Origin of the sequence: Commensalibacter papalotli (ex Botero et al. 2024) (assembly GCF_947179115.1) — a bacterium.
Lineage (GTDB): Bacteria > Pseudomonadota > Alphaproteobacteria > Acetobacterales > Acetobacteraceae > Commensalibacter > Commensalibacter papalotli.
Map to the genome: position 1 here is coordinate 1,038,089 of NZ_CAMXCI010000001.1, position 57,671 is coordinate 1,095,759.

General features: G+C 39.3%; 56 protein-coding genes (2 of these 56 running past the window's edge). 8 read left to right on the forward strand and 48 right to left on the reverse strand.

Annotated elements, in window-relative coordinates:
* The 3 genes in view from QMN76_RS04680 to QMN76_RS04690 are tightly spaced (at most 40 nt apart) and all read left to right on the forward strand, a layout consistent with a single transcriptional unit that may run on beyond the window.
* On the forward strand, window positions 1–390 hold the 3' end of the coding sequence (locus tag QMN76_RS04680; RefSeq protein WP_282023636.1) for an efflux RND transporter permease subunit. The gene continues 2,766 nt to the left of window position 1, outside the view; the window shows 390 of its 3,156 coding nt (coding positions 2,767–3,156); its start codon lies off the left edge, out of view; the stop codon is at window positions 388–390.
* Entirely contained in the window at window positions 387–3,671 is a 3,285-nt protein-coding gene (locus QMN76_RS04685) for an efflux RND transporter permease subunit (RefSeq protein WP_282023635.1), read from the forward strand. Before QMN76_RS04680 ends, QMN76_RS04685 begins: the two co-directional genes overlap by 4 nt.
* A 40-nt stretch (window positions 3,672–3,711) precedes the next feature.
* Complete coding sequence (locus tag QMN76_RS04690; RefSeq protein WP_282023890.1) at window positions 3,712–5,211, forward strand: efflux transporter outer membrane subunit; 1,500 nt, start codon at window positions 3,712–3,714, stop codon at window positions 5,209–5,211.
* A 46-nt stretch (window positions 5,212–5,257) separates the two neighbouring features.
* On the opposite strand, the gene QMN76_RS04695 is transcribed toward QMN76_RS04690, so the two are convergent.
* From QMN76_RS04695 to QMN76_RS04895, 41 genes are all read right to left on the reverse strand, one after another.
* Window positions 5,258–6,433, reverse strand: a complete 1,176-nt coding sequence (locus tag QMN76_RS04695; protein ID WP_282023634.1) for an MFS transporter — start codon at window positions 6,431–6,433, stop codon at window positions 5,258–5,260.
* 160 nt (window positions 6,434–6,593) lie between these two features.
* Window positions 6,594–7,019 (reverse strand): 50S ribosomal protein L17, encoded by a 426-nt coding sequence (gene rplQ, locus QMN76_RS04700; protein WP_034335835.1) that lies wholly within the window; start codon window positions 7,017–7,019, stop codon window positions 6,594–6,596.
* Window positions 7,020–7,049: 30 nt separating this feature from the next.
* Window positions 7,050–8,069, reverse strand: coding sequence for a DNA-directed RNA polymerase subunit alpha (locus QMN76_RS04705; protein WP_034335832.1), 1,020 nt, complete (start codon window positions 8,067–8,069; stop codon window positions 7,050–7,052).
* A 117-nt stretch (window positions 8,070–8,186) separates the two neighbouring features.
* On the reverse strand, window positions 8,187–8,579 hold the full coding sequence (gene rpsK, locus QMN76_RS04710) for a 30S ribosomal protein S11 (protein ID WP_034335829.1): 393 nt from the start codon (window positions 8,577–8,579) through the stop codon (window positions 8,187–8,189).
* Window positions 8,580–8,631: 52 nt separating this feature from the next.
* A complete protein-coding gene (gene rpsM, locus QMN76_RS04715; RefSeq protein ID WP_034335826.1) occupies window positions 8,632–9,009 on the reverse strand; it encodes a 30S ribosomal protein S13 in 378 nt (125 codons plus the stop codon).
* A 192-nt stretch (window positions 9,010–9,201) separates the two neighbouring features.
* The gene (locus tag QMN76_RS04720) at window positions 9,202–9,864 is read right to left on the reverse strand and encodes an adenylate kinase (protein WP_282023633.1); all 663 of its coding nucleotides are present in this window, start codon (window positions 9,862–9,864) and stop codon (window positions 9,202–9,204) included.
* Window positions 9,861–11,210, reverse strand: a complete 1,350-nt coding sequence (gene secY / locus QMN76_RS04725; protein WP_034335819.1) for a preprotein translocase subunit SecY — start codon at window positions 11,208–11,210, stop codon at window positions 9,861–9,863. Before secY ends, QMN76_RS04720 begins: the two co-directional genes overlap by 4 nt.
* Window positions 11,211–11,346: 136 nt before the next feature.
* Window positions 11,347–11,835, reverse strand: coding sequence for a 50S ribosomal protein L15 (gene rplO / locus QMN76_RS04730; protein ID WP_034335814.1), 489 nt, complete (start codon window positions 11,833–11,835; stop codon window positions 11,347–11,349).
* A gap of 4 nt (window positions 11,836–11,839) precedes the next feature.
* Window positions 11,840–12,031, reverse strand: a complete 192-nt coding sequence (gene rpmD, locus QMN76_RS04735; RefSeq protein WP_034335811.1) for a 50S ribosomal protein L30 — start codon at window positions 12,029–12,031, stop codon at window positions 11,840–11,842.
* A complete protein-coding gene (gene rpsE, locus QMN76_RS04740; RefSeq protein ID WP_034335808.1) occupies window positions 12,024–12,602 on the reverse strand; it encodes a 30S ribosomal protein S5 in 579 nt (192 codons plus the stop codon). Before rpsE ends, rpmD begins: the two co-directional genes overlap by 8 nt.
* Window positions 12,603–12,614: 12 nt before the next feature.
* Window positions 12,615–12,977, reverse strand: coding sequence for a 50S ribosomal protein L18 (gene rplR, locus QMN76_RS04745; protein WP_034335806.1), 363 nt, complete (start codon window positions 12,975–12,977; stop codon window positions 12,615–12,617).
* Window positions 12,977–13,510 carry a 50S ribosomal protein L6 gene (rplF, locus tag QMN76_RS04750; RefSeq protein WP_034335802.1) on the reverse strand — a complete coding sequence of 178 codons (534 nt, stop codon included), beginning with the start codon at window positions 13,508–13,510 and terminating at the stop codon, window positions 12,977–12,979. The genes rplR and rplF overlap by 1 nt, the downstream gene beginning before the upstream one ends.
* Window positions 13,511–13,520: 10 nt before the next feature.
* Complete coding sequence (gene rpsH / locus QMN76_RS04755) at window positions 13,521–13,919, reverse strand: 30S ribosomal protein S8 (RefSeq protein ID WP_034335799.1); 399 nt, start codon at window positions 13,917–13,919, stop codon at window positions 13,521–13,523.
* Window positions 13,920–13,929: 10 nt separating this feature from the next.
* Window positions 13,930–14,235, reverse strand: coding sequence for a 30S ribosomal protein S14 (rpsN, locus tag QMN76_RS04760; RefSeq protein ID WP_034335796.1), 306 nt, complete (start codon window positions 14,233–14,235; stop codon window positions 13,930–13,932).
* 106 nt (window positions 14,236–14,341) lie between these two features.
* A complete protein-coding gene (gene rplE, locus QMN76_RS04765; RefSeq protein WP_034335793.1) occupies window positions 14,342–14,911 on the reverse strand; it encodes a 50S ribosomal protein L5 in 570 nt (189 codons plus the stop codon).
* Between the two features lie 11 nt (window positions 14,912–14,922).
* Window positions 14,923–15,243, reverse strand: coding sequence for a 50S ribosomal protein L24 (gene rplX, locus QMN76_RS04770; RefSeq protein ID WP_034335789.1), 321 nt, complete (start codon window positions 15,241–15,243; stop codon window positions 14,923–14,925).
* The gene (rplN, locus tag QMN76_RS04775) at window positions 15,243–15,611 is read right to left on the reverse strand and encodes a 50S ribosomal protein L14 (protein WP_034335786.1); all 369 of its coding nucleotides are present in this window, start codon (window positions 15,609–15,611) and stop codon (window positions 15,243–15,245) included. Before rplN ends, rplX begins: the two co-directional genes overlap by 1 nt.
* Window positions 15,612–15,624: 13 nt before the next feature.
* The gene (gene rpsQ / locus QMN76_RS04780; protein WP_034335783.1) at window positions 15,625–15,903 is read right to left on the reverse strand and encodes a 30S ribosomal protein S17; all 279 of its coding nucleotides are present in this window, start codon (window positions 15,901–15,903) and stop codon (window positions 15,625–15,627) included.
* 14 nt (window positions 15,904–15,917) lie between these two features.
* Window positions 15,918–16,154, reverse strand: coding sequence for a 50S ribosomal protein L29 (gene rpmC / locus QMN76_RS04785; protein WP_034335780.1), 237 nt, complete (start codon window positions 16,152–16,154; stop codon window positions 15,918–15,920).
* A gap of 3 nt (window positions 16,155–16,157) precedes the next feature.
* Entirely contained in the window at window positions 16,158–16,574 is a 417-nt protein-coding gene (gene rplP / locus QMN76_RS04790) for a 50S ribosomal protein L16 (RefSeq protein WP_008853162.1), read from the reverse strand.
* Between the two features lie 62 nt (window positions 16,575–16,636).
* Window positions 16,637–17,314 (reverse strand): 30S ribosomal protein S3, encoded by a 678-nt coding sequence (gene rpsC, locus QMN76_RS04795; RefSeq protein WP_034335775.1) that lies wholly within the window; start codon window positions 17,312–17,314, stop codon window positions 16,637–16,639.
* Window positions 17,315–17,316: 2 nt separating this feature from the next.
* Window positions 17,317–17,712, reverse strand: coding sequence for a 50S ribosomal protein L22 (gene rplV / locus QMN76_RS04800; RefSeq protein ID WP_034335772.1), 396 nt, complete (start codon window positions 17,710–17,712; stop codon window positions 17,317–17,319).
* Between the two features lie 2 nt (window positions 17,713–17,714).
* Complete coding sequence (gene rpsS / locus QMN76_RS04805; protein WP_034335769.1) at window positions 17,715–17,993, reverse strand: 30S ribosomal protein S19; 279 nt, start codon at window positions 17,991–17,993, stop codon at window positions 17,715–17,717.
* 15 nt (window positions 17,994–18,008) lie between these two features.
* A complete protein-coding gene (gene rplB / locus QMN76_RS04810; RefSeq protein ID WP_034335766.1) occupies window positions 18,009–18,839 on the reverse strand; it encodes a 50S ribosomal protein L2 in 831 nt (276 codons plus the stop codon).
* Window positions 18,840–18,856: 17 nt separating this feature from the next.
* Window positions 18,857–19,153 (reverse strand): 50S ribosomal protein L23, encoded by a 297-nt coding sequence (locus QMN76_RS04815; RefSeq protein WP_200867613.1) that lies wholly within the window; start codon window positions 19,151–19,153, stop codon window positions 18,857–18,859.
* Window positions 19,154–19,188: 35 nt separating this feature from the next.
* Window positions 19,189–19,803, reverse strand: coding sequence for a 50S ribosomal protein L4 (rplD, locus tag QMN76_RS04820; protein WP_282023632.1), 615 nt, complete (start codon window positions 19,801–19,803; stop codon window positions 19,189–19,191).
* 5 nt (window positions 19,804–19,808) lie between these two features.
* A complete protein-coding gene (rplC, locus tag QMN76_RS04825; RefSeq protein ID WP_034335758.1) occupies window positions 19,809–20,498 on the reverse strand; it encodes a 50S ribosomal protein L3 in 690 nt (229 codons plus the stop codon).
* A gap of 10 nt (window positions 20,499–20,508) precedes the next feature.
* Window positions 20,509–20,817, reverse strand: a complete 309-nt coding sequence (rpsJ, locus tag QMN76_RS04830; RefSeq protein WP_034335755.1) for a 30S ribosomal protein S10 — start codon at window positions 20,815–20,817, stop codon at window positions 20,509–20,511.
* Between the two features lie 107 nt (window positions 20,818–20,924).
* Window positions 20,925–22,115 (reverse strand): elongation factor Tu, encoded by a 1,191-nt coding sequence (gene tuf, locus QMN76_RS04835; RefSeq protein ID WP_034335752.1) that lies wholly within the window; start codon window positions 22,113–22,115, stop codon window positions 20,925–20,927.
* 68 nt (window positions 22,116–22,183) lie between these two features.
* Window positions 22,184–22,660 carry a 30S ribosomal protein S7 gene (gene rpsG, locus QMN76_RS04840; RefSeq protein ID WP_034335749.1) on the reverse strand — a complete coding sequence of 159 codons (477 nt, stop codon included), beginning with the start codon at window positions 22,658–22,660 and terminating at the stop codon, window positions 22,184–22,186.
* 14 nt (window positions 22,661–22,674) lie between these two features.
* Entirely contained in the window at window positions 22,675–23,046 is a 372-nt protein-coding gene (gene rpsL / locus QMN76_RS04845; protein ID WP_003621118.1) for a 30S ribosomal protein S12, read from the reverse strand.
* Window positions 23,047–23,454: 408 nt separating this feature from the next.
* On the reverse strand, window positions 23,455–27,687 hold the full coding sequence (gene rpoC, locus QMN76_RS04850; protein ID WP_282023631.1) for a DNA-directed RNA polymerase subunit beta': 4,233 nt from the start codon (window positions 27,685–27,687) through the stop codon (window positions 23,455–23,457).
* A gap of 83 nt (window positions 27,688–27,770) precedes the next feature.
* On the reverse strand, window positions 27,771–31,943 hold the full coding sequence (gene rpoB / locus QMN76_RS04855; RefSeq protein ID WP_034335743.1) for a DNA-directed RNA polymerase subunit beta: 4,173 nt from the start codon (window positions 31,941–31,943) through the stop codon (window positions 27,771–27,773).
* 273 nt (window positions 31,944–32,216) lie between these two features.
* On the reverse strand, window positions 32,217–32,585 hold the full coding sequence (rplL, locus tag QMN76_RS04860; RefSeq protein WP_034335740.1) for a 50S ribosomal protein L7/L12: 369 nt from the start codon (window positions 32,583–32,585) through the stop codon (window positions 32,217–32,219).
* 92 nt (window positions 32,586–32,677) lie between these two features.
* Window positions 32,678–33,196: a 50S ribosomal protein L10 gene (rplJ, locus tag QMN76_RS04865; protein WP_034335737.1), complete on the reverse strand. Its 519-nt coding sequence runs from the start codon at window positions 33,194–33,196 to the stop codon at window positions 32,678–32,680.
* A 275-nt stretch (window positions 33,197–33,471) separates the two neighbouring features.
* Complete coding sequence (gene rplA, locus QMN76_RS04870; RefSeq protein WP_034335735.1) at window positions 33,472–34,167, reverse strand: 50S ribosomal protein L1; 696 nt, start codon at window positions 34,165–34,167, stop codon at window positions 33,472–33,474.
* 3 nt (window positions 34,168–34,170) lie between these two features.
* Window positions 34,171–34,605: a 50S ribosomal protein L11 gene (gene rplK / locus QMN76_RS04875; RefSeq protein ID WP_034335732.1), complete on the reverse strand. Its 435-nt coding sequence runs from the start codon at window positions 34,603–34,605 to the stop codon at window positions 34,171–34,173.
* 204 nt (window positions 34,606–34,809) lie between these two features.
* Window positions 34,810–36,321 (reverse strand): efflux transporter outer membrane subunit, encoded by a 1,512-nt coding sequence (locus QMN76_RS04880; RefSeq protein ID WP_282023630.1) that lies wholly within the window; start codon window positions 36,319–36,321, stop codon window positions 34,810–34,812.
* Complete coding sequence (locus QMN76_RS04885) at window positions 36,321–37,571, reverse strand: efflux RND transporter periplasmic adaptor subunit (protein WP_282023629.1); 1,251 nt, start codon at window positions 37,569–37,571, stop codon at window positions 36,321–36,323. Before QMN76_RS04885 ends, QMN76_RS04880 begins: the two co-directional genes overlap by 1 nt.
* Window positions 37,571–40,720 carry an efflux RND transporter permease subunit gene (locus QMN76_RS04890; RefSeq protein ID WP_282023628.1) on the reverse strand — a complete coding sequence of 1,050 codons (3,150 nt, stop codon included), beginning with the start codon at window positions 40,718–40,720 and terminating at the stop codon, window positions 37,571–37,573. The genes QMN76_RS04885 and QMN76_RS04890 overlap by 1 nt, the downstream gene beginning before the upstream one ends.
* Before the next feature lie 346 nt (window positions 40,721–41,066).
* Entirely contained in the window at window positions 41,067–44,399 is a 3,333-nt protein-coding gene (locus QMN76_RS04895; RefSeq protein WP_282023627.1) for an AsmA-like C-terminal region-containing protein, read from the reverse strand.
* Between the two features lie 50 nt (window positions 44,400–44,449).
* Here QMN76_RS04895 and QMN76_RS04900 point away from each other — a divergent pair, with 50 nt between their 5' ends.
* Entirely contained in the window at window positions 44,450–47,461 is a 3,012-nt protein-coding gene (locus QMN76_RS04900; protein WP_282023626.1) for a bifunctional [glutamine synthetase] adenylyltransferase/[glutamine synthetase]-adenylyl-L-tyrosine phosphorylase, read from the forward strand.
* Window positions 47,462–47,506: 45 nt separating this feature from the next.
* The gene (bcp, locus tag QMN76_RS04905) at window positions 47,507–47,983 is read left to right on the forward strand and encodes a thioredoxin-dependent thiol peroxidase (RefSeq protein WP_034335717.1); all 477 of its coding nucleotides are present in this window, start codon (window positions 47,507–47,509) and stop codon (window positions 47,981–47,983) included.
* A 13-nt stretch (window positions 47,984–47,996) separates the two neighbouring features.
* Here the strand turns inward: bcp and QMN76_RS04910 are convergent, their stop codons facing one another.
* The 3 genes from QMN76_RS04910 to QMN76_RS04920 are packed head-to-tail and all read right to left on the reverse strand — an operon-like array spanning window position 47,997 to window position 50,770.
* Complete coding sequence (locus tag QMN76_RS04910; RefSeq protein ID WP_282023625.1) at window positions 47,997–49,220, reverse strand: DUF4412 domain-containing protein; 1,224 nt, start codon at window positions 49,218–49,220, stop codon at window positions 47,997–47,999.
* Window positions 49,221–49,264: 44 nt separating this feature from the next.
* Complete coding sequence (gene aat / locus QMN76_RS04915; RefSeq protein WP_034335714.1) at window positions 49,265–49,927, reverse strand: leucyl/phenylalanyl-tRNA--protein transferase; 663 nt, start codon at window positions 49,925–49,927, stop codon at window positions 49,265–49,267.
* Between the two features lie 3 nt (window positions 49,928–49,930).
* A complete protein-coding gene (locus QMN76_RS04920) occupies window positions 49,931–50,770 on the reverse strand; it encodes an EcsC family protein (RefSeq protein ID WP_034335711.1) in 840 nt (279 codons plus the stop codon).
* A gap of 270 nt (window positions 50,771–51,040) precedes the next feature.
* Here QMN76_RS04920 and QMN76_RS04925 point away from each other — a divergent pair, with 270 nt between their 5' ends.
* Window positions 51,041–51,457, forward strand: a complete 417-nt coding sequence (locus tag QMN76_RS04925; protein WP_282023624.1) for a hypothetical protein — start codon at window positions 51,041–51,043, stop codon at window positions 51,455–51,457.
* Between the two features lie 231 nt (window positions 51,458–51,688).
* Here QMN76_RS04925 and rnhA read toward each other — a convergent pair whose 3' ends face one another.
* Genes rnhA through ispH form a run of 3 tightly spaced genes read right to left on the reverse strand, consistent with a single transcriptional unit; the run spans window position 51,689 to window position 54,105 of the window.
* Entirely contained in the window at window positions 51,689–52,150 is a 462-nt protein-coding gene (rnhA, locus tag QMN76_RS04930) for a ribonuclease HI (RefSeq protein ID WP_282023623.1), read from the reverse strand.
* Window positions 52,140–53,099, reverse strand: a complete 960-nt coding sequence (locus QMN76_RS04935; RefSeq protein WP_282023622.1) for a homoserine kinase — start codon at window positions 53,097–53,099, stop codon at window positions 52,140–52,142. The genes rnhA and QMN76_RS04935 overlap by 11 nt, the downstream gene beginning before the upstream one ends.
* Window positions 53,100–53,121: 22 nt before the next feature.
* Window positions 53,122–54,105, reverse strand: a complete 984-nt coding sequence (gene ispH / locus QMN76_RS04940) for a 4-hydroxy-3-methylbut-2-enyl diphosphate reductase (RefSeq protein WP_051461743.1) — start codon at window positions 54,103–54,105, stop codon at window positions 53,122–53,124.
* A 188-nt stretch (window positions 54,106–54,293) separates the two neighbouring features.
* Between ispH and QMN76_RS04945 the strand changes: the two genes are divergently transcribed.
* Window positions 54,294–54,911 carry a hypothetical protein gene (locus tag QMN76_RS04945; RefSeq protein ID WP_034335702.1) on the forward strand — a complete coding sequence of 206 codons (618 nt, stop codon included), beginning with the start codon at window positions 54,294–54,296 and terminating at the stop codon, window positions 54,909–54,911.
* 47 nt (window positions 54,912–54,958) lie between these two features.
* A complete protein-coding gene (locus QMN76_RS04950) occupies window positions 54,959–56,431 on the forward strand; it encodes a hypothetical protein (protein WP_282023621.1) in 1,473 nt (490 codons plus the stop codon).
* A gap of 46 nt (window positions 56,432–56,477) precedes the next feature.
* Here QMN76_RS04950 and QMN76_RS04955 read toward each other — a convergent pair whose 3' ends face one another.
* Window positions 56,478–57,671, reverse strand: partial view of an acetyl-CoA hydrolase/transferase family protein gene (locus tag QMN76_RS04955; RefSeq protein ID WP_282023620.1) — the 3' portion only. It continues 318 nt past the right edge of the window; only the last 1,194 of its 1,512 coding nucleotides appear in the window; the start codon falls outside the window, past its right edge; it ends in the stop codon at window positions 56,478–56,480.

The following is a 57,671-nucleotide window of genomic DNA, read 5'->3' on the forward strand; positions in this document are numbered from 1 at the left end:
GGAATTATTGGTATTGTGCTGCTTATTGGTATTGTTAAAAAGAATGCCATTATGATGATCGACTTTGCCCTAGAAGCAGAAAGAGTTGAAAAAAAATCTCCTTTAGAAGCCATTCATCAAGCAGCATTACTGCGTTTTCGCCCAATTTTAATGACAACTTTGGCCGCAATGTTTGCCGCAGTTCCGATGATGCTTGGTACAGGCACGGGATCAGAATTACGTCACCCTTTGGGGGTATGTATCTTTTGGGGATTGGTCGCCAGTCAACTCTTAACCTTATTTACCATTCCCGTAGTTTATTTATACATGGAACGGATCAGTCTATGGCTGCGTAAACGCAGCCTATCACGCTATCGGCAAAAACATTCTTCGCAGAAAGCTGGGCAATGAATATTTCCAAGCTTTTTATTAAACGTCCCATTGGTACTATTTTACTAACGATTGCGTTATTATTAAGCGGGATCTTGGGGTATCGGTTATTACCTATTGCAGACTTACCTAATGTTGATATGCCTGTGATTATGATCAGAGCTCAACAAGCAGGAGGAACACCAGAACAAATTGCATCCTCTATTGCAGCCCCTTTGGAGAAAAGACTAGGACAAATACCTGGCACGAATGAAATGACCTCGCAATCCACTCAGGGACAGGTCAGAATTATTATGCAATTTGATCTGTCCCGTGATGTTAATAGCGCGGCGCGCGATGTCCAAGCCGCTTTGCAAGCTGCCAGAGCCGATTTACCAACCTCGATGCGGTCTAATCCATCTTATTTCAAGATGAATCCTGCGGCTGCACCGATTATGATTATTGCGATTACTTCTAAAACTAAAACACTTGCACAGCTTTATGACTACACTACTAATGTTTTACAACAACAAATTTCAGCTGTTGAAGGTGTTGGACAAGTTGAAATTGGTGGCAGCTCTTTACCCGCTGTTCGAATTGATTTAAATCCTTTTCCTCTATTTAAATATGGTATTGGCTTTGAAGATGTCAGGGCTGCCCTTGCCTCTACAAATGCACATACCCCAAAAGGGTTTATTGATGAAGGCAATAAACGCTTTGAAATTGCCACAAATGATCAAGCTCCTAAGGCCGATGATTATAAAAGCATCGTTATTGCATATCGTAACAACGCCCCTGTGATGTTGAAAAATGTCGCTACTATCACGGATAGTGTTGAAGATATTCATAATGCTGGATTCTATAATAATGAACCCTCAATTATTGCCGTTATCTTTCCACAAGCTGGGGCAAATATAATTGACACAACTGATGCGATTAACGCCAGGCTTCCTCAAATTCAAGCGTCATCCTCACCAGATATTAATATTCATGTTGCCATTGATCGTTCTTTAACCATTCGTGCATCATTAGCAGATACACAGATGACATTGATTCTGTCTGTGGTGTTAGTTGTCATTGTTGTATTATTCTTTTTAAGAGATCTACGCTCTTTAATTATCCCCGCCATTGTCGTGCCAACATCTATCATTGCCACCTTTGGTATGATGAAATTATTAGGCTATTCTTTAAATAATTTTTCTTTGATGGCACTGACGATTTCCACGGGATTTGTTGTGGATGATGCGATTGTTGTTTTAGAGAATATCAACCGTCATATAGAAGCAGGCTTATCCCCAAAAAAAGCTGCCCTTTACGGTGCAAAAGAAATTTCTTTTACGGTTATCTCAATCACAGTTTCTTTGATTGCAGTCTTTTTACCTATTCTCTTTATGGGAGGTATGGTCGGAAGATTATTTCATGAATTCGCAATGACTTTATCAATCGCTTTATTGGCCTCTTTGCTTTTATCTTTGACATTAACCCCTATGATGTGTGCGTATATTTTATCACGCCCATCATCTAAAAAGAAAAACTCAACACCAACATTCACTGAAAAACTAAGCCATGGATGCGAAGCATTTTTAAATGGGCTTAGCTATTTTTACCAAGATACTTTAAAGACCGCCTTAAAACATCCTGTACTAGTCGTCCTGTCTATCCCTGCGACGATTATCCTTATGGTCTTTCTCTTTATCACTATGCCAAAAGGTTTTTTTCCAGAGCAAGATACAGGGCTGCTAATCTGTCACTTACAAGGAGATCAATCTATTTCCTTTCAAAATATGAGAAAGAAAATTATTGAAGTCCAAAATATTATTGTCTCTGACAAAGATGTACAATCTATTTCCGCTTTTACAGGGGGAAGAGCCGTCAACCAAGGCAGTATGTTTATTCAGTTAATTGATAAGGGCGATCGTAACAATTCAATTCAAGAAACTGTTGCTCGTATTTCTAAAAAACTTAATAATTTGGTCGGTGCAAAATTTTATATGACGATTCCTGGCATGGTTCGCTCTGGAGGGCGTTCCAGCAATGCAGAATATCAATATACATTGGAAAGTGACTCTTCTAAAAATTTATATGACTGGACCCCTAAACTCGTCAGTGCCTTACAAAAACATCCTGATATTCTCAGAGATGTTTCCTCTGATGTACAACAAGGCGGTGAAGCAATTGATGTTGATATTCTCAGAGATACTGCCCCTCGCCTTCAAATTACCCCTCAATTGATTTCTAATACGCTTTATGATGCTTTTGGCCAAAGAGCTGCATCGGTTATTTATAACCCGCTTAATCAATACCGCGTTATTATGGAGGTTGACCCTAAATATTCAGAAAATTCGAATATTTTAAAACAAACATGGGTCAGTATTTCTGGTGGAACGGCAGGAGGCGGCGCAACCTCTAATACTATACGTGTTTCAAACCCGAGCAGCCTTAGTCTAGAAGATCAAGTTAACCAACAAAACTTTAAAAACCAAATTGCCAATCAACTGGCTGGTGGAAATGGAGCATCGAATGGATCTGCGGTCTCTACCACCAGTCAAACGATGGTGCCTTTATCTATTGTCAGTCATAAAAAACCTGCTTTAACTTCATTAAGTGTTAATCATCAAGGTTTATTTGTATCTGCAACCATATCCTTTAACCTTGTCAAAGGTAAATCGCTCAGCGATGCCGTTCAGCTGATTAAATCTGAAACCGTTAAAATTCATCTACCTAAAAATATCTCAGGCAGCTTTGCTGGTAACGCTGCTCAGTTTCAACAAAGTAACAGTAACAGTCTGGTTTTAATCCTTGCTGCTATTCTTGCAGTTTATGTCACCCTCGGTATTTTGTATGAAAGTTATATTCATCCTATTACTATTCTTTCGACTTTACCCTCTGCTGGCGTTGGAGCTTTATTAGCACTAGATTTCTTCGGTCAAGAATTTACGGTTATAGCTTTGATCGGTATTATTCTTTTGATTGGTATTGTCAAAAAGAATGCGATTTTACTGGTTGATTTCGCTATTAATGCTGAAAAAATGGATAATATGCCTGCAAAAGACGCTATTATCTTAGCTTGTAAATTACGCTTTCGCCCGATTATGATGACTACTATCGCAGCAGCTTTTGGAAGTGTTCCTCTGATCATTGCAACGGGATATGCCAGCGAAATTCGTCAACCATTGGGAATAGCTATTGTTGGGGGGTTAATTATGAGCCAAGCACTTACCTTATACACCACACCCGTAATTTATCTTTATATGGATAGGCTGGGTAAATGGCGACCATTTAAACGTTTCTTCTCATCTCACAAAGGGCAACAACGTGTATAACGTATTTTTTTCGTTTCCTCCTTTTACTAAAAATCGTTTTTTGAAAACTATTTCTACAGTTTATTTATTGTCCCTAAGCAGTTGTATGGCTGGTCCAAACTATCACCGACCTTCTGCGATTACTTCTCCTCATTTTAAAGAGCTTCAACCAGTTACAGGATGGGTTAAGGCAGATCCAAACTTAGCCTCTGCTGAAAAAGGCGAATGGTGGAAACTTTATAATGATCCTTTGCTAAATCAACTAGAAGAACAGATTGATATTTCAAACCAAAATCTTAAGCAAGCTGAGGCTTCTTATCGCAATGCACGTGCAATGATTGATCAAGTAAGAGCCGGTTTTTTCCCAACCCTAAGCATCGGGCCAAGCTTTAACCGTCAAGGTAATGGTGGTGGGGCAACAGGTATCGGCAGCGGAGGGAATATCAGTTATGCCAAAGGACAAACAAAAAATACTTATGCCTTACAAACAGCAGCCAGCTGGGACTTGGATTTATGGGGGAAAATCAGGCGAAATACACAAAGCCAAGTTGCTGCTGCTCAAGCCAGTGCTGCTGATCTTGCTAATGCACGCCTCTCTTATCAAAGCCAATTGGCACAAACTTATTTCAACTTACGCTACCAAGATTCCCTAATGGATCTTTTGCAAAAAAACATTGATTTTTATGAAGCCTCTTTACGTGTTACACAGAACCAACATAATGCAGGAACAATCGAACCCACTGCTCTTTTGCAAGCTAAAACACAATTACAACAAACCAAAGCACAACTAACCCAAGCAGGTATAGCACGTGCACAATATGAACATGCTATTGCTATTTTAATTGGTAAACCACCTGCTGAGCTTTCTATTCCCCGTGGCAGTCTCAGCTTTACGGTACCAGCTATTCCTGTAGAAGTCCCAGCAACCCTTTTACAACGTAGACCAGATATAGCCTCGGCTGAAAGAGCAATGGAAGAGCAAAATGCTCAGATCGGTGCTGCTATTGCAGCTTTCTATCCTGATGTTACCCTAAGTGCCAGTTTAAGTTATAGTGGCACCCCTGTAGGTAGCTTAATCCAAGTTGCAAATCGAATTTGGTCTTTGGGGGCATCTGCCTCTGAAACCCTTTTTGATGGGGGCTCAAGAACATCATTGGTTAAACAAGCCGAAGCACAATATGATATGTCTGTTGCAACTTATCGCCAAACAGTCCTAGAGGCCATACAAGGCGTAGAAGATCAACTTTCTAACCTAAGAATCTTGGAACAGCAATATATTGAACAGCAACAAGCTGTAAGTCTTGCCAATCAAACAGCACAAATTGCCCTTAACCAATATAAAGTTGGGACCCAAGATTATACAACAGTCGTTACCCAACAAATTACGTCTCTTAGTAACCAACAAACAGCCTTAGGGATCCAACAGCAACGTATGGTTGATAGCGTGCTGTTAATACAAAATTTGGGTGGAGGATGGAATGATAAACGCTTACCAAGTAAATCTTCATTAACATCCAATCTTCCTTTTGTGCCTTCTTTTATGCAGAAAAATCCTAATTAGTCCTTCAATTTCAACCTTCTTACTCAGAAGGTTGAAAACTTATTTCTCAAGCAATAGCTAACTTAGTTTCTCTTTTGCCTCTTAGATAAGAAATTAATGCTAGCACAAAGGCAGCAATCGATAATAAACCTCCGGCAAAATTTGGAGATGCATATCCAAATTGATGTGCAATAACCACACCACCTATCCACGCTCCCAAAGCATTTCCTAGATTAAACATACCAATATTAAAGGATGAAATCAAATTAGCGGCACCTGCTTTACGTGCCTTAGTCATTACCAAATGTTGAATCGGTGATACTGTTGCAAAACCAAAAGCCGCAATTAAAAAGATACTTAATACTAGAATAACAGCATTAGCTGCCATAAAATATAAAACAAACAACATGATTGCTTGCAATATAAGACTAGATAACAACACAGGCATCAATGATCTACGTGCAAGTTTCCCACCCATAATATTTCCAATACAAAGCCCTAAACCAAATACAAATAAAATCCATGGCACTGCCGTATCATGAAATCCAGCAACTTTGGTTATAACAGGAGCTATATACGTAATTGATGTAAAAAAAGCACCTGGCCCCAGAACCGTAATAGCCATTGCAATCAACACATCAGGATCTTTAAAAACTGCAAGCTCTTTTAATAAATGGAATTCAGGCTCGTCTTCTCTTTTGATTTCAGCTGGAACTAATTTAGCAACTGCTATAAATGCTACAATTCCAATAAATGTAATCATATAAAAAACGAAATGCCATGATATCTTATACCCTAAATAGGTAACTAAAGGCGTTCCAATCAATGTAGAAAGTGTCAAACCACTAAACATAAAAGAGATTGCAGAAGTTTCCCTTCCCTTACACAGTTCCACAGCAATTAAAGACCCAATCCCAATAAAAGCACCATGCGCGAATGATGTAATAAAACGACCAATAAGTGTTACGAAAAAATAAGGAGACCAAGCAGTAATTAAGTTACCAACAATGAAAAATCCTACTAACAATAATAGCATTTTTTTTTGCGGCACTTTTGCACCTAAAATAATAATAACAGGAGTAAATAGAAATACACCCAATGCATAAATCGTTGCTGCATATCCTGCATTATCAATAGAAATTGAAAAATCATGCGCTATAAATGGCAATAACCCAGATATAGAGAATTCAGTAATTCCTATACCAAACGTCATCATTGCTAATGCCCATATTGCCAATGGCATAATGATATCCTTTTATTATAAAAAATTCTCTGTTGCACAAAAATATTAATATTTATTTACTTGATAATATTCAGTTATTTTCGATGAATACAAGTATATACAAAAAAAGAGATAGGAAAATTCCTATCTCTTTTTAAAAATCTATTAGAAAGCAGTTAAATTAAGCAGCGAAATCGTCTGCATCTTCAACTTCAGGTTTTGGACCACTGTCTAAACCTTTTGCATTAACATCGCGTTCTACGAATTCAATTACAGACATATTTGCTGCATCACCATAACGAACGCCCGCTTTAAGTACGCGAATATATCCGCCTTGACGAGCTTTGTAACGGTCAGCAATGGTAGAGAATAATTTAGAAACAATGGTTTCATCACGCAATAAAGCGAATGCCTGTCTACGTGCATGTAAATCACCACGTTTACCAAGAGTAACCAATTTTTCAACAACTGGGCGCAATTCTTTGGCTTTTGGCAAAGTTGTTGTAATTTGTTCGTGCTTGATCAAGGCAACAGCCATGTTACGAAACATCGCTTTACGATGAGACGTTGTAACACCAAGCTTACGGCCAGACATACCGTGACGCATAATTTATACTATCCTTTTTTATTCACAATGCTAAAACAGCTCATCAAGCCGTTTTGCTAACTCTTCAATATTTTCAGGTGGCCATGCAGGCACATTCATCCCTAAAGATAATCCCATTGAAGTAAGAACTTCTTTAATCTCATTCAATGATTTACGTCCAAAGTTAGGAGTACGCAACATTTCCTGTTCAGTTCTTTGAACTAAATCACCAATATAGACGATATTATCGTTTTTCAAGCAATTTGCACTACGAACTGAAAGTTCAAGTTCATCAACTTTACGCAATAAATTACGATTGAATGGAAGATCTTCTTGAGGTTCTTCAGCTTGAACAGGTTTTGGTTCATCGAAATTAATAAAGAGCTGTAACTGATCTTGTAAAATACGAGCTGCTAAAGCAACCGCATTTTCAGGAGTTACAGAACCATCTGTTTCCAATGTTAACAACAATTTGTCGAAGTCAGTAACCTGACCGACACGTGTTGGTTCCACTTTATAGGAAACACGACGAACTGGAGAATAAATTGCATCAATAGGAATCATGCCGATTGGAGCATCTTCCTGACGATTTGCTGCCGCTGGAACATAGCCTTTACCCATAGAAACGGTAAATTCCATACCCAACTTAACACCATCATCAAGAGTACAAATTACTAAATCTGGGTTCATGATTTCAATATCATGATCCGTTTGAATTTGCCCTGCTGTCACTTGTCCAGGTCCAACTGCAGATAGAATCATACGTTTTGGACCTTCACTGTGCATACGAATCGCAAGTTGTTTTACGTTCAACACAATGTCAGTAACATCTTCACGAACACCATTTACAGATGAGAATTCATGAAGAACACCATCAATACGAAGTGCTGTAACGGCTGCTCCTTGAAGGGAAGAAAGAAGTATCCGCCGAAGCGCATTGCCGAGCGTCATGCCGAAGCCACGTTCAAGTGGCTCCGCCACCACGGTCGCCACATTAGATGACGCCGAGCCCGGTTCGACTTCTAGCTTCTCTGGTTTTATAAGAGACTGCCAGTTTTTTTGGAGGACCAAGGTGGTGGCCTTTCAATCCAGAATTTTGCCATAGAGGCGACAAAATCCTAACCAAAAGATTAGGATTAATCTCTGATTACTTTTCTAAATACTAGATAAAGTAACAAAAGGAACGAACTAAACGCGACGTCGTTTACGAGGACGACATCCGTTATGTGGTACTGGGGTTGTATCCCGAATAGAAGTTACGGTAAAACCAACAGCCTGTAATGCACGAAGTGCACTTTCACGCCCTGATCCTGGACCTGAAACTTCAATTTCAAGCGTTTCCATACCATGTTCACGTGCTTTTTTTCCAGCATCTTCTGCAGCCATTTGTGCTGCATAAGGTGTAGATTTACGAGAACCTTTAAAGCCTTGTGCACCTGCTGATGACCAAGAAATAGCATTTCCTTGAACATCAGAGATGGTAATCATTGTATTATTAAACGTAGACAAAACATGTGCTACGCCGGAAATAATGTTTTTGCGTTCTTTTCTTTTAAGACGCGGAGCGGCGGGTTTCGCCATGACTTTTTTTATCCTGTTGTTTAGTTACAAAAAATAAAAACCAACCTAGGGACTAACGTGTTGCTTTTTTCTTACCAGCAATAGCAACAGCCTTACCCTTACGCGTACGCGCGTTGGTATGGGTTCTTTGCCCTCTTACAGGTAAACCACGACGGTGACGCAAGCCACGGTAGCATCCTAAATCCATTAGACGTTTAATATTCATCGCTACTTCACGACGAAGATCACCTTCAACTTGATATTCACTATCAATTAACTCACGAATTTTCAAAATTTCATCATCTGAAAGTTCGTTTACTCTGCGTTCGTCAGGAATTGAAAGTTTATTACAAATTTCCTGCGCTTTTGTAGGCCCAATGCCATAAATATAACGCAGACCAATTGCTACCCGTTTATTTGTCGGGATGTTTACGCCGGCAATACGCGCCACGCCTGTTACTCCTCAATTAACCTAAAAAAATCAGGCTTATTTCTTTAATAATTAGCTCCTAAATAAAACACATAGCGTGTTTATAAATATAGAGAAAGCTAACACCTAAAATACCTATAAAGGCAGCAATATAACCTTCCTGCCCTTAGAGTCAATACCGCAACACAAAAAATTTATTTTGTATAAAGAATTCTAGTTGCTTAATTTAATTTGTTTTAAGACTTGGTCAATGTCTTTTGTGACCTCATCCACGCTTTTCATACCATTAATCGCATATAAACAGTTTTTTTTCTGATAGTATGGTAATAATGGCGCAGTTTGTTTACGATATGTTTCCAATCTTGCTAAGACTGTTTCCTTATTATCGTCAGCTCTAGACACGAATTCAGTAGAACCACAACTATCACAAACTTTATCCACTTTTGGCTGCTTAAACAACTTGTGATAGCTAGCACCACATTTTGCACAACTAAAACGACCAGATATACGCTCTGCCAAGACTTCCTCATCAACTTCCAAAGAAAGCACGGCATCTAGCTGCATATTTTGCGAGGCAAACATTGTATCTAATGCTTCGGCCTGCCCCAAACTACGTGGAAAACCATCAAGAATAAATCCATTCTTACAATCATCGACTTGGATTCTTTTTTGAATCATAGATACGATCAAATCATCTGGGACTAGCTCACCATTATCCATAATTTTCTTCGCAAGCTTGCCAATATCAGATTCTGCTTTCACTTCAGCACGCAACATATCACCTGTTGAAATTTGAGCGATTTTGTATTCTTTAGCAAGATGTTGCGATTGTGTACCTTTACCAGCACCTGGTGGGCCTAAAAAAACTAATTTCATCGCTTTTTCCCTTTACCGCCACGTGACTTACGCAATAAGCCTTGATACTGATGTGCAACTAGATGAGATTGCACTTGTGTAACAGTATCAATTGTCACAGACACAATAATAATCAAACTCGTTCCACCAAAATAGAAAGGAACATTATAGTGATTGATTAAAAATTGTGGCAGCAAACAAACTGCGACCAAGTATAAAGCACCAATCGTCGTTAATCGGGTTAAAATCGTATCAAAATAAGTTGCTGTATTCGCACCGGGACGAATCCCAGGAATAAAACCACCTTGTTTTCGTAGGTTATCAGCAGTTTCTTTCGGATTGAAACTGACCGCCGCATAGAAAAAAGAAAAGAACACAATCATTGCTGCATAAAACAACATATACAGAAAACGCCCTTGACTAAATTCCTGTCCAACAATCGCCAACCAACCTGGTGTTGAATCGCTTGATAAAAATCCAGAAATCGTTACAGGTATTAACAAAACGGAAGATGCAAAAATTGGAGGGATTACTCCTGCTGTATTTACCTTAAGTGGCATATGTGTAGAATCCCCACCATATTGGCGTTGTCCTACTTGTCTTTTAGGGTACTGGATAACAACACGCCTTTGTGCTTGTTCCATAAATACAATGAAAGCAATAGTAATAGCCGCTAAAACTAGGAAAATAACTACAAATATAGGCGATAAGGCCCCAGTATAACCCAAATTAAATAAGCTTGCTAAAGCAGTTGGTAAATTAGCAACAATACCAGCAAAAATAATTAACGAAATACCATTTCCTACCCCACGGGCAGTAATTTGCTCACCCAGCCACATCAAAAACATCGTCCCACCAACAAGTGTAATTACACATGTCGCTGTAAAGAATAGACCTGGATGAATAACTGCGTTACCTGCAGGAGTACTCATACTCCCGAGTCCAACCGCAATCCCATATGCTTGGAATAGTGCAATAAAAACTGTTAAATAACGCGTATATTGGTTAAGCTTTTTACGCCCTTGTTCACCTTCTTTTTTTAAAGCTTCCAAAGAAGGCATCGCCGAAGACATTAATTGAATAATGATTGACGCACTAATATAAGGCATAATGTTCAGGGCAAAAATAGTCATACGGCCAAGCGCACCGCCACTAAACATATCAAACATACCCAAAATACCGCCTTGATGTTTGGCAAGTAATTGAGCCATAATAGCCGCATCAACACCTGGGACAGGAATATACGTACCTAAACGGTAAATAATCAAAGCCCCTAAGGTAAACCAAATGCGTTTTTTTAATTCAGTCGCCTTAGAAAAAGCACTGACATTAATACTAGATGCTAATTGCTCGGCCATAGAGGCCATAATCTTATCCTTTCAGAAAAAACAGCGTCACCGCAATAGTTACGGGACGCTGTATTTTTAACCTTAAGATCTATTGTGTTTTATAAACTTATAAGCATTTATCATTTGATAATGCAAGTTATATCTCACTTATAGTTTAGGCATCTGCAGATACATCCCCAGAAGGCACCAATAGCTTAACAGTGCCACCAGCTTTTTTTACTGCTTCAACAGCAGCAGCAGAAGCACCAGAGACTTCAATATTTACAGCTTTATTAAGCTCACCTTTAGCAAGCAAACGAACACCAACATATTTTTTACCTTTAAATAAGCCAGCATCACGCAAAGAAGCTTCATTAATTACTGAAGAAGCGTTTAGTTTACCACTATCAATTGCTATAGTCAGAGTATCAAGATTTACTTCTGCATAAATTTTGCGGAAGATATTCTTAAATCCTCTTTTAGGTAAACGACGATAAAGAGGAAGTTGTCCACCTTCAAAGCCGTTAATTGCAACACCAGATCTAGCATGTTGGCCTTTATGACCTTTACCTGATGTTTTACCTTTACCTGAACCAATACCACGACCTAAACGTTTTTTATGGTATCTAGAGCCCAGATTATCACGAAGTTCATTTAAGTTCATTAAATTATCCTTCCACCTTCACAAGGTGGCGAACCTTATTGATCATCCCTTGAACAGCTGGAGTATTTTCCAACTCACGAGTTGCGCCAATACGATTTAACCCTAAACCAACCAATGTTTGCTTTTGATCTTTTTGACGACCAATTGCAGAAGCTATTTGTGTAACTTTAACTTTTGCAGCTTTAGAATCAACCATTTACAACCTCCGCATTTTGCGCATTAGTTGCATTATCTCGGCGTCCAAGTATTTCAGAAACTTTTTTGCCACGTCTTGCAGCAACAACCCGAGGGCTTGCACAACGACGCAATGCATCAAAAGTAGCTTTCACCATGTTATGAGGATTACGTGAACCTGTTGACTTAGCAACAACGTCATTAATCCCAAGGCTTTCAAAAACAGCACGCATAGGACCACCGGCAATAATACCAGTTCCTGCTTCTGCTGATCTTAAAATCACTTTACCTGCTCCAAAACAGCCTTGAACATCATGATGTAATGTTCTGCCTTCTTTCATTGGAACACGAATCATTGATTTCTTAGCTTGCTCTGTTGCTTTACGGATTGCTTCAGGAACTTCTCTAGCTTTACCAGAACCGTATCCTACGCGACCACGTTGATCACCAACAACAACCAATGCAGCAAATGCAAAGCGACGACCGCCCTTTACAACTTTTGCAACACGGTTGATTGTTACGAGCTTATCAACCAAATCATCATTATCACGCTCACGTCCTGCGCGACCGCCTTCTTTTACTTCACGTGCCATTCGCAACCTCCCTTAGAACGCAAGTCCGCCCTCACGGGCAGCCTCAGCAAGCGCTTTTACACGCCCATGATAAATATAAGAGCCACGATCAAACACGACCTGTTCCAACCCAGCTGCTTTTGCACGTTCAGCAATTAATTTACCAATTGTGCGAGCAGCATCAATATCAGCTCCAGTTTTCAATTGTGCTTTAACCGCTGCATCTAAAGTAGACGCAGCAGCTAAAGTTTTACCAGCAACATCGTCAATGACCTGAGCATAAATATTTTTGCTAGAACGGAAAACTGATAGACGAGGACGCCCATTTCCTTTTTGACTAAGCTGATAACGCAACCGTCTACGCCGGCGCGCTTGTAATTCACGTTGCGTACCCATTATTTCTTCTTGCCTTCTTTGCGACGTATGACTTCATTATCATAACGAACACCCTTACCTTTATAAGGCTCAGGCTTCCTAAAATTACGAATGTCTAAAGCAACCTGACCAACACGTTGCTTATCATTCCCGTCAACCGTTACTGCGGTTGGACGAGGTGTTGTAATTTTAATATCAGCTGGAATTGGATAAACAATATCGTGAGAATACCCAAGATTCATAACCAAGTTTGAACCTTGAACAGATGCACGAAAACCTGTTCCTGTAATTTCTAAAGTTTTAGTATAACCTTCAGAAACTCCATGAACCATATTTGCTATTAAAGCTCTAGTTGTTCCCCACATCGCACGAGCGATGATAGCTTTACCTTTTGGCGCAACAACAACTTGGCTATTTTCGATTTTAGCATCAACATGTTCAGAAACAGGAATAGATAAAGCACCTCTTTTCCCTTTTACTGTCATCACACCATTTGCTAAAGAAACTTCTACCCCTTGTGGAATCTGTACAGGGTTTTTGCCTACACGTGACATTTAATCCCCCTTAGAATACACGACAAAGAACTTCGCCACCAACATTAGCAGCGCGAGCTTCAACATCAGATAAAACACCACAAGGTGTTGAAAGAATAGATACGCCAAGACCACCATAAACACGTGGCAATTCTTTGATTTTAGAATATACACGACGGCCTGGTTTTGAAACTCTTTGAATTTCTTTAATTACAGGTTCACCGTCAGAGTATTTCAATTCAATATGAAGTTGACTAATACCTTTACGCAATTCTTCTTTTTTGTAACCGCGAATATAACCTTCACGTTTCAACGCTTCTAAAACATTAAGTCTTAGATTAGAAGCTGGCGCCACACAAGAAGAGTGACGAGCAGATTGCGCATTACGAATACGGGTGAGCATATCACCTAATGGATCAGATAATGACATCTACAGCCCCTTACCAACTTGACTTAACCATACCGGGTATTTGCCCAGTAGATGCGAGTTCGCGCAATGCAATACGGCATAGCTCGAATTTACGATAGTTACCACGAGAACGGCCTGTTAATTTACAGCGCAAACGCACTCTTGTACGAGAACCGTTACGTGGAAGTTTTGCCAATTTCAAAGAAGCATCGAAACGATCTTCAACGGGCAGACTTCTATCCATGACTATATTTTTTAATGCAATGCGTTTTGTTTTATCACGCGCAGACATATTTGCACGCTTCGCATTACGATGGATGGCGGAAGTTTTTGCCATGCTTTATTTTACCCTCCGGAACCTGTCGAAACTTTCGACCGTTTTCCAAAATAAACAAATTTGCAAGGTGATATTTAATTCACCTTGCAGCGAAAAGAACCAGTTCTTAGCCAACGAAAGGAAGAGAGAAAGCTTTTAATAAAGCTTTAGCTTCTTCATTTGTTTTAGCAGAGGTCACGAAAATAACATCCATACCACGAACTTCGTCTACTTTGTCATAAACGATTTCAGGAAATACGATTTGTTCTTTCAAACCCATTGCAAAGTTACCATGACCATCAAAACCTTTGTTCGCAGGTAAACCCCTAAAGTCACGAACACGAGGCAATGCAATTGTCACCAAACGATCTAAGAATTCATACATACGACGACTACGTAATGTAACTTTACAACCAATTGGCAAACCAGCACGTATCTTGAAGCCAGCAATAGCTTTCTTACTAAGTGTTTTAACTGCTTTTTGACCAGCAATCAAGGTCATTTCTTCAGTTGCAGCATCTAATTTTTTTTGATCAGCAGCAGCTTCACCAACACCCATATTCAAAACGATTTTTTCTAGGCGCGGTATTTGCATCTCATTTTTATATGAGAACTGTTCACGTAGGCTTTTGCGAAACTCGTTTTTATAGAGAGTATAAAGGCGTGCTTCAGAAGCTGTTTGAGTATTTTCTGACATTCCTCTCTCTCCTAACTTTCAATCACTTCGCCAGTAGCTTTGGCGATACGGACTTTACGACCATCTTCTAGAACTCTAAAACCAACCCGTGTTGGTTTTCCAGATTTTGGATCAACGAGCTTCAGGTTAGACAAATGAACAGGTTTTTCACGTTCAATAATCCCACCAGGTTCACCCATACGGGAAGGCTTCTTGTGGTGTTTTGCAATTGCAACACCGCGCACAACAGCCTTATCTTCTTCAGGAAGAACAGAAAGAACTTCCCCTTTAACCCCTTTATAAGGGCCAGTGATCACGATAACTTGATCACCTTTCTTTATGCGTGCAGCCATTATAGAACCTCCGGAGCTAAGGAGATAATTTTCATAAACTTACGAGCACGCAATTCTCTGACCACTGGGCCAAAGATACGTGTTCCGATAGGTTCGCTTTGTTTATTAATCAGCACAGCTGCATTTTTATCAAAACGAATAGATGTGCCATCAGCACGACGTACAGGATAACTTGTACGCACGATTACAGCTTGATGAACCTCACCTTTTTTTACTTTTCCACGAGGAATAGCCTCTTTGACGGAAACGACAATCACGTCGCCGACCGAAGCAGTTTTCCGCTTTGAACCGCCCAGTACCTTAATGCACTGCACCTCTCTTGCGCCTGAATTATCAGCCACTGTAAGGTTGGTCTCGGGATGGATCATGTCTTAGCCTCCCTTAAACTTCAACGCTGGATACTTGCTCAGTTGCCCCGAGAGGAGCACCATTGCGTGTAGTCACAGCCCATGATTTTCTTTTTGATATTGGAGGCGATTCGATAATACGAACCGTATCCCCAATTTTACATTCATTTAATTCATCATGCGCCGCATATTTTTTTGAACGACGAATGAATTTTTTATAAAGCGGATGCATAACACGACGAACAACCAGCACTGTCACTGTTTTGTCCATTTTATCGCTTGTCACCCGACCAGTAAGAACGCGCCTTGGCATTGCCCACGAACTCCTTAGGACTTGCTGGTGGATGCAGTTGCACCCACGGCGTTTTTGTTTAATTCAACCATAACCGTTTTAATACGTGCGATATCGCGACGAATTACACCAACACGGCTGACACCTTCATTTTGACCTGTCGCACGTTGAAAACGCAAGTTGAACTGTTCACGTCTTAAATCAACAAGAAGCGTTTTCAGTTCATCAATGGTTTTGACGCGAAGATCAGCTGGCTTTAATGCCTTTGCCATTCTTTAGGCCTCCCCAATACGGGTTATAAATTTTGTTTTAATTGGAAGCTTAGCAGCACCAAGTGTTAGTGCTTCTTTAGCTATTTCAGGTGAAACACCTTCAATTTCGAACAAAATACGACCTGGTTTGACTCGAGCAACCCAAAATTCAGGAGATCCTTTACCAGATCCCATACGAACTTCTGCAGGTTTACTAGAAACAGGAAGATCTGGAAATACACGAATCCATACACGCCCCATACGCTTCATAGCACGAGTAATCGCACGACGAGAAGCTTCAATTTGACGTGCAGTAATACGTTCAGGTTGCAAAGCTTTCAGACCATAGGTTCCAAAATTTAACTCTGTTCCACCCTTCGCATTGCCGTGAATACGACCTTTATGAGCTTTGCGGAACTTAGTCCGCCGCGGAGATAGCATTATTTAATATCCTCATGCGTTGTAATAGTTGTATGTATAACTACTAAACTCAAATAAATCAATTACCGTTGTGGAACTTGATCAGCAGCACGGCGATCTTGGGCTGAAGGATCATGAGCCATAATTTCGCCCTTAAAGATCCAAACCTTCACTCCACATTTACCATATGTAGTTTGTGCTGCAGCTACACCGTAATCAATATCTGCTCTCAGAGTATGCAAAGGAACACGTCCTTCACGATACCATTCTACGCGAGCAATTTCAGCGCCACCTAAACGACCACTACAATTAATACGAATACCTTGTGCACCTAAACGCATTGCTGATTGCACAGCACGTTTCATAGCACGACGGAAAGCAACACGTCTTTCCAGTTGTTGTGCAATATTTTCAGCAACTAAAGTAGCATCAATCTCAGGCTTGCGAATTTCAACAATGTTTAAAGCAACATCTGCTTTTGCCATTGCTGCCAATTCTTTACGCAAACTGTCGATATCTTGACCTTTTTTACCGATAACAATACCAGGGCGAGCTGCATAAATCGTAACACGAGGTTTTTTAGCAGGGCGTTCGATAACTACGCGAGAAACGCCTGCACCTGCTAATTTTTTACGCAAAAATTCACGAAGCTTAAAATCTTCGAATAATAATCTGGTATAATCTTGATCAGCATACCAACGACTATCCCAAGTGCGATTAATGCCTAGACGCAAACCAATTGGATTTACTTTTTGACCCATTATTATGCAGCCTTTCCTTCATCGTTGTCTTCACGTTCGGCAACTACTATCTTTATATGACTAAAGAATTTCTCGATTTGTGCGGAACGTCCACGACCTCTTGCATGAAAACGACGCATAACCATTGCTTTACCAACTTCAGCACGTGACACGACCAAACGATCAACGTCAAGCTGGTGGTTATTCTCTGCGTTAGCAATCGCACTTTCAAGTATCGTTTTTACTTGCTGAGCAATTCTACGTTTTGAGAAACTTAGTTTTGCTAATGCTTGAGATACAGGTTCATTACGAATTAAACCTGCAACTAAGTTCAATTTACGTGGACTAGTTCTGATATTACGACCAACTGCTTGAGCTTCGTTCTCAGAAAGTGCACGTGGATGCTTTGGTTTACTCATAACTAGCCCCGCTTTGCTTTCTTATCTGCAGCATGCCCATTGTAAGTACGTGTAGGAGAAAATTCACCAAATTTGTGACCTACCATATTTTCACTTACTTGCACTGGCAAAAATTTGTGACCATTGTAAACACCGAAAACCAAACCAACAAATTGTGGTAAAATGGTTGAACGGCGTGACCAAATCTTAATCACATCATTACGACCAGAAGCACGAGCTGCTTCAGCTTTGTTTAATAAATACCCGTCTACAAACGGGCCTTTCCAGACGGATCTTGCCATCTTTTATTCGCCCCTTTATTTACCTGTCTTACGACGACGGATAATTAAGCTATCCGTACGCTTATTGACTCTAGTTTTATAACCTTTAGTTGGTTTACCCCATGGAGTAACAGGATGACGTCCACCTGAAGTACGACCTTCACCACCACCATGTGGATGGTCAACCGGGTTCATTACAACACCACGGTTATGAGGACGACGTCCTTTCCAACGAGTACGGCCAGCTTTACCAAAATGTTGGTTCATATTATCTGGATTTGATACTGCGCCAACAGTTGCCATACATTCACCACGAACCAAACGCAATTCATTCGATTGCAATTTAATTTGTGCGTAACCAGCGTCTTTACCAACCAATTGTGCATATGTTCCAGCAGAACGAACCAGTTTACCACCAGCACCCTCTTTAAGCTCAATATTATGCACAATAGTTCCAACAGGAATAGCAGCTAAAGGCATTGCATTACCTGGCTTAACGTCTACACGTTGACCAGCGATAACAACGTCACCAACTTTTAAGCGTTGTGGAGCTAAAATATAAGACAACTCACCATCTTCATACTTAATTAAAGCAATGAAGGCTGTGCGGTTTGGATCGTATTCTAAACGTTCAACAGTTGCAGGCATATCAAACTTACGACGTTTAAAATCAACGTAACGATAAGATTGTTTATGTCCACCACCAATAAAACGAGAGGTAATACGACCATTATTATTACGACCACCAGTTTTATTCTTACCTTCGGTAAGCGTTTTAACTGGCTTTCCTTTCCAAAGCTCCTTACGATCGATTAAAATCGTGCCGCGAAGACTTGGAGTAACTGGATTAAAATGCTTTAATGCCATTAATTCCTACCTTACGTTTAAGACAGCTTAGTGGTCAAATCAATTGATTGACCCTCAGCAAGCTGAACAAACGCTTTTTTAATATCAGAACGGCGCCCTAAACGACCTTTAAACTTCTTCGTTTTACCCTTTAAAACAAGAGTATTCACACCAAGAACTTTAACACCAAATAAAGTTTCAATTGCCACTTTAATTTGTGTTTTAGTTGCATTTGGAGCTACTTTAAAAGCAACCTGATTTTTTTCAGATAACATTGTTGCTTTTTCTGTAATTAAAGGCGCACGAATAATATTAAACATCGCTTCACGAGACATTGTCTCCGCTTTGCGACGAAGAGCTAGAATATTTGTCATACTAAGCGCTCCTTCAACCCATCAACTGCAGCACGAGTAATTGCCAATACATCATGATTTAAAATATCATAAACATTAGCACCAATCGTCGGAAGGATATCTACTGAATGAATATTTCTTATTGCATGACCGAAATTTTCATCAACGGTTGTATCCACAATTAAGGCAGAAGTCCAACCGAGAACTTTTAATTTGGCAGCCAATTCAGAAGTCTTAGCAACACCACTAGCTTGATCAAGAATGACCAACTTACCTTCTGATAATTTCTGAGATAAAGCAGAAATTAAACCTAACGTTCTTACTTTCTTAGGGAGATCATATCCGTGATCACGAACAACAGGACCATGAACTACACCACCAGTACGAAAATGCGGACCACGTAATGAACCTTGACGAGCATTACCTGTACCTTTTTGACGGAAAGGTTTCTTTTTAGTTCCTGAAACTTCGGCACGACCCTTAACTTTATGCGTACCAGCACGACGTTTTGCAAGCTGCCAATGAACAACTCTCGCCATGATATCAGCACGAGGTTGAATTTCGAACAACTCTGCAGGAAGAGTGATATTTCCAGCACTTCCATTATCGAGGGTTTTGATTTCTAGATCCATTTCCCTCAACCTTTCTCTGCAACCGTAGCTAATGCAGCAGGAAACGGTGCATCCGCATGACGGGCTTTCTTGATCGCATCACGTACGAGGACAAAGCCATTCTTTGCACCAGGCACTGAACCTTTTATCATGATCAAATTTTTCTCAACATCTACAGCAGCGACTTCTAAATTTTGAGTAGTGACTCTTTCATCACCCAAATGTCCTGCCATCTTCTTATTTTTAAAAGTTTTACCAGGATCTTGACGATTACCCGTAGAACCATGAGAACGGTGACTAACTGAAACACCATGGGTCGCTTCCAAACCACGGAAATTCCAACGTTTCATCGCACCAGCAAAACCTTTACCTTTACTGGTTCCCGTTACGTCAACTTTTTGACCAGCCACAAAATGAGCTGCAGTCAATGCTGACCCTGATTCAAGTAAAGCATCTTCTGAAACTCTAAATTCAACAAGCTTCTGTTTTGGCTCAACTTTTACTCGTGCAAAGTGACCACGGTTTGGCTGACTAACATTCTTAACTTTAGCTTTACCAATACCTAGCTGAACAGCTGTATAGCCGTCACGGTCTTGTGTACGAGTATCTACTACTTGCACTTCATCTAAGTGCAATACAGTGACTGGCACATGAGTGCCGTCCTCTTTAAATAGTCGGGTCATCCCCAACTTTTTTGCGATCAATCCTGTACGCATCGTCTGGACCTTATAGCTTTATCTCGACATCCACGCCAGCGGCGAGGTCAAGTTTCATGAGAGCATCCACGGTCTGCGGGTTAGGCTCAACAATATCTAACAAACGTCGGTGAGTTCTAATTTCGAACTGTTCACGACTCTTCTTATCGATATGAGGAGAACGGTTAACTGTAAACCGTTCAATACGCGTTGGTAAAGGAATTGGTCCTCTTACCTGCGCCCCCGTACGCTTCGCTGTATTTACAATTTCTTTAGTGCTATTGTCAAGCACTCTGTAATCGTAAGCTTTCAGGCGAATACGGATATTTTGGCTTTCCATTTTCTATTTGCCTAATCATAATAACGGATCTAAAAAGCCAGACCCTAATAGCAACAAGATTCCCAGCCAGAAAACTGACTGAGAATCCAAACTTAGTGAGCTACGAGTTACTCGGTGATTTTAGCAACCACACCAGCTCCAACTGTACGTCCACCTTCACGAATAGCGAAGCGTAGACCTTCGTCCATAGCAATAGGAGCAATCAATTCAACATCCATTGCAGCGTTATCACCAGGCATTACCATTTCAATGCCTTCTGGTAAATGAACAACACCTGTCACATCAGTTGTACGGAAGTAGAACTGAGGACGATAGTTGGTAAAGAATGGTGTATGACGTCCGCCTTCTTCTTTTGTAAGAATATAAGCTTCTGCTTTAAATTTATTGTGTGGTTTAATACTTCCTGGTTTAGCAAGAACTTGACCACGCTCCACATCTTCACGTTTTGTTCCACGAAGAAGTGCACCAATATTATCCCCAGCTTCTCCACGATCAAGAAGCTTACGGAACATTTCAACACCAGTAACAGTTGTTTTTGTTGTAGGATGAATACCTACGATTTCAACTTCTTCACCAACGTTAACTTCACCGCGCTCTACACGACCTGTAACAACTGTTCCACGACCAGAAATAGAGAACACATCTTCGATTGGCATCAAAAATGGACGATCGATAGGACGTTCTGGTTGAGGAATATATTCATCAACTGCATTCATCAAATCGATAACACGGTTTTTACCTAATTCAACATCACCATCTTCAAGTGCTACCAATGCAGAACCTTTAATAATGGGGATATCATCACCAGGGAAATCATATGAAGAAAGAAGTTCACGAATTTCCATTTCAACCAATTCAAGAAGCTCTGGATCGTCAACTTGGTCACATTTGTTCATGAAAACAACAAGTGCAGGAACGCCAACTTGACGTGCCAACAAGATATGTTCACGTGTTTGTGGCATTGGACCATCTGCTGCAGACACAACAAGAATAGCACCATCCATCTGAGCAGCACCAGTAATCATGTTCTTAACATAATCGGCGTGACCAGGACAGTCAACGTGAGCATAGTGACGTTTTTCAGTTTGATATTCAACATGAGCTGTTGAAATGGTAATACCACGAGCACGTTCTTCAGGTGCTTTATCAATCATATCGTATGCAGTAAATTCTGCACCACCAACTTCTGCCAATACTTTTGTAATAGCAGCAGTTAATGAAGTTTTACCATGATCGACGTGACCGATGGTACCAATATTACAGTGCGGTTTATTCCGCTCAAATTTAGCCTTTGCCATTCTCTCTCTCCGTTTGCTTGGACACTTCCAAGACCTTCGGTTAAAAGGTTAACCTAAACTCAGTTCACTTACCAGCGATAATGACTGAAAGCTTTATTTGCTTCAGCCATACGATGAGTATCTTCTCGTTTTTTTACAGCGGATCCACGATTATTCACAGCATCCAACAACTCGTTAGACAGTCTTTCTTCCATGGTGCTTTCACCACGTTTACGAGACGAATCAATTAACCAACGAATGGCCAATGCTTGGCGTCGATCTGCACGAACCTCAACAGGCACCTGATAAGTTGCACCACCTACACGGCGAGAACGAACTTCTACAGCTGGCTTTACGTTATCTAAAGCTTCATGAAATAAACGCACTGGATCTGCTTCTGCTCCGCCACGGGCACGCAATGTTTCCAATGCTCCGTAAACGATTTTTTCAGCAATCGATTTTTTTCCATCGTACATCAACGCATTCATAAAACGCGTGATGACTATATCACCAAATTTAGGATCGGGAAGTATCTCACGCTTAACTGCGCGGTGTCGGCGACTCATGCCTGTTATTCCTCTTATTTTGGACGTTTAGCACCATACAAAGAACGACGTTGACGTCTCTTTGCAATACCTTGTGTATCCAGAACACCACGTAATATATGATAACGTACGCCTGGCAAATCTTTAACACGCCCGCCGCGTATCAAGACCACACTATGTTCTTGCAAGTTATGACCTTCACCAGGAATATAACTCACCACCTCGTAACCATTTGTCAGACGTACCTTTGCAACTTTACGCAATGCTGAGTTAGGCTTCTTAGGTGTTGTTGTATAAACACGAGTACATACCCCTCGTTTTTGCGGACATCCCTGCAAAGCAGGAACCTTATTGCGCTTGGCAGCAGGTTCGCGGCCTTTAGCGATTAATTGGTTAATGGTCGGCATTCGCCTTTCCCGATCCTTACTATTTCTAGGTTAAGCAATTTTATATCTATTGTCTTAACGGTCATTTACAACACTCTTGCATCTAATATAAAACCAGATACTTCTTACTGAATACATCTAATATAAAAAATTGAAAAGTTTTTTCTCAAAACTTTATTTTTATAAAAAATACATTTAATTCAACGAACAATGATGCTTTATCTAACATAAACCTTTAAAATTTGCAAGATAAAAAAATTATCTTTAAAGACGGCAAATTATCAAAGGCTTTGTTAGAAACAAAGCATTTTATTTCCGCCAAAAGACGGAAATAACCCGTATTTTAATTTGTTGGATAAGAGAATCCCCTCATCCAACAAATATGAAATTAATAGAATCGTTCCTTAATAACCTATTTTATAGATTATGTCACTCTTCCATTTCATTTTCTTGTGCAGCAGATGAAATATCAACAGATTCTCTAGATTGTATTTGCTTACGAGCATCTGCCAATCTCTGCTTGTCACGTGAATACGCTAGTGCACGGAAGCGATTCATAACACTTCCTGTTCCTGCTGGAACCAAACGACCAACGATCACGTTCTCTTTTAGCCCCGCCAAGTTATCAATCTTACCCGCAGACGCAGCTTCAGTTAAGACACGTGTAGTTTCTTGGAACGATGCCGCAGAGATAAATGATTTCGTTTGTAACGCCGCTTTGGTAATCCCTTGCAAAACAGGAGAAGCAACGGCAGGACGCTCATTTGCGTTCATACGTTTAGTATTCTCTTGCTCAAACTCAAGACGATCAATAGTTTCACCAATAAGGTACGTTGTATCACCAGGATCGGTGATTTCTACCTTTTGCAGCATTTGACGAACGATAACTTCAATGTGCTTGTCGTTGATCTTCACACCTTGCAGACGGTAAACACTTTGAATCTCATCAATCAAGTAATCTGACAGCGCTTCTACACCCATAACTTTCAAGATATCATGAGGCACACGAGGACCATCGACTAATGGATCTCCTCTACGTACAAAGTCACCTTCTTGCACAGAAATATGCTTACCTTTTGGAATAAGATATTCTGTTTCTTCATCAGTGTCTTCATTACGAACGACAATACGGCGTTTGGCTTTATAATCTTTACCAAATTCAACAATACCATCATTTTCGGCGATAATAGCATGATCTTTCGGACGACGTGCTTCAAACAGTTCGGCAACACGTGGTAAGCCCCCTGTAATATCACGGGTCTTTGAACCTTCACGAGGGATACGCGCTAACACATCACCTGCGTTGACCTCAACGCCATTCTCAACAGACAGCAATGAATCTGGAGAAAGGAAGTAACGTGCTTCATTTCCATTCGCAAGCTTCATTACTTCGCCATTAGAATCATTTAGTTGTAATCTTGGGCGTAGGTCACGAGATTTGCTGGTTTGTTTGTAATCCACCACCACTTTAGAAGACAAGCCTGTGACTTCATCCATACGTTCAACCAACGTAATACCTTCAATCAGATCTTGATACTCAATTGTTCCTGATTTCTCGGTAATAATCGGAAGGGTATAAGGATCCCACTCTGCCATTTTTTGATTACGTGTAACCTTAGCTGCATTTTTAGCCAGTAATCTTGCACCATAAGGAATACGGTAACGAGCGCGTTCTACTTTATTTTCATCCAATAAAATAATTTCACAGTTTCTGGACATCACAATATCAAAACCTTGACTGTTTTGAACCACATTCAAGTTAAGAATTTTAATTGTCCCATCACGTGAAGCCTCGACCATTGACTGTTCTGCCCCTCTTTGAGCAGCCCCACCAATATGGAAAGTACGCATGGTTAGCTGAGTTCCAGGCTCGCCAATTGACTGCGCTGCAATAACACCAACAGCCTCACCAATATTTACGGGTGTTCCACGAGAAAGATCACGTCCATAACAATGCGCACATACCCCAATTTGGCTATCACATGTTAAGACAGAACGTATCATTACACTTTCAACGCTAGCTTTCTCAATGGCTTCAGCTTCTGATTCTTCAACTAATGTATTGCGAGGATATAAGACCTTGCCAGATGAAGGATCAAGAACATCAGCAGCCAAAGTACGTCCTAAAATACGCTCTGACAGAGATGAAATTACTTCACCACCATCCATCACGGCACGCACTGTCAATCCGCGTTCTGTTTTACAATCTTGATCAATAATAATACAATCTTGTGCCACATCAACCAGACGACGTGTTAAATATCCAGAGTTCGCGGTTTTCAACGCAGTATCAGCAAGACCTTTACGAGCACCATGGGTAGAAGTAAAGTAATCTAGAACCGACAAGCCCTCTTTAAAGTTTGCAATAATCGGTTGTTCGATAATCTCGCCAGACGGTTTAGCCATCAAACCACGCATACCCGCCAACTGTTTCATCTGAGCTGGTGACCCACGAGCCCCAGAGTGACTCATCATCCACACAGAATTAATACGTTGACCAGGTTCAACACGTGAAATCTCTTTCATCATCGCAGCCTGAACTTCGTCAGTGCAACGAGACCAAGCATCAACAACTTTATTGTAACGCTCACCCGCAGTAATCAAACCATCTTGATATTGTTGTTCAAATTCTTTGACCTCAGCTGTGGTTTTGGCAACCAATTCCTTTTTCTCGTCAGGAATGATCATATCATCCTTACCAAAGGAAATCCCCGCCTTAGCAGCATAAGCAAATCCAAGACCCATCATACGATCAGCAAAAATAACGCACTCTTTCTGACCACAATGACGATAAACCATATCGATAATATCAGAAATGGATTTCTTGGTTAATTGTTGATTAATTAAGTCAAAACTGATTGCTGGATGCTTAGGTAGTATCTGCGATATCAACATACGACCCGCAGTGGTAATCACACGTTGAGTAACAGAGTTACCTTCAGCATCTTTGGTCTCATATCTTGTACGAATTTTATCGTGCAATTTAATTGCTTTTGCTGATAAAGCATGCTCAATCTCACCGATATTAGCAAATACAGGAGCACCTTCTTTAACAAGATGACCCTCAGCATCATATTCAGATTGATCTAGTGTTAGTTTATATTCAGGAATATCTAAACTCAGATAATACAAACCTAAAACAATATCTTGTGAAGGCACAATAATTGGCTTACCACTTGCAGGACTGAGAATATTATTCGTAGACATCATCAAAACGCGTGCTTCTAATTGAGCTTCAAGGCTCAACGGCACGTGCACAGCCATTTGGTCACCGTCAAAGTCAGCGTTAAATGCGGTACAAACTAATGGATGTAATTGAATAGCTTTACCTTCAACCAATATAGGTTCGAAAGCTTGAATACCCAAACGGTGCAAAGTAGGCGCACGATTTAACATTACGGGATGTTCGCGAATAACTTCTTCAATAATATCCCAAACTTCTGGACGTTCTTTTTCAACCATACGCTTTGCAGCTTTAATGGTTGTTGCATGTCCATATTTTTCAAGTTTAGAATAAATGAAAGGCTTAAATAACTCAAGCGCCATCTTCTTTGGCAAACCACATTGATGCAGCTTTAACTCAGGTCCCACCACAATAACGGAACGACCAGAATAATCAACACGTTTACCAAGCAAGTTTTGACGGAAACGACCTTGTTTCCCTTTGAGCATATCTGCTAAAGATTTCAATGGACGTTTATTTGCACCAGTAATTGCCCGCCCTCTGCGTCCATTATCAAATAATGCATCCACAGATTCTTGTAACATACGTTTTTCGTTACGAACAATAATATCTGGCGCGCGAAGCTCCATCAATCGTTTTAAACGGTTATTACGGTTAATCACGCGACGATATAAATCGTTCAGATCAGACGTTGCAAAACGACCACCATCCAATGGAACCAAAGGACGTAGTTCAGGTGGAATAACAGGAACAACGTCCATAATCATCCACTCTGGACGACAGCCACTTCCTGCAAACGCTTCAACCAATTTCAAGCGTTTAACGAGCTTTTTACGTTTGACTTCTGAGGTTGTTTCTTTGAGTTCAGCACGCAAATCAACTTTATCAACATCGCAATCAATGTTGATCAAGATTTTCTTTACAGCTTCAGCACCAATGCTGATCTCAACACCTTCATGCCCGTATTCGTCCATAGCATCAAGATATTGCTCTTCTGACAACAAACTATATTGTTTTAGTGGAGATGTTCCAGATTCCAAAACAACATAATTTTCAAAATAGAGAACACGTTCCAAATCTTTCAAAGTCATGTCGACCATCAGGCCAATACGACTTGGTAAAGATTTCAAAAACCAAATATGTGCAACTGGACTGGCCAGTTCAATATGCCCCATACGTTCACGACGTACTTTGGCAAGCGTAACTTCAACACCGCATTTTTCACAAACAATACCACGGAATTTCATCCGTTTGTATTTGCCGCACAAACATTCATAATCTTTGATAGGCCCAAAAATACGGGCACAGAATAGTCCATCTCGTTCTGGTTTAAATGTACGATAATTAATGGTCTCTGGTTTTTTTACTTCACCATAAGACCATGACCGTATTTGCTCAGACGAGGCTAATTGAATTTTAATTTGATCAAACGTCATTGCTTGGCCTGATTGACCAAGAATTTTCATAAGTTCATTCATTCGCCATAAACCCTTTGGGGGATTGAGGTGCCATTAACACAGCACCTCTTTAATAAAAATACTTACAAACTAAATTAAATTGCTTATTCAGCGCTTTGTTCTAGTTCAACATTCAAACCGAGCGATTTCAGTTCTTTAATCAATACGTTAAAGCTTTCTGGAATACCTGCTTCAAAGTCATCTTGGTCTTTGACAATCGCTTCATAAACCTTTGTTCTACCTGAAACGTCATCGGATTTAACCGTTAACATTTCCTGTAAGGTATATGCAGCACCATAAGCCTCAAGAGCCCAAACTTCCATCTCTCCGAAACGCTGACCACCAAATTGAGCTTTACCACCCAATGGTTGCTGCGTAACCAAGGAATACGGACCAATAGAGCGCGCATGGATCTTATCATCAACCAAGTGATGCAATTTAAGCATATAGATATAACCAACCGTAACAGGACGTTCAAAAACTTCACCTGTACGACCATCAATTAATGTACTTTGCCCAGATGTATTTAATCCTGCTTGGGTCAACATTCCTTCAATATCAGGAATACTGGCGCCGTCAAACACAGGGGTCATAATTGATACACCTTTGCGAATATCATTGCAGAATTCAATCAACTCACTATCAGAAAGATCAACAATTTTTTCTTGATAGGTTGCTTCACCATAGATTGTTCTTAAGCGATCTAAAAGCTCCTGCTTTTTCTCACCTTGACGAACATAATCATCCACGACTTGGCTGACTTGTTTACCAATATTGGCACAAGCCCAACCTAAATGTGTTTCTAAAATCTGACCTACGTTCATACGTGAAGGCACACCCAGTGGGTTCAACACAAGATCAACAGAAGTTCCATCTTCAAGGAATGGCATATCTTCAACAGGAACAACACGGGATACAACCCCTTTGTTACCATGACGACCCGCCATCTTATCCCCTGGTTGTAATTTACGCTTTACCGCGATGAAAACTTTAACCATTTTCATCACGCCAGGAGGAAGCTCATCACCACGTTGTAATTTTTCAACTTTGTTATTGAAACGCGCTTGAACACCGGCAACTTCACGATCAAAGTCACGCTTAACAGCTTCGATATTAGCCATTACTGCATCATCAGCAACAACAATATTACGCCATGCACCACGTGGATGTTCAGACAATACATCGACTGTTAATACAGTTCCTGATTGAATGCCTTTGAACCCGATACCAGCTGTTTGATCAAGTAAGTTTTCTCTTAAACGATTATAGAATGAGCGTTCTTGAATAGCCAACTCATCATCACGATCTTTACTTAAACGTTCAATTTCTGCACGTTCAATCGCCATTGCACGTTCATCTTTGTCGATACCACGACGAGAGAATACACGAACATCAACAATTGTACCACTGGTTCCAGGAGGAAGTTTTAAAGAAGTATCACGAACATCTGAAGCTTTTTCACCAAAAATAGAACGAAGAAGTTTTTCTTCTGGTGTCATTGGACTTTCACCCTTAGGGGTGATTTTACCAACTAAAATATCTCCAGGATTAACTTCCGCACCGATGTAAACGATACCTGCTTCATCAAGATTACGAAGCGCTTCTTCACCAACATTTGGAATATCACGCGTAATTTCTTCTTGACCCAATTTGGTATCACGAGCCATAACTTCAAATTCTTCAATATGAATTGAAGTAAACACGTCATCACGAGCAATACGTTCAGAGATTAGAATTGAATCTTCAAAGTTATATCCATTCCAAGGCATAAATGCGACCAGAACGTTACGACCAAGTGCTAATTCACCAAGCTCAGTTGATGGACCATCAGCAATAATATCGCCTGCCTGAATCTGATCTCCAACATACACAAGTGGACGTTGGTTAATACATGTAGATTGGTTAGAACGTGTATATTTACGCAAACGATAAATATCGACCCCTTGTGTCGAACCATTTTCATCTGTTGCACGAACAACGATACGTGCACCATCGATTTGATCAACAACACCACCACGTTTAGCAACGATCGTCGCACCAGAATCACGTGCAACTGCGGCTTCCATGCCAGTACCAACCAATGGCGCATCAGATCTAATCAAAGGCACAGCCTGACGTTGCATGTTTGAACCCATCAATGCACGGTTCGCGTCATCGTTTTCCAAGAAAGGAATAAGTGCCGCAGCAACAGACACCAATTGTTTTGGTGAAACGTCACAAGCTGTTACATCTTCAGGTTTAACCAATTGGAAGTCACCACTCTTACGAACAGAAACAAGTTCATCGGTCAAATTACCTTCAGCATCTTGTTTTGCATCAGCTTGAGCAACGATTAACTTGTCTTCTTCCATTGCAGACAGATATTTCCATCCATCTTGCAATTTACCATCTTGTACCAAGCGATAAGGTGTTTCAATAAATCCGTATTTATTAACCTTAGCATAGGTAGATAAAGAGTTAATCAAACCAATATTTGGACCTTCAGGCGTTTCAATTGGGCAAATACGGCCATAATGCGTTGGATGAACGTCACGAACTTCAAACCCAGCACGTTCACGTGTTAAACCCCCTGGCCCCAAAGCTGACAAACGGCGTTTATGGGTGACTTCAGACAGTGGATTTGTTTGATCCATAAACTGTGACAACTGAGAAGAACCAAAAAATTCTCTAACCGCAGCAACAGCAGGTTTTGCATTTATCAAGTCATGAGGCATAACGGTATCAATATCAACTGACCCCATACGCTCACGAATAGCACGTTCCATTCTCAACAGACCGAGTCGATATTGATTTTCCATCAATTCACCAACGGAACGTACTCGACGATTACCAAGGTTATCAATATCATCGACACTACCTTGACCATCTTTTAATTCGCACATAATTTTAATCGTACGAAGAATATCAACTTTACGCAAGACGCGGATCGTATCATCACCTGGAACACCTAAACGGATGTTCATTTTAACACGACCAACAGCTGACAAATCATAACGGTCATAATCAAAAAATAGACCGCGTAATAAAGATTCTGCAGTTTCAGCAGTTGGCGGCTCACCAGGGCGCATAACACGATAAATATCAACCAAAGCATCGTCTCTGGAGGTATTTTTATCTGTAATTAATGTGTTTCTAATCCAAGGTCCTGTTGCATTGTCAACAGCCAATGTTGGAATTTCATCCAATCCCAATTCTTCGAATCTGTCTAATGTGGCTTCTGTAAGCTCTTCACCAGCCTCAGCGTAAATCTCACCGGTATTTTCATTAACCAAATCATGAGCAAAATAACGACCTAATAGCTCTTCTCTGCGAACTAAAACACTTTTAGTTTTTTCAGCAATCTTGCGAACTGTTCGTGCTGTCAACTTCACATTAACATCGGCTACAACTTCACCTGTATCAGCATCAACTAGAGGTGCTAACAATTTCATATTACGAAATGCATCAGGTTCAAATGCACGCGCCCAACCACCATCAATCTTTTTAAAAGAGATGGTATTATAAAAATAAGAAAGAATTTCATCATCGTCCATTCCACGCATTGGAATGGAATCTATATCCCCACCTTCTTTTGCTTTTGCATCACGCAGAGCAATAGAATTTTCACCTTCTAAAGCATACAACAACGTTGTAATTGGGAATTTTCTTTTACGATCAATACGAACGTAAATTAAATCTTTACTATCAAATTCAAAATCCAACCATGAACCACGATAAGGAATAATTCTTGCTGTAAATAAGAACTTACCAGAAGAATGCGTCTTACCACCATCATGATCAAAAAACACACCTGGACTGCGGTGCATTTGTGATACGATGACGCGCTCTGTACCATTTACGATAAAGGTACCATTTTCGGTCATTAAAGGCATGTCACCCATATAAACGGGTTGCTCTTTAATATCACGAATTGAACGTGACCCTGTATCTTCGTCAATGTCCCAAACAATCAAACGAAGGACAACTTTTAAGGGTGCCGCATAGGTCAATCCACGCTGAAGACATTCCTCAACATCATATTTCGGTTCTTCAAATTCGTAATTTACAAATTCGAGACGGCCATTACCTGCAAAATCATTGATTGGAAAAACCGAACGAAATACCTCTTCCAACCCAATTAATGTACGGTTCTCTGGCTTTACATCACGTTGTAAAAAAGCCTCATAACTCGCCCTTTGCACATCAATAAGATTTGGCATCGGTGCGATTTCTGGAATCCGTCCAAAAGTTTTGCGAATGCGCTTGCGTCCCGTGAACGATTTGCTTACCGCGTTCATCGTGTATTGTGCCCCATCGCTTGTTGCCAAATATACTTGCTGTTTCAAACTAAATCAAAACAAGTAATTGGCTAATGATAACTAAATATAACTCTTAACCAACAGAGTTACGCCTACCCCTAAACCATTAGGGAATCATACTTTATCCAAGCCGTTAAAGAATCTTTCTCTTTAACGACCAAGCAGGCGGATCCCCAAAGCCTGGGTTCCGCCCTACCATAATCTTAAATCCAACGATATAGAGAAGTCCCTATAAACGTCTGATTCATAGCATTATTTAAATTCGACAGTAGCACCTTGTTCTTCAAGGGTCTTCTTAATTTTTTCAGCTTCATCTTTATTTACACCCTCTTTAAGGGTTTTTGGTGCGCCTTCAACTAAATCTTTAGCTTCTTTCAAACCAAGACCTGTAATTGCGCGAACCTCTTTAATGACGTTAATTTTTTTGTCACCAGATTTAGCAAGAATTACATCAAATTCTGTTTTTTCTTCAGCAGCAGCAGCAGGAGCAGCAGCAGCAGCAACAGCAACTGGAGCAGCAGCAGAAACGCCCCATTTTTCTTCTAACATTTTAGAAAGCTCAGCAGCTTCCAAAACGGTTAATGCAGATAATTCGTCAACAATTTTAGCTAAATCAGCCATGATATCTATCCTATTTATATACTATTAAGTGTCTTAATACAAATTTACTAAACATTTAGCAAATCAATAAAAATAAAAAAGCTTAGTCAATCCTAAGCCGCTTCACCTTTGTCCGCATAAGCGCCAATAACCCGTGCCAATTGTCCAGCAGGAGCTTGAACAACACCAGCAATACGTGTAGCAGGTGTAGAGATAAGTCCAACCAGCTGTGCACGCAAGACATCCAATGAGGGTAGTTCAGCCAGAGCTTTAACTTGATTTACATCAAGCATTTGCCCATCTAAATTACCACCAAGAATTTCAAGTTTATCATTGGTTTTGGCGAACTCGACGGCTACTTTCGCAACTGCAACTGGATCTTGTGCCCAAGCAAGGGCAATAGGGCCAGTTAACAATGGGGTAATACCTTCGAATGGGGTACCTTTAGCGGCGAGGGTGACCAAGCGGTTTTTTCCAACTTTGTAAGTTGCATCAGCAGCGCGCATACGACGACGCAAATCTGTAACAGCAGCAACATTCAATCCTTTGTTACGAGTAATAACAAGCATTGACGTATTTGCGAAAACAGATGCCATGGAAGCAACAAACGCTCGTTTTTCCGTGCGGTCCAAATCCCGTCTCCATTTTGATCAGTCAATAGTGACTTTTCAGGTTGCCATTTAGATTGTATTTTAAATTACAATCCGGTTCGCCTGTCCTAAAACGGTAACACCAGCATATAAACAGATTAAAAAATCTAAAATATACTAGTCCCGCCTCCCGTTCGCAGTAATAAAACTTTTAAAACTTCAGTCACGTACGGTCTTGGACAGGTTCAGAGTAAATTTCTTTACTCTATATATTCATTACCTTGTATTTTACAAGGTAATGATAACTCTATATCATATTAACCAGCGTTAACGCTAGCAATATCAATTTCAATTCCAGGGCCCATTGTTGAAGAAAGATAAATCTTTTTCATATATGCGCCTTTTACACCTGTTGGGCGAGCTTTTTGCACAACATCAACAAATGCACGGATATTTTCAAGTAAATTTGTTGAGCTAAAAGATGCTTTACCAATACCAGCATGCACAACACCGCCTTTTTCAGCACGATATTCTACCTGACCTGACTTAGCTGCAGTGACTGCACCTTTAACATCCATGGTCACCGTTCCCAATTTAGGGTTTGGCATCAAACCACGCGGACCAAGCACCTTACCCAAACGACCTACGAGGGCCATCATATCTGGTGTTGCAATACAACGATCGAAATTAATTTCACCAGCCTGGATTTTTTCTGCTAGATCTTCATCACCAACAACATCAGCACCAGCTGCTTTTGCTTCTTCAGCTTTCGCACCACGAGCAAAAACACCAACGCGTAATGTTTTACCAGTACCATGAGGAAGAGACATTAAACCACGAACCATTTGATCTGCATAACGAGGATCTACACCCAAGTTAATTGCAATTTCAATCGTTTCATCAAATTTAGCTTTAGCATTACCAACAACAAGAGCAATCGCTTCTTGTAATGTGTATACTTTATTGCGTTCTAAAGTAGCATGAGCCGCAGCAAGACGTTTATTTTTAGCCATGTCTTAAGACTCCTCTACTTTAATGCCCATTGAACGCGCTGAACCAACCAACATACGAACTGCGCCATCGACATCATTCGCATTCATGTCTTTCATTTTTTCAGCAGCGATTTCACGCAATTGGCTTATTTTAACGGTACCAACAGTTGCACCTTTACCAATTACAGCTGCGCCTTTTGATACTTTAGCTGCTTTAAGCAAGAAATAAGTATTAGGTGGTGTTTTTGTGATAAAGCTGAATGTACGATCTGCATATGCTGTAATCACAACAGGAATTGGCATTCCTGGCTCTAGGTTTTGTGTCGCAGCATTGAATTCTTTACAGAATTGCATAATATTCAAACCACGTTGACCCAACGCTGGACCAACTGGTGGGGATGGATTCGCCTTCCCCGCAGGAATTTGTAACTTAATGTAGCCAACAATCTTTTTGGCCATATCCGGGTCTCCTTAATAAAATCTACCCAGACCGCGGTTCACACGAAAACCACAAGGAAAACAAATTTCTCCTTGCAATTCCTCTCCCGCGTTCCGATGAGAACTTGCATTCTTCTTATTTTTTTAGATTTTTGTCAAGATTTTATTTTTAAAATACTCAAATAATACCTTAACAATCTAAACAATAACACATCAACATCTTTACTACTTATCCAGATTATATCCTAAACCGCTATATTGAAACACACCAATCGATTCCAATTTTTTGTGTGGCAGCTCTTGAGCATCCCATCCACCACCTAAAGCGGTAATAAGACCAACAGATGCTTGCATTAATCTAGTTTTACTTTCCACTTCAGCAATTTGAGCACTTAATGCAGCAGTCTGTGCGGTAACAACATCTAGATAATTCGTAAGGCCACCTGTATATAAAGACATCGCCATCCCCTGCGTGCGCAACGCGGCTTCAGATGCTGCTTTATTTTCTTTTTGTTTTTGCAACATTTTTTGAGTAAGGGTTAAATTATCTGCAACTTCTTTAAACCCATTTAGTACAACAGAGCGATAATTGTCTCTAGTTTGACGGTATTGAGACCAATTTCTTTGCAATGTTGCTCTACGTAATCCTCCTTGGAATAATGGTAAAGTAGCTTTTACTGCAGCTGACCACATACTATTGGGTAAATTTGCAAGCCCGAAACCACTATCCTCAAAACCGCTTAAGGCATTAATGGTAATATCAGGGTAAAAAGCTGCTTTTGACACACCAATCGCGCGATTAGCTGCTGCCATTTGACGCTCGGCACTGGCAATATCAGGGCGACGTTGTAATAAAGCCGACGGAACCCCCAAAGGCACATTAGGAACTCGCATTACATCGTTTGATCTTACAGGAGCAATATGAAATCCCATAGGAAACTCATTAACTAATACTGCAATCGCATGCTCTGTAATATCACGTTGAGCTTGTACATCAGTTTGTTGCGCCTTGGTCATTTCCAACTGATTTTCAGCCCTTGACACATCTATGCCTGCGGCAATTGCTCCCATTTCTCGCATACGAGTTACATCGACAGCTGCTTCAAAATATTTAATGGAATCTTTTAAAACTTCATTTTGCGCATCATAGCCTCGTAAAATCATATAATTGCGCGCTAACTCTGCTTGTAAACTTAACTTTGCGGCTTCATAATCAGCAGCACTAACTTGAGCCAAGCTACGTTGCATTTTTATCTGGTTGCGAATTCTTCCCCACAAATCCACTTCCCACATTGCAGAAGCTTGATATTGAGCATTATTCTCTGTGATGGGACCATTACTGGTAGCGCTTCGAAATAAACGGTTGTGAGACTGTTTATACTTTCCTCCCCCTGCTTCAAGGCTAAGATTAGGGTATAACTGTGATTTAACCTCACTTAACAAAGCTCTACTTTGCATAAACGTTTCTGCTGCAGCTTTAAGATCTGGATTACTCTTATTAAGCTGATCTTCTAACTGATTTAAAATAGGGTCATTTAATACAGTCCACCATTCCCCTTTGGGTATTCGATCAGCAGGTTGTGCAACATGAAAAGGTGCTGTGCCCTGCCACGTATCAGGCAAAGCATATTTAGGTTGTTTATATTCTGGGGCTAAATCGCAAGCACTTAACAAGAATAAACCAGAAATTAAACCGACAATAGATCGAGTGAATTGCACCTTGGCATGAATTAACATTATTGTTGCACCTCAACTGGCTGCACGGCATTTTTCTTTAAAGAATCATTTTCATGTTTTAATGTCGGTTGCTCAGTATTCTGAAAATCATCATTATACCCAGGTGTGCTGTCAACCAACTTTACCAATTGCCCATCCATTAACCCTGCTGAGGGATTATTCACAATGCGATCTGTTTTGGTAATCCCCGATAGAATTTGCACCGATTTACCCAAATTATTTCCTAATTGCACATTATGCATTCTAACGCGATTATCAGGGCCAACCACCGCAACCTGCATTCCCTGAGCCCTAAAAATTAATGCTTGTTGCGGTAAAATAAGAATATTAGGATCAGCTGGGGCAACAAAATGAACATTCACAAATGTTCCTGGCCATAATAAATGGGAGGCATTATCAACGGTCAACTCTGTTGTAACTGTTCTTGTCGCCGTATTGAAAGCACGAGCAGATGTTAAATAATTAGCTTTAAATATTTTTCCTGGATATTGAATAGCACTGAGTTCAGCCTTTAACTCTGGTTTCAAAATTGATGCATAATCTTGAGGCACATCAACAAAAACGCGCAAACGTTGAATATCTGCAACTGTAAATAGTTCGGTGGCCTTGCCATGCCGACTTAAATCACCATTATCGTTTACAAAATCTCCAATATCCGTCAGACGTGAAGTTACCACACCATTAAAAGGGGCTCGGATACTTTTGAAGGCCTGTAAAGCTGCATAACGTGCAACTTCATGTTCTGCCGCATCAACCAAAGCATCTTGCACCTTGGCATTAGCTGCCTGCACATCAACCTCTTGTTGTGAAACAGCTTTTGTTCCAGAAAGCGCTTTCCACCGCTGTGCGGTAACTTTGGCCAGTTGGTATTTAGTCTGAGCAACTTTAAGGTTCGCTTTGGCTGCTGCATATTCGGCATCAAGGCCTGGAGTATCAATGGTTGCAAGTATGTCTCCAGCTTTTACATCTGCGCCAAAATCTTTATGCCATTGTTGCACATATCCTGATACCTGCGCATAAATAGGGGCTTGATACCAAGCCGTTACATTCCCAGGCAGGGTTAAATTACGCACCGTCGGACCTGTTTGTGGAGTAACATATTGCACACTAGGTATTGAAGCCTCTTTGGACTCTTTGGTCAATTCATGCACATGATGCTGGCGTTGAATAATCTCTAAGCCTGTATAAATCACAGCACCAATAGCAATTATCGCAAAAACTGTTTTTGTTTTCTTTGAAAAACCGGCCATTATACAGTTTCCTTTTTCTGGCGATAATAAACAAGAGCAAAGACACAAGGTACGAAAAGTAAAGTTGCTATAGTCGCAACGCTTAATCCCCCCATCACCGCTCTACCCAATGGTGCGTTTTGGGTATTGCTAAGTGACATAGGCAGCATTCCAATAATCATTGCCAAAGCTGTCATTAAAACGGGCCTGATTCGCCCATATCCAGCTTCGACGGCCGCCAGCACTGCGTCCCCATGCACCGCCAAACGCTCTCTTGCAAAAGAGACTACTAAAATCGAATTAGCCGTTGCAGTTCCCATACACATAATTGCCCCAGTTAATGCAGGAACTGATATGGAGCTGTGGGTTATAAATAAACTCCATGCGATGCCTGCCAATGCGCCAGGTAAGGCCATGATAATCACAAACGGATCAAGCCAAGATTGAAAATTCACAACAATAATTAAATAAACTAACAAAATTGACATCGCCAACCCACCAATTAACTGAGAATAAGCATTATACATTGTTGTTGCTTGTCCTCGAATAGCAATGGTAGAACCCCTGGGTAACTGAGAGTTTAACTCTTGAACCACTTGTTTAACATCAGCAGAAACTGCCCCAAGATCACGTCCATCATTACTGGCGTATATTTCAAAAACAGGCATAATATTATAATGAGAAACCTCGCCCCCTGTTCCTGTCTGAGAAATATGACTTAACGATCCCAACATTTGCATTTTAGTTTTTCCTGAGGCTCCTTCAGGTCCGTTCACAGGAATAGTTTCCAAATCATTCATTGTTTGCATTTCAGATTGAGGGGTTTGGATATTAACCAAATGCGATACCCCAGTCTTTGGGTCAAGCCAATAAGTCGGTGCTGTTTGACCACTTCCAGACAAGGTTGCTAAAGCATTATTAGCAATGTCGGCCTCAGTTAACCCCGTACTTAATGCGAAAGTCCTGCGTGTATTTATCATTAAAGTTGGTGTTGTCACTGTTTGTTGCACACGCACGTCAGCAATGCCAGGAATACGTTTTAATTTTGAAGCCACTAATTTCGCATATTCATAATTAGCAGCAAGCTTACGCCCAACTATTTGTACATTAATCGGTGCAGGCAAGCCAAAGTTCAAAATTTTAGCGGTCATATCCCCTGGCATAAAAGCAAAATCAGTTCCTGGAAATTTGTCACGTAACCCTTTACGTAGAATTTTACGATACTCCGCAATTGGGGAAGCAGAATTCTTTAATGAAATGGTTAAATCGCAATCTTGAGAGCCAATCGTTGGAGTAGGAATAAAGGCTTGATTTAAACTGCTAAATGGTAGACCACAATTATTAACAATTCCCTTGACTTGTCCTGGTAATAATCTTTCAATTTCTTCATTAACCAAATACGAGATCTTACCTGTTTCCTCAATACGCGTTCCTAATGGTGCGCGCATATGTAAGTCTAATTCAGCAGATTTAATCTCAGGAAAAAAGTTCTCTCCAACAAAATAAAGTAACCCCATTGAAGCTAGAGAAAACACAAGAAAGCCAGCAATAAATCTTTTGCGAATAGAAACCAAATGTTCTAGTAAAATTTTATAATTTTTTCTAAATTCTTCAAATTGAGTATCAAAACCATTTAAAAATTGTTGAAATTTGGAAATTTTACGATTGGGATTTTCATGCTCTGCAATTTGACCTGGCAAGAGATAGTAGGCCATCGTTGGAACCAAGGTTCTGGATAAAATAAACGAGGCTAACATTGCAAAAATAATTGCTTCTGCCATAGGCATAAACAACCATCCCCCAACCCCAGTTAATTCAAATAATGGAAACCACACAACACAAATACACAGTGTAGAGACGAAGGTTGGAATAACAATTTGATTAGCAGCGTCCACAATCGCATCATAAAGATTTTTTCCCATCTCTAAATGCGTATCAATATTTTCAATCATTACCGTGGCATCATCAACCAAGATCCCTACGGCTAATGCCAAGCCACCCAAAGTCATCACGTTAATTGTTTGTCCCGCAAGATCCAGCCCAATTAAGGATGTTAAAATAGCCAACGGAATTGAGGTCGCAATAATCAAGGTAGATCGCCACGAACCTAAGAATAAGATCACCACAATACTGGTTAATAAAGCAGCAATGACCATCTCATGAACAACATCTTCTACCGACTCTTTTACAAAAGTAGAAGCATCAGAAATAATATCTATTTTCACACCAGGAGGCAGTGTTTTTTCAACTTTGGGTAAAAGCCTTTTAATGTCAGAAACGACGTTTAACGTTGAAACATCCCCCGTCTTCATCACTACCATTAAAATGGCTTTGTGCCCTTTGACCAAGACCAAATTCGTTTGTGGAGCCCCCCCTCTATGGACCCAAGCAACATCTTTTAAATAAACTGTTGCATTACCAACTTGCTTAATCGGAATATTATTAAACTCTTCGATCTCTCTTGGGGTTGCATTGGTTTGCACCATAAAATCGACGGCACCAATTTTTTGATCCCCAGCAGGCAATACAATATTTTGTTGGTTTAAAGCATTTCCAATATCTGTCGCTGTTAATCCGTAAGCCAGCAAACGTTTTTGATTAAGAGAGACCTGCACATTATTTGCTGTCCCTCCGTAAGGGGAAGGCAACGCTGCCCCTGCCACCGACACCAAAGAAGGACGAATAAGATTTGATGCCATATCATAAAGCTGAGATCCTGTAATTGTCTCAGAAGAAATTTTCAACATTAAAACAGGAACAGAAGAAGCATTGTATTTCAAAATTAAAGGCGGCGTAATGCCCTTGGGCATTTGCTTTAAAACAGTCTGAGAAACAGAAGTAATTTGCGTTTGTGCTTCAGCAATATTCGTACCAGGCTGAAAGAATATTTTTACAATTCCACGACCATAAAAAGAGTTACTTTCAATATGTTCAATATTATCAACCGTCGATGTCAGGGCTCTTTCGTAATAATAGGCCACACGCCCAGACATATCTTCGGGCATCAATCCATTATAGTTCCAAACAACAGCCACAACGGGAATTTTAATATCTGGGAAAATATCCGTAGGGGTTCGAAATATAGTAAGAACACCAAATACCACTATTAAAATTGCCAAAACAACAAAAGTATACGGGCGTTTCAATGCCGTAATAACAATCGCATTCACGTAACTAAATGCTCCATATTTTTAATTTGATAATCAATAATCTTTACACAAACTGAAGTCGTTATTGTCTAATATTTTATAAGCTCTATATATCATATTATGCAAATAATCAGTTACCACGACAAAGATAGTTATGAATGAAAATAAATAATAATATTTATTTATTGAATTTTTATTATAATAAAGAAAATATACCTTGATTAAGGCCGGATTTCCTCACTATAGATCAAAAATTATTAAGTGTAGATTAAGGCAGCATTAAGGCAGATCCAATAACTTACTATAATTTTAGACTCTTTTAATCTGTTTACCTCTTTGCAATTCAACATTAAACTTAACCATTAATTCAAAATAATTCTCGCAAAGCCCCTGGAGTTAAAATTCTAGATGGATGAATATCAAATTGAGGGTCTTTGAAATTGCCGTCAATGTCAAAAGGAATAGCAATAAATCCACCACCCTTTTCAGGGCTAAACCATTTGCCAACACCAGGTATAATACCAAAAAGCTTATTCACGGCATAAGCAGGTACAATCGTTCCATTTAAATCTAGTTTGGCTTGATCAAGATTAATCTCACCTTGTAGTGTCGCCCCTAATTCTGAATTATGCACCAATCCATCTTTGACCGTTAGAACACCATCATTCAAAAATAAATCGGTTTTAATTGTATCAAGTATAATTTCTTTATTTTTTCTACTTTTAAATAACCCATAAATAGAAGCATCACTTAACCTTCGCATTGCCAGTGGTGCATTTTCCAAAACAACATTTTTTATATTTATCGTGCCATCAAAAGGTGCAGAAGGTTTTGCATCATCAAATCGTCCTTTAAAAACAACCTTCCCTCCCTTAAGCTCTGTTGAAACACCAATCGTTTGTAAAATACGTCCAAAGTCTTGTGACTCAAGGTGAAAATAGCGATTTTTACCTTTAGGAATTAATGAAGCTGTCAACAAAAAGGGTTTACGCATCCCATAAGATAAACGCATTAACCGCACTCCGTTATACTCCATATATGTCGTAACACTGCTCAAGAACTGATCTTTATGGTAATAAATCTTTTGGGCTTGTAAATTAACAATCCATTTACGCCCTCTAGGTCCTGAGTACCGACCCGTCGCCGCAATTGGTAATTGATATTGATCTTTGGCTTTTACTTCTGATTTGGCTTTCGAACTTATTTTTTTATCTTTTTCAACATATTTCCCAACAAAGGGAGCCGCATCTAACGCATCCGCTTTTACAGAAAGGCGAATATCCCCTTTTTGTGGATTATTAATTGACTCTTTGGTCACTGGCACATTCAAAACAGCCTGTCCCACGGAACGTCCAATATGAAAAGATGTAATATTTAATTGTTGAGGAATATGATTAACTACATCTATATTCGCAGTTAATGAAAGGTCTTTACCCTCGGCATGAACATTACGTATAGCCATCAGTTTACCCTGATCCAAAGCAATTTCGCCAACCATTTGCGCAGGTTGTTCGATCTCTTTTTTCCATATAGGAAGTAAAATAGCTGCACTATATAAATCAAATTTTAAATTAACCGTTGATTTACCATCATGACGTTTTTTATATCCTACAAAAAGCAATGCCTTCCCCATAAAATCACCAGAAGTATCAAATTTCATTTGTTTTAGATATTCTGGCGTAATATCCAACTTTGCTTGAGCGGTTTCTGTAATTGTTTGCTCATTTTTATGTGAAAATTTCTGCATATATTTCAATGATACTGGAAAAACTGAAAAAATACCTTTCCCCGTTAACTCTAAATGTTCTGTATCAACATCTATCGTTAAAAAAGCATCTTTAAGATCTTTATCTAAAGCTACATTATCTATATATGCATTGCGAATTTCATTATGTCCATGAATACCAATTTGCTCTATTTTAACCTTTTTCTTTAAGGGAAGTTCAACTTTTAACGTTGTTTTTACGTCTCCACTAGGATGTTTAAAAGGTAAAGGATGTCGGGATAATAAACGTAATCTGGGCTCATATAAGAGAGATATAACGTCTTGTAATTTACCTTGAATATCAGCAGTAATAATTCCTGTTTCTTGATGGTTATCAAGCCCTGTAATCCACATATCCCCTTTGGGAACATAAAGCTTGTGATAGGGTTCAGTTGGCTTGTTGTGTGGATACACGACCTGATATCCGTCTTTGAGTTGAATATAAATACGACTTGGATCAACAAATTTTAATGAAGCACTCATATCTTTCAAAGGCGGTGCTGGGCGTAACCAATGAATCTCAGCTTGATCGGCCTTCTCTATGCCTCCGCCAAGATGTACCAAATCTAAATGCTCCCACCCCTTTTGACTTGCTAATCCAACTTCAATATTAAAATTTTTAACTGTTCCTGTGGTAATATTCTCTGTCACCCAAGCATGCGCACCTTTGGCAATACTCGCTGGCCAATAATTTTTGATGGTCGCAAAATCCAGCTCTGGGCTGTCTGCAACAAAATTCACTTTTACGTCTTTTGTTTTATCTGTGCTAGACGCAAATAAAGAGCCTTTAAAGTGGAATAATGGACCACTTTTCGGTTGGGTTAAAGCCGTCGGAGAGCGCAACTGTAATGCTAGATCATCGATTGAAATATGAATAGGTTTTTGCACATCCATTGCAAAGTTTGCATGAATATTCGCTGTTACCGATGAAGGATATAATTCCTGTCCTTTGATGTTAATAGTACCTTCGCCCATATGAATTGCAAACTGAGCCTCATATGGCTCTATTGAATGCTGATTTTTACCAATTTTTAAATTAATATCTGCCATAACGGATATAGGCAAATCGATCTGTTTTAAGGCATGTAGAGACGGACTGATCCCCGAAAAATCTGCTGGATTAAAATCATTAATTTGTATGTGCCAATTTAATACACCCGTATTATCCAATAGCTGACGAGCAATTTCGATATTTTCATCAGCACCACTTTGTGCACTAACACTCATACTATGGCCATTAATATCTAGTTGTGCCATCGCATGCCCAACTATACCAAGCGTGTTATTTACAAAAAAAGGCAAGATATTCATATCTATTTTTTGTAACTGTATAATTCTATTATCAATTTCATCAGTTAATTGAACATGACTATTTTTAATATTTATTCGATCTAAATGATGAAAATCAAAATGTAATCGAGAGTTAGACGAACTTGTTTTTTGATCAGCAATATCCAGCTTGATTTGCAAGTCTTTTGTTCTTCTTAATTGCAGTCTAGCACCAATAACCTCTAGAGATAACGGCTTTATAACACGATGAAATAAAGGAGATACTGCCAGCTTTATTTTTGCATATTGCACATAACCTTGCATCTGCGCTTTGTTATCTAAAATTTTTCCTTGTTGTAACTCTAATTGCAAAGGTGCAGAAAAACCCTGTTGACCAACAGGCCACGTTAAGACGAGTTTATCAAAATCAAGAATACCAGCAGGATGGCTCTTATTGATCCCTTTAATAATCGGTAATGGCAACCAATGTTTTACAAGAGGTGTGATATTAACTGGATTATAGGCAATATAAATCCCACCAACAATCACCATAAAACTGAAAAAACCAACCACCCCAAGAATAAGGAATAGCAACTTTTTCAGCCATCGTATAAAATAACTTTGTTGTTTTATTATTTGTGGTTTTTGTTCGGTATCTGATTGCATACTTTATTTAACTACTCATCAATGGCTTAGAAATTACAGGGAACATTTATATGCCCATATCCCATTCCGCAGAGGCTCCATGGTTTTATCAAAACTGGCCTAAGCCAGCAGACCAACAATCTGCTAATATATTTGCAGAAGACCTCATGAAGCTATGGGTTCAATATGAAAAAGACCCTACTTTTATACAGCAAAAATATATTCTAAATCTTATTCATGCAATTGGAGGCAACAGTCCTTATTTATCCAGTTTAATTTTAAAAGATATTCATTTTTTCGAATTCCTTTTACAGAATGGCCCCGATGAAGCATGTAAAACAACATTTCATACCTTACATCAATTTTCAATACAAGAATCTCGTCAAGCTATTGCAAAAATCATACGCATTACCAAACAAAAAATTGCCCTCGGCTGCGCGTTGGCTGACATTGGCAATTTATGGTCTTTACAAGAAATTACCTTAACTCTCAGCAATCTAGCAGAAGTCACTTTAAATCTTGTTCTTAACCATCTTTTACTCCATGCACATAAAAATAAAAAAATAAATTTACCACATCCTTCAACACCCGAGAAAAATTGTGGTTTTATTATCTTAGGAATGGGAAAACTGGGTGCAAAAGAACTCAACTATTCCTCTGATATTGACCTGATTATTTTATACGATCCCGATATTTATCCCGATAATGATGACTTAAATACGGTTTTTGTAAGACTAACCCGCCAACTCGTCGCTTTGATGGAGGAACGAGATGAAAATGGCTATGTTTTTCGCACTGATTTACGTTTACGCCCAGACCCTTCATCTTCACCCCTAGCAGTTTCTCTACCCGCAGCAATCACCTATTATGAAAGTTTGGGACAAACTTGGGAACGCTCTGCGATGAGCAAAGCCAGACCCATCGCAGGAGATATAGAGGCTGGTTATACTTTTTTAGAAGCTATTCGCCCCTTTATTTGGCGAAGACATCTGGATTTTACCGTTATTGATGATATTCATGCGATGAAAAAACGTATTGATCAGCATAAAAAAACAGGAAAACTCAATTTATCTAAACTCCCCCCTAATCTTTCCGATGAAAATGCTCTTCAATGGCTAGTTGGACAAAATATTAAGCTGGGTCATGGAGGGATCAGAGAAATCGAGTTTTGTCCACAAACCATGCAACTTGTCTGGGCAGGACGTTTCCCAGAGCTTCAAGATTCAACGACAATTGGTGGGTTAACCAAACTAACAGAAAAAGACCTTTTAACTGCTCCTCAAACCGAAAAACTGATAGAAGCTTATAGCTTGCTACGCAAAACTGAACATCGTTTGCAAATGCAAAATGACTATCAAACACATTCTTTTCCCAATAGCCTAGAGGAGCTTTGTCAGTTTTCAATTTTTATGGGATATGAAACGCCCGAGAAATTCGCCCATGAATTATTCCCATTAATGCAATTTGTTAGGCAAAGTTTTGAAGGGTTATTTGCAGCCCCAGAAAATGATGAGCAATATGTCCTGGATATGCCAACAGAAGAGCTCAAGGAATATTTAAATCAAAAAGGCTTTCCAGACGAAGCTGCCTCTATTTTACAATCGTGGAATGACAGCGGCCCCAGAGCTTTACGCACAGCCAAAGCCAGAACAATTTTAACCAATGTTTTGCCTAAATTATTGGACGCGTTTGCTGGACAACGCAATCCGCTATTAGTTTTACAACGGTTTGATACTTTACTGGCAAGGCACAGAGCTGGCATTCAGCTTTTGTCGTTGTTTGAGCGTAATCCTGCATTGATTAAACGACTATCCGCAGCCATTGGCACGTCACATTTTATTGCCGAGCATTTGGCCAGCAACCCTGCTGCAATTGATGCTTTATTAGAGGTTAATTTAGCAAAAAGTCGCTTTAACCTACGTAAAACTGTAAAAGATTATCTTAAAAACACAGAATATTATATGGATGCCATCCCTGCTTTACATGGATTGGTACATAGCGAGGAATTTAGATTATCCATAGCGTATTTAGATAATCAACTTAGCCTTGATCGAACTCAAATTCTACGCACCTCTATGGCTAATATCATTATTAAATCCTTGTTAGATAAAGTCACCAAAGAGCATCAAAAAAAATATGGTTACATACCAGGTGGTGGTATTTGCGTTATCGTTCTAGGTAAAGCAGGATCTTGGGAAATGACTTCTGGATCTGATTTAGATTTGATGTTGATTTTTGATCATCCGCCTGAAATCTATGAAAGCCACTTTCCTTTATCTTCACATGCACATCTTCATTCAACGCAGCGCTCTCTTACCACAAATAATTATTACATTCGCCTCACCCAAAGCTTTATCTCTGCCATTACCAGCGCTGGATCAGCAGGGTCTTTATATGAGGTTGATATGCGTTTACGCCCTTCTGGAAGCAAAGGTCCCGTTGCTGTTTCGCTAACTTCTTTTAAACGTTATCACAAAGAAGAAGCTTGGACATGGGAACGTATGGCACTAACCAGAGCAAGGATTATTGGTGGACCATTAAAGTTACAAAAACATATCACTGAAACAATTCAACATGCACTCTTAAATGCCCCACATAATACCAGTGATGCACAAATACTCAAAGATACCGCCGATATGCGCGCTCGACTACTTAGAGACGCCCCTCCTTGCAGTCAATGGGATGTAAAGCATTTAACTGGTGGGTTAATGGAGGTTGAATTTATTGCTCAGGCTTTGCAATTAATCGCACATAATCCAGAAATTTATCATACCTGCACACGTATTGCACTTAGACGTTTGGAAAAGCATGGATATTTAGAGCATAAAGATGCTAAAATCCTTATTCAAGCTGATCGTTTTTGGAGAAATATGCAAAGCCTTCTAAGAATATTTTTTGGCAAGCTCCCACCCCAAGACCTAAGAACAGAACTGACCCCAACCATTATAGAAATCATGTCTAGAGATTTATTAAAAACACCAACCCAAGATATTGATGCTATTAAACAAATAGAAGATAAAGCAAAACTTATTGGAGCAAAAGTTCGAACTATATTCATTAAATATATTGGCGCTGTGTCATAAAATGTTATGCTATACTAATTTTGTTAATTTATAAAATAAGGATCGATGATGGCCAATTTAAACGAAGGCGATGCAGCACCCAGTTTCGAAATGCAAACTCAATTGGGCAAACCTATTTCTTCTGCTGAACTAAAAGGACGAAAATATATTCTTTATTTTTACCCAAAGGCAGATACTTCTGGTTGTACCAAAGAAGCATGTGCTTTTGAAGAAAATTTATCTACTTTAGCAAAGATCAATATACCAGTCATTGGTGTTTCAAGAGATCCTGTTACAAAGCTCAAAGCATTTGCTGATAAATATAATTTAACGTTTCCCCTAGCCTCTGATGAAGAGGGCAGTGTCACTTATGCTTATGGTGTATGGGTGGAAAAATCAATGTATGGCCGTAAATACATGGGTATAGAACGCGCAACATTTTTAATCGATGAACAAGGTACCATTTTAAAAATATGGCCCAAAGTTAAAATTACAGGCCATGTTGAAGATGTTTTAAAAACAATCAAACAACTTGGCCAATAATTAACAATTTAACCTATGGATGTGCAGGTGCCAATTCTGTTAAATTAGAGGGCACCTGAAATAATTTTGTATCTTGTGGGGCATAAACCACTTTTAATGCCATAACTAATGGAATGTTATTTCTGACCACACGCAACATAACACCATCATCTGTATAACAAATATCATTTGGATTGCCTTCGCTATCCACTATTTGCCACTCATTACAATGTTGCCCTGCAATGGTTGCCTCTCCTACTTTCATATAGTCCCCAGTTGGCCTTTGGCTTGGTGCCAAAATAGAATCTCCTGGTGAAGGCATTGTGGTTTTTTTCTTGAGTTCTGGATTAAGCACAACCAATTGTTGGTTTTTATAATCCGTAATCATGTAAGTATCCACTCCTTGAGAATCGATACGTTGTTTCCATTCACCAACAGACCAACGCATTCTTTGATGAAATGGTGGTAATCCAGGCATCGCACCAGCAATCGCATAGACAACATCCACATCACGTTGAGGGGTTATAAAAGGATTTTGATCAGCCTCAACCTTTTCCCCTTGTCCTTCACCAGGTTGAGCTTTCATCGGAATTAAAGGCTGAGCAGTGCTATTGGGATTAATTAAAACAGGGCTATCCCCTTTATGCTCAGGAAGCTTTACAGGTTGATATCCTGGCGGAATTTGAAACGTCGACGCTGGTAACTTGCTATAATCAACAGAAAGCGCAACCGTTTTACCTTCCACACCATCAGCATCCGTCCCTTCTTGTTTTAATAAAACACCATCTTCGGTAATACAAACTATGGCAGATCCTTTGGGTCCTTTGACTTTCCAGTCACGACATATGATCCCAGCAATACGCTCTGTGCCTTTCTTTTGAAAAGTCATGCTTGGATCTAAAAACAATCCTGCTTGTCCTGATTTGCTCGCAACAACGGTATAAATTCTAGATTTATTTGCAATAACTGTTGCAGTCTTTTTGGCCGCATCAACAATTACAGTCCCTAAATTATCAGGACCATCCACACGCATGGTATTACCATCACCAGAAAAAATAATCTTCCTGCTTTGCAACAAAGACGAATTTTCTGGTTTAATTGCATAAATAACCGTAGCGTCACGCTTAGGCATAAATAAAGGTTTTTCAGAATTGTTATCCTGAGCCAAAGCCATAGGAACCAGTAATAAAGAACCAATTCCACACATCGCCCCTTTATAAAAAGGCAACTGATAACTCTTTTTAAAAAGAGACGACATTTTTTTTCCTTTAACTCTATTAAAAAATTAACTGTATTTTACAATTATGTCGACGCACGCATCGCCTTAATTTCCTGAAAAATATCCACTTTCCACTGATTATCTAACCATTGTGCTGGTTTATCGATAACGTGATCTAATTGTTTCTTATATTCAACCTCATTTATCTCTATCCCTCCAAATTGTGCAAGATGAGCAGTCATAAATTGTGTATCCAGCAGTTCAAAATGACCTAATCTTAAACGTGCCACTAGATGCACCAAGGCAATCTTTGAAGTATCACGCCTTTTGGAAAACATACTTTCTCCAAAAAAAGCCTGACCAATAGCCACCCCATATAACCCGCCAACCAACTGATCTTGATCCCATACTTCAACACTATGAGAGTGACCTTGCTGAAAAAGCTCAAAATATAAAGAACGTATAGGTTGATTAATCCAAGTTTGATCTCTTTTGGGCGTTATTTGGGCACAAGCATCAATCACTGCTAGAAAATCAGTATCAACTTTGACTTCATATTGATCAGACAATACGGTTTTGGCCAATCGTCTGGGTAAATGAAAACCATCTAAAGGTAAAATTCCCCTTTCCTCAGGATGATACCAAAATAACCGCGGATCATCCTTATCATCAGCCATAGGAAAAACGCCTATTCTATAAGCGTCTAAGACAATATCAGCCGTAATTTCTTCAGTAGGTATCGACATCTCCTAGGAGGCTGCGTATTCGTTAAAACGTTGCTTACGAATATATTCAATCGTCTCTTTGGCCAACGGTCCATGTTCGCGCTCTAAACGTCGCGCAACAAAATGCACTCTAGCCAACGCACGATAATGAGCCAAGAATGCTGCATTTAAAGATGCACCACATAAAGCACTGACTACGGGCATCATTTGTAAACTTAATTTTTGCGAAAGGCTAAGGCCATATTGGTAAGAAATATCTGCCATCAACATTACCATTGGACGACCACGTAACATTAATCGAGCAGAAAAGAATCCCAACTCATTCTCTTCATTACCACGCCCAGCATTGCCAAAAGAACGTAATGCAAACACTTCTAAACAAGCTCTCTTTGCTTCTTCAGTGGACAGATCCTCACCCTCCTCCTGAGCAATAGCAGCAATTTCACGCATTAATGCCAATGTGGTAAAACTAATATCAGGTAGCATTCCCACAAGCCCAGTAAACCCACCTACCGCACCAGAAGTCACTACTACCGCTTGAACTGCTGTATTTCTTATCTTTTTATATTGTAAAGATTTAACAGGCCGATTATTTCCTTTATCCATACCAACAACGGCAACATCAAATGCACGTTGCACCGCACTATTAGCAAGATTTTGAATTTTTTGCTGAAAATTAGCAGAAATCCCTAGACTACGCCCACCCAGTTTTACAGCATGCCCAACGGCCCCACCCATAATGTCAGCCAGACGTAGTAATACCCCTCGGCCAGATTCAAGTTTATCAAGTGCATTTGTCAATTGAGCAATTTCTTGATCATTCAAAGAAAGTGGCGTTAAACTCGTATGATCTTGTATGGTCATTTACAGAACCTTTTCTTTATTAGTATCAATCTCTTTAAATCAATCTATGATTTCATAATCATCACACTATCATATTCTTAAGTCCATGATCTGAATGATTTAGGTTTTCATCCATCAATTAAAACTTATTCCTTTTCAGTCTGTTTTACCCTAAGACATATGGCATAAAAACCATTTTTTTTAAAAATCTCATCTATTCTACTTTTTATTATTGATTGCCAACTAAAAAGATTTATTTGTAATATAATTAAAAGAAAAGGATTTATTAAAATGATCAACTTTACAAAAAAAACAATTACTCAAGCACTTTTTTCTTTTTCTATTCTTATCGGAAGTGCTGGATTAACAAGCAATACCTATGCTCAATCCAGTGCTCGCCCAACTCCTGGTGCAGGCATGTCTGAATATCAACCCGTTCAAGACTATACCAGCTCTATGGCAGCAACACAATCAGACAGTGTCACCTCACAAAAAGGTCCTGGTATGCCTGGGTCAACCCCAAGCCAGTCCCCTAACCGCCCTTATAATGGTCCATCAATAAATATTCCAGGAACAGGTATTCGTGCCTATTTCAATGCACCTGTATCCCCTCCTTATAATGCAGCGGCATCTTACGATACTTATGCTGGACAACCTGGTGGAAACAGGGATGCTATTCTTCAACAAAGTGTTGGTAATGGGTATTAATATATAAACTAACGGCACGATTAAATAATATTACATAAACGATTTATTAAATCCTTTTTATGATAACATCATTATTGGTTGTGCATGATTATGATCACACACAACCAATAGCTGCATATTCACATACCTTATAACTTTAAAAAAGTGAGTATGTGTCCCATGATTTATCAAGTCAATTATATGAAATTATAATTGCAATTATTTTATACTTAAGCTTATCATAAAATAAAATCATTTATTCAAAGCTAATTGATGACGACCTTCAGTTGCCAATTGATCTACACGTTCATTTTCAACATGCCCAGAATGTCCTTTGACCCAATGCCACTCTATTTGATGTCTTTGTGCCGCTTTTTCCAAACGTTGCCATAAATCAGCATTTGCGACAGGTTTTTTCGCAGCAGTCTTCCAACCATTACGTTTCCAACCCGCCAGCCATTCAGTAATCCCCTTACGAACATATTCACTATCGGTATACAAATTTACCAAGCAAGAACGTGTTAATGTTTCCAATGCCACAGCCGCCGCGGTTAACTCCATGCGATTATTGGTCGTCTCTGGCTCTCCCCCCATTAATTCTCGTTCTTTACCACGACAACGCAAAAGCACACCCCAACCTCCTGCACCAGGATTGGGACTACATCCACCATCTGTCCAAATATCAACAAGAATTAAAGCTGGATCATGTTCCATCAGAAAGCGCTATTAATGTTTGATGATATCGAAGTCGATATAAATATGGCTTGGGATCTTTAGGGGTTACCAAGGCTTCAGCTGGTGTATGTATCCAATCATGTAACCGCGTTAGTAAAAAACGCATTGCTGCACCCATATTCAATATCGGAAAAAGCCGCTTTTCATCCGAAGTTAAAGGACGGATAGTCTCATAACCTTTTATAACTGCTGCCGATAAATCTGTTAAACACTCACCATTATCTTTAAAGCACCAAGCATTAATCGCAATAGCAAGGTCGTAAGCCAAGAAATCAGTGCAAGCAAAATAAAAATCAATAAAACCACTTAGCTGATCAGGGGCAGTAAAAAAAACATTATCTGGAAATATATCTGCGTGGATTTGCCCAATCGGTAAATTATCTTTATCCGTAGGCCATTGAGATAATATTTCCTGTAAAACAGGCTGTATCTCTTGCACCAATTCCTCTTGGTCATATCCAATTGATTTATTCAATAATTCCTGCCAAGAATCTGGGCCAACATTATTTTTCCGAAATTGGGTGAAACCTGCTCCTGCTTGATGTAGATGTGCAATCGCTTGCCCTAACAAAAAACAATGTTTTTCAGTAATTTGTGGTGCCTCTTTGCCTTCTAAAAAAGTTACGATTGCAGCTGGTCGTCTGGCCAGAATTGTCAGTGCGACACCACGCTTATCTACAACAGGCAAAGGGCATGAAACACCACATTGTACCAAGTGTTTCATATATTCTAAATACCAAGGAAGCTCATCTTCTTTGATACGTTTTTCATATAGAGTTAAAATATATTTACCCGTTGTTGTTTCCAACAAAAAATTACTGTTCTCAACACCTTGGGCTATGCCCTTGAGCGTTACAAGATCACCTATCTCGTAATTTTGTAAACATTGCGAGACTTCCTGTTCCGAGACTTGTGTATAAACGGCCATGAATAAGCCCTATAATTCCTAATTATCCTAGAGGTGCTGGCAAACTAAACGTAACATGTTCTTCTTTAACGATACGTTCTTCAATATCAAGGCTAAATCTTTCAGACAAGGCTTCAATAATTTCTTGAACCAATGTCTCTGGTGCAGAAGCACCAGCAGTAATCCCCAATACACTAACACCTTCCAAGGCATTCCACTCTAAATTTTCTAGTTTAGGAATTAAAAGAGCTCTAGGTGCACCAGAGCGTTCTGCAACTTCGCGTAAACGCTGAGAATTAGAAGAGTTAGGAGACCCAATCACCAATACTAGATCACATTCAGGCGCTATTCTTTTTACAGCTTCTTGACGATTCGTGGTTGCATAACAAATATCTTCGCGTTTAGGGCCCTCAATCTGAGGAAAACGCTGACGAAGAATGGCTACAATCTCCGCGGTATCATCAACAGAAAGTGTGGTCTGCGTAATAAAAGCCAAACGATCTGGATTTTCAGGCTGCACGGTTCTGGCTTCATCTGCATCTTTAATCAATGTTACCGCACCAGAGGGTAGCTGCCCCATGGTTCCAACCACTTCAGGGTGACCTGCATGCCCAATCATTAAAATATGACGAGAGTTTGCACCACCATCCGCAAAGTGACGTTCTGCTTCTCTATGAACTTTGGAAACCAAAGGACATGTAGCATCAAGATAAAGTAAGTTGCGACGTACTGCCTCAAGTGGTACCGTTTTTGGAACGCCATGTGCAGAAAATACAACATGTGCATCTTGAGGAACCTCATCCAATTCCTCTACAAAGATCGCACCTTTTTTTTCTAAATTCTCAACAACGGTTCGATTATGAACAATTTCATGACGAACATAAACAGGAGCGCCATACCTGCGCAGGGCTTCTTCAACCACACGAATAGCACGGTCTACACCAGCGCAAAAGCCACGTGGTCCAGCCAACAAGACTTTTAACGCACGAGACTCTTTCATAAAAGATTCTGAATTTTGACTAGGCATAACATTCCCAAATAAATGATAAAATCTATATACTGTATATTTATAATATATATTTATAGTTTGGTCGGTAAGCAAGAGACCATTTCGTAATAGAATTTTTAAATATAGAATATATTCCACATTTGTATAATTTGCTTTATGGTATGAACCCAAAGTGATGTTAAATAAATTATTATGGCAGAAAAAATATGATTCCTTCGAAGTTTCTTCATCAATCGACTTTAAAATCTATATTATTCCCCTTAGGAGCCAGCTTTTTCCTTTGGGGTTGTGCAGCTAAAGATAGCTATGACTTTCCTCCTGCATGCCCCAAAGTAACCGTTTTATCCTCTGCCTCGGATTATTATACTTTTTCTAACAATAAAGATGATTTAGCTCATTTAGTAACCAAAGCTAATATTTTAGGAATCGATGGAAATTGTATTGATGATCCTGACAATGGAAGCAACAAAGAAAAGAAAAGAAAACACAAAGCTTACACTGACAAAATTGATACAACGATGAGCATTGTTATTCAGGTTGCTCGGGGGCCAGCTGCACAAGAACGTCGTTATCAAATACCCTATTTTATCACAACAATTAAAAATGGTAACATTGTAGACAAAAAACACTTTGTTGCTGTTGCGCAATTCCCTGATAATATTGATCAAATTACGCTAAAATCAGATAAGATATTACTTAAGATACCCGCAACACCAGATAGACAACCTGATGGATATGAACTTTTTATAGGCTTTCAACTTTCCCCAGAGCAACTCGCTTATAACCGAGATCACTTTAGACCTGTGCAATATAAAACTTATTAAAGCTCAACAAAAACAAAAATAATCTCTTTAAAAATCAAAGCAAAATTATGATAAACAAAGCCAAAAATATATTGGGTAAAAGCTTAATATATAAAAACTATCAAATTTATTTAATATATACAGCATTTATATTTATCTTTTATGCCCCTATTTTATTACAAAAATATGTTTTTTTTGATGACTATGCTACTATGGGTAACTCTATTACCCAAACGAATGATTTTTTTGAATGGGATATTTACTCTGGCCGCTTTATCTATGCATTTTTAAGAGTTTTTGTACAGCCATACTTATCGTCCATAGCAAGCTTTACTTGGTTAAGATTTTTCTCCGTAATATGGACACTCTTCTTTTGTATTTTTTTGCATATATTTCTTATCAAAAGAACCCAAATAACTTCTAAGTTTTTTATTTTTTTTACACCTTTATTTCTTGCGATTTTGCCATCTTTTATAGTTTTGAATGCTTGGGCCACCTGTTTTCCATATACTTTTGCCTTGGTATTAACAGGGATTGCTTATACAACTACTTTCAATACTGACCAAACAACGTCATGGTATAAAATTTCGATAGGGCTAATTTTATTAATTGGCTCTTTTTTAATATATCAGCCTGTCGGAATGGCATTTATATTCTTTGTGTTTTTATCCAGCTGTCTTGATAACCGTAAAATAAACTATTCTAATATAATAATTAGTATAATTATGTTGGGAATGGCTATGGTGGCTAGCTTTGTCGCTGCAAAAATTATTCCTCAAATATTATATGGAAAAACATTATCTCGTACAGAAATTGCAAATAGTTTTATTAATAAATTATACTGGTTTTTTAATGAGGTCCTAAAAAACACAATAAGCAATTACCATTTAACTTCTAATATGCCTTACATTATATTGAGCAGTTTAATTTTCCTTATAGGATTATTTTTTATTACAAAACAGCAAAATGGAAAAATTAAACTCCTTATAAGCAGCGCTTCAATTTTTATAGTTGTATTTCCTAATTTAATAATTAAAGAAAATTGGGCTGCATCTCGCGTCTGCATTGGTATAGCCCTCATTATTACTACAATATTATTCTATGGACTAATTAATATAATCGAAAAAACACGCTTATATAAATTTGGAAATATTCTTATTATTAGCATATTAATAATTTTTTCTCTTCACACACAAAACTATATGTATAAAGGTTTTATTTTATCAGAACAATTACAGTATCAAGCGATAACCCAAGAAATATCAAGCCAAATTCCTAAAAATTATGCAGGATTAGTAAGGTTTGATACCTCTACACTTTATCAAAACAACTTTTCTACAATACGTAGGTATGATGAATTTGGGCATTATGAATTAATTGAAGAGTGGAGTTTAAGAGGTATGGCTGCATCAATTAAAAAAGAAAAAAAATTAAACTACCAAATAGAATGGAATATGGTTTTAAGTAAAAATAACCCATGTGTAGGTCAATGTATCATAATCAATACATCTAACATTACACAAAATGCGTCACCTTATTAAATTGAATATCGTCATTTAGGCTCATTAAAAAATGAGCCTAAATATTTTATGGCAACATACTTCCAGTATCAACAAATCTTTCGTGCCATGAAAGCGCTTCTTTTAAATGATGAGGCGTATACATTGAGCCATTATCTAGACCTTTATTATAATATTCTCTCAATAAAGGTCTAAAATTGGGATGAGCACATTTTTCAATTAATAACTCAGCACGTTGTTTAGGCGAAAGACCTCGTAGATCAGCCAACCCATGTTCAGTAACAACCGCATGAACATCCATCGAAGCATGGTCTACTCTGGATACCATTGGAACAATTGCAGAAATTGCACCGTTTTTAGCCAAAGAGGGTGTCATAAAGATTGTAAGTTTTGAGTTGCGCGCAAAATCACCAGATCCTCCAATTCCATTCATCATACGAGTACCCATAATATGCGTTGAATTAACATTACCAAAAATATCGATCTCAATCGCAGCATTCATCGCGATACACCCAAGGCGGCGAATAATTTCCGGATGATTACTAATTTCTTGAGGTCTTAGTATAATTTTATCACGAAATTTATGAATATTATTATTAAAATATTGAACTTTATCTGGGCTTAGTGAAAAAGAAGTTGCAGAAGCAACACTCATTTTTCCACTTTCCAACATCGTTAACATTCCATCTTGAATGACTTCAGTATAAGCCATAAGATTTTCAAAATCTTCTTTACTCAACGCCTCCATCACTGCATTTGCAACATTTCCAACACCCGATTGTAACGGCAAAAACTCTTGAGGGATTCTTCCTTCTTTCATCTCATCTTTTAAAAATTCCATTAAATGCCCAGCGATCATCCGTGCATTATCATCAGGAGGACTAAAGGGGGTATTCCGATCATGCGAATTCGTCTCTACGATCGCTACCACTTTATCCAAATCTACCGTCATATAATCCACACCAATACGATCTGATGGATTACGAAGAGGGATGATTTCTTGAGGGTAAGTTGTCGTAACTTCCCATATATCGTGCATACCTTCTAACTCAGCAGGCTGCCAAGAGTTAACCTCTAGAATAACTTTCTTTGCACTATTTAACCAAAGCTGATTATTTCCCACCGCAGAAGATGCTATTAAAGTGCCGTCTGCACGAATAGAAGAGAGCTCTATAATTGCAACATCCATATCTCCTATGGCGCCACTGCGATAAAAAGAGGCAACTTGACCTAAATGCATATCAAAATACGTCGTATCTCC

What these genes read in the sequence shown, in the direction of transcription:
- QMN76_RS04910 (WP_282023625.1), bottom strand. Translation starts at nt 49,220, where the DNA reads ATGTCGTCTCTTTTTAAAAAGAGTTATCAGTTGCCTTTTTATAAAGGG.
- rplB (WP_034335766.1), bottom strand. Translation starts at nt 18,839, where the DNA reads ATGGCATTAAAGCATTTTAATCCAGTTACTCCAAGTCTTCGCGGCACG.
- rpsH (WP_034335799.1), bottom strand. Translation starts at nt 13,919, where the DNA reads ATGTCATTATCTGATCCATTAGGTGATATGCTCACCCGTATTCGTAAT.
- QMN76_RS04895 (WP_282023627.1), bottom strand. Translation starts at nt 44,399, where the DNA reads ATGCAATCAGATACCGAACAAAAACCACAAATAATAAAACAACAAAGT.
- rplA (WP_034335735.1), bottom strand. Translation starts at nt 34,167, where the DNA reads ATGGCTAAAAATAAACGTCTTGCTGCGGCTCATGCTACTTTAGAACGC.
- rpoC (WP_282023631.1), bottom strand. Translation starts at nt 27,687, where the DNA reads ATGAATGAACTTATGAAAATTCTTGGTCAATCAGGCCAAGCAATGACG.
- ispH (WP_051461743.1), bottom strand. Translation starts at nt 54,105, where the DNA reads ATGCCTAGTCAAAATTCAGAATCTTTTATGAAAGAGTCTCGTGCGTTA.
- rpsJ (WP_034335755.1), bottom strand. Translation starts at nt 20,817, where the DNA reads ATGGAAAGCCAAAATATCCGTATTCGCCTGAAAGCTTACGATTACAGA.
- rplL (WP_034335740.1), bottom strand. Translation starts at nt 32,585, where the DNA reads ATGGCTGATTTAGCTAAAATTGTTGACGAATTATCTGCATTAACCGTT.
- rplR (WP_034335806.1), bottom strand. Translation starts at nt 12,977, where the DNA reads ATGGGTACGCAACGTGAATTACAAGCGCGCCGGCGTAGACGGTTGCGT.
- QMN76_RS04885 (WP_282023629.1), bottom strand. Translation starts at nt 37,571, where the DNA reads ATGGCCGGTTTTTCAAAGAAAACAAAAACAGTTTTTGCGATAATTGCT.
- rpmD (WP_034335811.1), bottom strand. Translation starts at nt 12,031, where the DNA reads ATGGTTGATTCTAAAGCTGCAAAAGTTAAAGTTACACAAATAGCTTCT.
- QMN76_RS04695 (WP_282023634.1), bottom strand. Translation starts at nt 6,433, where the DNA reads ATGCCATTGGCAATATGGGCATTAGCAATGATGACGTTTGGTATAGGA.
- rpsG (WP_034335749.1), bottom strand. Translation starts at nt 22,660, where the DNA reads ATGAGTCGCCGACACCGCGCAGTTAAGCGTGAGATACTTCCCGATCCT.
- rpsS (WP_034335769.1), bottom strand. Translation starts at nt 17,993, where the DNA reads ATGGCAAGATCCGTCTGGAAAGGCCCGTTTGTAGACGGGTATTTATTA.
- rplV (WP_034335772.1), bottom strand. Translation starts at nt 17,712, where the DNA reads ATGAGTAAACCAAAGCATCCACGTGCACTTTCTGAGAACGAAGCTCAA.
- rplE (WP_034335793.1), bottom strand. Translation starts at nt 14,911, where the DNA reads ATGTCAGAAAATACTCAAACAGCTTCTGAAGCACGCCTTTATACTCTC.
- rplO (WP_034335814.1), bottom strand. Translation starts at nt 11,835, where the DNA reads ATGAACTTAAATGAACTTCGTGATAATCTGGGCTCTAGATACCATAAA.
- rpsL (WP_003621118.1), bottom strand. Translation starts at nt 23,046, where the DNA reads ATGCCGACCATTAACCAATTAATCGCTAAAGGCCGCGAACCTGCTGCC.
- QMN76_RS04935 (WP_282023622.1), bottom strand. Translation starts at nt 53,099, where the DNA reads ATGGCCGTTTATACACAAGTCTCGGAACAGGAAGTCTCGCAATGTTTA.
- rplQ (WP_034335835.1), bottom strand. Translation starts at nt 7,019, where the DNA reads ATGCGTCACGGTATGTCTGGCCGTAAGCTTGGTGTTACAACGTCTCAT.
- tuf (WP_034335752.1), bottom strand. Translation starts at nt 22,115, where the DNA reads ATGGCAAAGGCTAAATTTGAGCGGAATAAACCGCACTGTAATATTGGT.
- rpsQ (WP_034335783.1), bottom strand. Translation starts at nt 15,903, where the DNA reads ATGCCAAGGCGCGTTCTTACTGGTCGGGTGACAAGCGATAAAATGGAC.
- rpoB (WP_034335743.1), bottom strand. Translation starts at nt 31,943, where the DNA reads ATGAACGCGGTAAGCAAATCGTTCACGGGACGCAAGCGCATTCGCAAA.
- rplD (WP_282023632.1), bottom strand. Translation starts at nt 19,803, where the DNA reads ATGGATCTAGAAATCAAAACCCTCGATAATGGAAGTGCTGGAAATATC.
- rplK (WP_034335732.1), bottom strand. Translation starts at nt 34,605, where the DNA reads ATGGCCAAAAAGATTGTTGGCTACATTAAGTTACAAATTCCTGCGGGG.
- secY (WP_034335819.1), bottom strand. Translation starts at nt 11,210, where the DNA reads ATGGCCTCTATGGCCGAGCAATTAGCATCTAGTATTAATGTCAGTGCT.
- bcp (WP_034335717.1), top strand. Translation starts at nt 47,507, where the DNA reads ATGATGGCCAATTTAAACGAAGGCGATGCAGCACCCAGTTTCGAAATG.
- QMN76_RS04925 (WP_282023624.1), top strand. Translation starts at nt 51,041, where the DNA reads ATGATCAACTTTACAAAAAAAACAATTACTCAAGCACTTTTTTCTTTT.
- rpsK (WP_034335829.1), bottom strand. Translation starts at nt 8,579, where the DNA reads ATGGCGAAACCCGCCGCTCCGCGTCTTAAAAGAAAAGAACGCAAAAAC.
- rplC (WP_034335758.1), bottom strand. Translation starts at nt 20,498, where the DNA reads ATGCGTACAGGATTGATCGCAAAAAAGTTGGGGATGACCCGACTATTT.
- QMN76_RS04945 (WP_034335702.1), top strand. Translation starts at nt 54,294, where the DNA reads ATGATTCCTTCGAAGTTTCTTCATCAATCGACTTTAAAATCTATATTA.
- rplX (WP_034335789.1), bottom strand. Translation starts at nt 15,243, where the DNA reads ATGGCTGCACGCATAAAGAAAGGTGATCAAGTTATCGTGATCACTGGC.
- rpmC (WP_034335780.1), bottom strand. Translation starts at nt 16,154, where the DNA reads ATGGCAAAGGCATTAAAGCCAGCTGATCTTCGCGTCAAAACCATTGAT.
- QMN76_RS04950 (WP_282023621.1), top strand. Translation starts at nt 54,959, where the DNA reads ATGATAAACAAAGCCAAAAATATATTGGGTAAAAGCTTAATATATAAA.
- rpsE (WP_034335808.1), bottom strand. Translation starts at nt 12,602, where the DNA reads ATGGCACGTGAAGTAAAAGAAGGCGGTCGCGCAGGACGTGAGCGTGAT.
- aat (WP_034335714.1), bottom strand. Translation starts at nt 49,927, where the DNA reads ATGTCGATACCTACTGAAGAAATTACGGCTGATATTGTCTTAGACGCT.
- rplN (WP_034335786.1), bottom strand. Translation starts at nt 15,611, where the DNA reads ATGATCCATCCCGAGACCAACCTTACAGTGGCTGATAATTCAGGCGCA.
- QMN76_RS04880 (WP_282023630.1), bottom strand. Translation starts at nt 36,321, where the DNA reads ATGTTAATTCATGCCAAGGTGCAATTCACTCGATCTATTGTCGGTTTA.
- rpsC (WP_034335775.1), bottom strand. Translation starts at nt 17,314, where the DNA reads ATGGGTCAAAAAGTAAATCCAATTGGTTTGCGTCTAGGCATTAATCGC.
- rpsN (WP_034335796.1), bottom strand. Translation starts at nt 14,235, where the DNA reads ATGGCAAAAACTTCCGCCATCCATCGTAATGCGAAGCGTGCAAATATG.
- rplF (WP_034335802.1), bottom strand. Translation starts at nt 13,510, where the DNA reads ATGTCACGTGTAGGCAAAAACCCTGTACAGATTCCACAAGGGGTAGAA.
- QMN76_RS04685 (WP_282023635.1), top strand. Translation starts at nt 387, where the DNA reads ATGAATATTTCCAAGCTTTTTATTAAACGTCCCATTGGTACTATTTTA.
- QMN76_RS04900 (WP_282023626.1), top strand. Translation starts at nt 44,450, where the DNA reads ATGCCCATATCCCATTCCGCAGAGGCTCCATGGTTTTATCAAAACTGG.
- QMN76_RS04920 (WP_034335711.1), bottom strand. Translation starts at nt 50,770, where the DNA reads ATGACCATACAAGATCATACGAGTTTAACGCCACTTTCTTTGAATGAT.
- rplP (WP_008853162.1), bottom strand. Translation starts at nt 16,574, where the DNA reads ATGCTATCTCCGCGGCGGACTAAGTTCCGCAAAGCTCATAAAGGTCGT.
- rnhA (WP_282023623.1), bottom strand. Translation starts at nt 52,150, where the DNA reads ATGGAACATGATCCAGCTTTAATTCTTGTTGATATTTGGACAGATGGT.
- QMN76_RS04720 (WP_282023633.1), bottom strand. Translation starts at nt 9,864, where the DNA reads ATGAAATTAGTTTTTTTAGGCCCACCAGGTGCTGGTAAAGGTACACAA.
- QMN76_RS04815 (WP_200867613.1), bottom strand. Translation starts at nt 19,153, where the DNA reads ATGTCTCGTGAAGCGATGTTTAATATTATTCGTGCGCCTTTAATTACA.